The sequence below is a fragment of the Bacillus salacetis genome, assembly GCF_003581585.1.
Taxonomy (GTDB): Bacteria; Bacillota; Bacilli; order Bacillales; family Bacillaceae_B; genus Rossellomorea; species Rossellomorea salacetis.
Map to the genome: position 1 here is coordinate 1 of NZ_QXIR01000007.1, position 57484 is coordinate 57484.

Consider the following 57484-nt stretch of genomic DNA (forward strand, 5'->3'; position numbering starts at 1 on the left):
AATACCCCAAAAATATTGCATTTTTCTTTGCTTGATAGTACAATTGGTTCTTGTTAGACAACACTTGCCGGTGTAGCTCAACTGGTAGAGCAACTGACTTGTAATCAGTAGGTTGGGGGTTCAAGTCCTCTTGCCGGCACCACTTTTAATTCTATTTTGAGCCATTAGCTCAGTTGGTAGAGCATCTGACTTTTAATCAGAGGGTCGAAGGTTCGAATCCTTCATGGCTCACCATTTTCACTTGGTGAAAAATATGCGGGTGTGGCGGAATTGGCAGACGCACCAGACTTAGGATCTGGCGCCGCAAGGCGTGGGGGTTCAAGTCCCTTCACCCGCACCATATTGCGGAAGTAGTTCAGTGGTAGAACACCACCTTGCCAAGGTGGGGGTCGCGGGTTCGAATCCCGTCTTCCGCTCCATTACAGCTTTTTAGCCGGGGTGGCGGAACTGGCAGACGCACAGGACTTAAAATCCTGCGGTAGGTGACTACCGTACCGGTTCGATTCCGGTCCTCGGCACCAGAGATTACTATAATATGCGCCCGTAGCTCAATTGGATAGAGCGTTTGACTACGGATCAAAAGGTTAGGGGTTCGACTCCTCTCGGGCGCGCCATATATTTCGGGGAGTAGCTCAGCTTGGTAGAGCACTTGGTTTGGGACCAAGGGGTCGCAGGTTCAAATCCTGTCTTCCCGACCACTTTCAAAAATTTTCATGGGGCCTTAGCTCAGCTGGGAGAGCGCCTGCTTTGCACGCAGGAGGTCAGCGGTTCGATCCCGCTAGGCTCCACTTGATTTTTTTACGAAGCAAAGCGAAGTAAAATAAATATCCTTAAAGTCGTGCAGTGAAGCGACAATGGATGAATATTGACTTTGCAAAAAAAAATCAACAAATATAACATGGCGGTGTAGCTCAGCTGGCTAGAGCGTACGGTTCATACCCGTGAGGTCGGGGGTTCGATCCCCTCCGCCGCTACTTAAGGGACCTTTAGCTCAGTTGGTTAGAGCAGACGGCTCATAACCGTCCGGTCGTAGGTTCGAGTCCTACAAGGTCCACCACTATCTTTTTTCATACGGAGGAATACCCAAGTCCGGCTGAAGGGATCGGTCTTGAAAACCGACAGGGGTGTTAAAGCCCGCGGGGGTTCGAATCCCTCTTCCTCCGCCATATATTTTTTCATCGTCGCGGGATGGAGCAGTTCGGTAGCTCGTCGGGCTCATAACCCGAAGGTCGCAGGTTCAAATCCTGCTCCCGCAATACAAGGGGCTTTCGCTTTTTGCGAAAGCCTCACATGGTCCGGTAGTTCAGTTGGTTAGAATGCCTGCCTGTCACGCAGGAGGTCGCGGGTTCGAGTCCCGTCCGGACCGCCATTTTTCATGAGAATTATGTTCGATAATAAAAAAGTTTTGCTGAAGCATACAGAGATCGGCAGCTTAGCTGAATATTATGACTGTGATTCCAGAATAAGAGGGTTTCGATAAACGAGAAGGTCAAGGAAGTGACTGAGTGAATACCACAGCGTACTGAAGGTGCGTGAGGATATGAGCGATGGAACTGACGCAGAGATTCGAAGTTTAGCGGAAGCCGAAACTAATATGGCTCAGTAGCTCAGTTGGTAGAGCAATGGACTGAAAATCCATGTGTCGGCGGTTCGATTCCGTCCTGAGCCACCATTTTTAATTATAAATATCATGGCGATTGTGGCGAAGTGGTTAACGCATCGGATTGTGGTTCCGACATTCGTGGGTTCGATTCCCATCAGTCGCCCCATTTAGTTATCGCGGGTGTAGTTTAGTGGTAAAACCTCAGCCTTCCAAGCTGATGATGAGGGTTCGATTCCCTTCACCCGCTCCATCATGGGCCTATAGCTCAGCTGGTTAGAGCGCACGCCTGATAAGCGTGAGGTCGGTGGTTCGAGTCCACTTAGGCCCACTTTTGTTTTGTTCCACAGTAGCTCAGTGGTAGAGCTATCGGCTGTTAACCGATCGGTCGCAGGTTCGAGTCCTGCCTGTGGAGCCAATATGGAGAAGTACTCAAGTGGCTGAAGAGGCGCCCCTGCTAAGGGTGTAGGTCGGGTAACTGGCGCGAGGGTTCAAATCCCTCCTTCTCCGCCATCTATATACGGCCCGTTGGTCAAGCGGTTAAGACACCGCCCTTTCACGGCGGTAACACGGGTTCGAATCCCGTACGGGTCATCCTAAGAGACTATCTGATCAGATAGTCTCTTTTTTGTATGCATAGAAATATTTCTTATATTATTTGCAGCTTCCGATGATGTTAATTACTGGGAGAGGTGCTCTTTTTACTTAAGCGGGCTGTTTCATGATGGCTTTATAGAACCTCCATTGCACGCTGAAATGTAATAGGATTTTTAGAAACACTTTTCTTCCCAAAAATAAATAATGTACCTCATGCCCCTCTCCAAGACCAGATAAGGCTGCAGGCGCAAATGATTTTCAACAGAATTGAATGTATAGGAGATTTTTTTCAGTCCTCAGAATCGGAGAAATTTTATTCCCTGGGAGCAAGATCCTTAGCAGAATTTATCTCCAATTCGTTCGGTTTCCCTCCTTGATTCCTCATTATTTTTCTCTTTTTCATAAAAACTTTTCGACAAAACATGTCACATTCTCTTAAAACTCCTCCATACAGAGGTGTCAAAATTCGGGTTAAACGCTTTCATCTCGTTAAAGTGTCGGATATTTCCGAAATGCCACTAAAGGAAATCCTTTAGTTTGAAAGAAGTATTATATAAAATACATTTAAATTTAACTGCAGGTGAAAGAGATGAATGATGTGATTCCTACTGACTTTAATATTCATTTGTTCCATGAAGGGAATTTTTTCGAGGCTTTCCGCATGTTTGGTGCCCACCGTGTTGTGAAAGGTGAAGGATTCAGTACCTCTTTTTGTGTATGGGCTCCAAAAGCGCGTTCAGTAAGTGTAGTCGGAAGTTTTAATGATTGGCAAAGTAATGGATATGAATGCCGCAAGCTCAATCGGGAAGGTATTTGGTTTTTGGAAATCGGGGAAGACCTTCTTCACCACACATATAAATATGAAATAGTCACGGCTGCAGGGGAAATCATGCTGAAGAGCGATCCATTTTCATTTTTTAACGAACTGCGCCCCAATACGGCGAGTATTGTTTCTGAATTAGGGGAATTCGAATGGACTGATGAAGAATGGCTGGTGAAAAAAAGTGAAGTTCCTCCTTATGACAGCCCGATGTTCATTTATGAGGTCCATTTAGGGACTTGGCGCAAGAATGGTGGAGGGGATTTTCTAAGTTATCGGGAAATGGCCGCTGAAATCATCCCGCATGTGGTCTCGCATGGTTTTACTCATATTGAACTGCTTCCTGTTATTGAACACCCCTACGATCGCTCCTGGGGCTATCAGGGGACAGGCTACTTCGCTCCTACCAGCCGTTATGGCTCTCCAGCTGATTTAAAACATTTCATTAACGAATGCCATGCCCATGGGATCGGTGTGATCCTCGATTGGGTTCCAGGACATTTCTGCAAAGATTCCCATGGTCTTTATCGATTTGATGGATCTTTCATGTATGACTACGCGCATGAACATGACCGGGAAAATTATACGTGGGGAACAGCGAACTTTGATCTTGGGAAAGGGGAAGTTCAAAGTTTCCTCATATCAAGTGCCCGGTTCTGGATGGAAGAATATCATGTGGATGGTTTCCGGGTGGATGCAGTAGCAAACATTATTTATAGAGCGAATCAAGAAAATAATAGTGTTAACCATGAGGGAATCGCTTTTTTAAAGAAGTTGAACAAGTCGGTGTTTGAATTTGATCCGCATACCTTAATGATTGCAGAGGATTCGACTGATTGGCCTCAGGTTACATCCCCAGTCCACTATGGGGGCCTGGGATTCAATTATAAATGGAATATGGGATGGATGAATGATGTGCTGAAATATATGGAATCTCAGCCTTCTGAGCGTCATGAAAAGCATTCCTTGATTACCTTTTCCCTTTTGTATGCTTTCACGGAAAATTACATTCTGCCATTTTCGCATGATGAAGTGGTGCATGGTAAGAGGTCTTTACTGGATAAGATGCCGGGTGACTACTGGCAGAAGTTTGCCCAGCTCAAGCTGCTTCTTGGATTCATGACCGCGCACCCGGGAAAGAAGCTATTGTTTATGGGAACAGAAGTGGCCCAGTTTTCTGAATGGAAGGACCTCGGCCAGGTCGATTGGCATCTGATGGAATTTCAAAAACACCAAGAATTTAATTCATATATAAAGGAGCTCTTGCATTTATATAAGAGGTCGCCTTCATTATATGAACAGGATCATCGGTCGGAAGGATTTGAGTGGGTCGATGTCAATAATGCTTCCCAGCAAATTTTTTCGTTCATCAGGAAGGCAGAAGAACCGGAAGACCATATGCTTATAATCTGCAACTTCAGTCCGGCGGTTTATCACCATTATAAAGTCGGTGTGCTAGAGGCTGATGGATACAGAGAAATTTGGAACAGTGACCACCATCGGTTTGGAGGGTCCAACCAAATTAACCCGGAGATACTTACAGTAAAGAATGAGAGTTACCATGGGAAACCATGTTATGTGGAGATGACTATCCCACCATATGCAGCAGTATATTTAAGACCAATTCATCGAAGGAAGGGGCGCATTAAATATGGCAAAGTCAAATTGTGTCGCAATGTTGTTAGCAGGAGGGAAGGGCAGCAGGTTAAGTTCATTGACTAAAAGCCTTGCCAAGCCTGCAGTACCATTCGGGGGAAAGTACCGCATCATCGATTTCACCTTAAGCAACTGTACCAATTCCGGTATAGAAACTGTGGGGGTGCTGACACAGTACCAGCCGCTTCTCCTCAACTCGTATATCGGGATAGGAAGTGCGTGGGACCTTGACAGGAAGAGCGGAGGGGTTACCGTTCTGCCTCCATATGCAGAATCCTCGGAAGTCCGCTGGTATACTGGAACTGCCAGTGCCATTTTCCAAAACCTTAATTATATCGAACAGTTTGATCCTGAGTATGTACTCATTCTCTCTGGTGATCACATTTATAAAATGGATTATGAAAAGATGCTCGAATACCATGCCAGTAAAAAGGCTGATGTAACCATATCTGTGCTTGAAGTTCCTTGGGAGGAAGCCAGCCGCTTCGGCATCATGAATACATCGGAGGATATGAGAATAGTAGATTTTGATGAAAAGCCCTTACTGCCGAAAAATAACCTTGCTTCCATGGGCATTTATATTTTTAACTGGTCGCTGCTGAAGGAATATCTTGAGATGGATGACCGCAACCCGGAATCGAGCCACGACTTTGGTAAAGATGTGATTCCGCTGCTGCTTGAGGAAAAGAAAAAGCTGATGGCGTACCCGTTCAAAGGTTATTGGAAGGATGTAGGAACGGTCAAGAGTCTTTGGGAGGCGAATATGGACCTCCTGGATGATGAATGCGGGCTTAATCTATTTGATCACGAGTGGCGCATATATTCCGTGAATCCCAACCAGCCTCCTCAGTATATTTCTGAAGATGCTGTCGTGGAGGGTTCACTGATCAATGAAGGCTGTTATATTGAGGGAGTCGTCGATCATTCGGTGTTATTCCAGGGAACAAGAGTGGAATCGGGTGCTCACGTGAAGGATTCCGTCATTATGCCTGATGCTGTGATCGGGAAAGGCGCTTATTTGGAAAAGGTGATTGTACCTCCAAATATGAGAATCCCTGCCGGGGCATGCATCATTCCCGCAGAAGGGGCTGATGAAGTCATTCTTGTAACTGAAGCAATCCTTGAATCGATTATGGAAGAAGAGGAAGTTCAATAACCAACTACTACGTCAGGGGGAGACGACTTGAATAAATCAATGCTTGGAGTAATTGACGCAACCACTCATCATAACTCTTTAAAGGATTTGCTGATGAACCGTTCATTGGCTGCTGTGCCTGTTGCAGGCAGGTACAGATTGATCGACTTTATCCTATCCAACATGGTGAATTCGGGAATTCATAGTGTGGCGATCTTTCCAAAATATCAGTACCGTTCGCTAATGGATCATTTAGGCTCAGGCAAGAACTGGGACTTGAACAGAAAGCGGGACGGGTTATTCTTTTTCCCGGCTCCTGCAGTTGATTCTGCCAATCAGGGAATGGGCTCCTTCAATCATTTCGCCCATCACATGGATTACTTCCAGCGGAGCAAACAGAAATATGCCTTGATCAGCAACTGCAATACAATCTTTACAACTGATTTCACGCCACTGCTTAAACGCCATATGGAGACTGGCTGTGATATAACAAAAATGAACCATGAGCAGAAGCCGATGGACATCTATCTGCTGGAGACTTCGCTGCTTATTGAGTTGATTGAAACTCGAGGGGAAACCGGTTATACCTGTATGGAAGATGTGGTCAAAGACCAAAGCAGCCGCTTGAGTGTGTGCGATTATGAATATTTAGGATATGTTGAAAGAATCGAATGCATCCAAAGTTATTTCAATGCCAGTATGAAACTCCTGAAGCCGGACCGCTGGAAACAGTTGTTCCGTAAAGAGTATCCAGTCCTGACCAAGGTGAAAGATGAACCGCCTACAAGGTATCAAAATGGCGCAACGGTAAAGAACGCAATCATCGCCAATGGATGCTTTATTGAAGGAAATGTAAGCACCAGCACTGTTTTCAGGGGAGTTAGAATCGGTACCGGGAGCAAGATATCAAACAGTATCATCATGCAAAAGAGCCAGATTGGTGACAACTGTGTTTTAGAATATGTCATTCTGGACAAAGATGTGAAGATAGAGGACAATGTGAAGCTTGCTGGAACCCCGCAGAATCCAATTGTCATCAGAAAAGGTATGATTCAAGGAGCGTTGATGAACTCGTGAAGGTATTATTTGTTGTCTCAGAATGTGTCCCTTTCATTAAATCAGGCGGACTGGCAGATGTAGCAGGCTCACTGCCGAAAGAGTTAAAAAGCCTGGGTACGGATGTCAGGGTGATTCTGCCTAAATATCAAGCAATCATAGAGCAGTATAAAGATAGAATGGAAAAGGTTTGTGAGTTTACCGTACCTGTCGGCTGGCGTGAACAATACTGCGGGATAGAATCCTTGGACTTGGATGGGGTCACTTTCTATTTTGTGGATAATGAATATTACTTTAAACGAGACGGACTCTACGGTTACTGGGATGACGGAGAGAGATTTTCCTACTTCACGAAAGCGGTGCTGGAAAGCTTATCACATGTTGATTTCTATCCGGATATCCTCCATTGCCACGACTGGCACACAGGGATGATCCCTTTTCTGCTGCGCACACAGTACCAGTGGAGAAAAGGGTACAGTTTTATTAGGAGCATCTTCACAATTCATAACCTTCAATTTCAGGGAGTCTTTCCAAAAGAAGTAATGACGGAGCTCCTGGGGGTTGAGGAATCATATTTCCATCCAGAGCAGCTGGAGTTTTACGGAAACATCAATTTCATGAAGGCTGCCCTCATTGCAAGCGATTATATTACGACTGTCAGCCCAACTTACCGGGATGAGATCCTGACCGCTTATTATGGAGAGAAGCTTGAGGGTGTGCTGAAAGGACGCGCAGGCAGCCTGCAGGGCATCTTAAATGGGATTGACGACTCATACTATTCTCCTGAGGCAAGTGAGGGGATTGCACCTTATTCCAAGGAGGACACAGAGGGTAAAGAAGAAAATAAGAAGCGGCTTCAGCGGCAATTCGGGTTGAATCAGGCTGCCGGGGTGCCGATCATTTCGATTGTATCCAGACTGACCAAGCAGAAAGGCCTTGATCTGGTTAAAGGTGTATTTCATGATATCATGCAGGAGAACCTCCAATTTATCATACTCGGTACTGGAGATTCTGAGTTTGAACAATTTTTCAAAGAAATGGCAAGTGTATACCCTGACAAGCTGAGAGTCCATATCGGCTTCGATGAGAGCCTTGCCAAGCAGATTTATGCAGGGTCGGATTTGTTTTTGATGCCTTCGAAATTTGAGCCCTGTGGTTTAGGGCAGATGATTGCCCTGAGATATGGGACACTCCCTGTTGTCAGGGAAACGGGAGGACTGAACGATACGGTTCTCTCTTACAATGAGGACACAGGGGAGGGGCATGGCTTTTCATTCAGGAATTTCAACGCCCATGACATGCTTTACACATTAAACAGGGCATTGGCATTTTTTTACGATGACAGGGAAACATGGAACAGGATTGTCCGGGAAGCGATGGGGATTGATTGTGGATGGGCCCAGTCCGCGTTTAAATATAATCAACTGTACGCGAAAATTTCATCCAGGAGTGAGAGCCATGTTTTCTGATAAAAATGATTTTAAAGAAGTTTTCCTGAAGCGGCTTGAAATGATGTATGGAAAGACATTTCCTGAGTCAACAAGCCGTGATCAGTATTTCACACTGGGGAACATCATCAGGGAATACATCAGCATCAATTGGATCGGAACCAATGAACAATACCGGTTCAATAATCAGAAGCAGGTCTATTATTTATCGATCGAATTTTTGCTGGGCCGCCTGCTCCGCCAAAATCTTATGAATCTCGGAATCTATGAAATTGTAGAAGCAGGGCTGAACGATCTGGGCATCGACCTCGATGAAATTGAGGAAGAAGAAGCGGATGCAGGTCTGGGTAACGGGGGGCTTGGCAGGCTTGCAGCTTGTTTCCTGGACTCATTGGCATCACTCGATCTGCCCGGACATGGCTGCGGCATCCGATATAAACACGGGCTGTTCGAACAGAAGATTGTCAAAGGATTTCAAGTTGAACTTCCGGAACAATGGCTCCGTCACGGTCATGTCTGGGAAGTGAGGAAACCTGATTTAGCAGTAGAGGTGCTCTTCTGGGGAAGGGTGGAATCTTTTAAAGAAAATGGGCACTTGAAGTTCCGCCATGTCGATGCAGAGGGTGTAACAGCCGTTCCATACGACATGCCGGTAGTTGGATACCAGACATCCACCGTCAATACTTTGAGGTTATGGAGCGCCGAGCCTTCCTCCTACCAAGCGGGCAGGGATATGATGAAGCACAAAAGGGAAACAGAGGCAATCACGGAATTCCTCTACCCGGATGATACACATGACGAGGGTAAGACCCTGCGTCTAAAACAGCAGTATTTTCTTGTCAGTGCCAGTCTTCGCTCCATTCTGAGATCTTACCTATCAAGGAAACGTGACATCCATGAACTGCATGACCATATTTCGATTCACATCAATGATACCCATCCCGTGCTGGCCATCCCCGAGTTGATGAGGATCCTCCTGGATGAACATGGGCTGGATTGGGAAGAGGCCTGGGAAATTACATCCAGGACCTTTGCTTATACAAACCACACAACATTATCAGAAGCATTGGAGCGGTGGCCCGTCAGGATCTTTGAACCATTGCTGCCTCGTATTTTCATGATAGTAAATGAAATCAATGAGCGATTCTGCCAAAGCTTATGGGGGAAATATCCAGGTGATTGGAACCGGATCGAACAGATGGCCATCATTTCACATGGCGAAGTAAAGATGGCTCATCTTGCTATAGCGGGGAGCTTCAGTGTGAATGGGGTGGCGGCCATACATACCGAGATATTGAAACAGAGGGAAATGAACTTGTTCTACCAATTCTATCCTGAAAAATTCAATAATAAGACGAACGGAATCACTCATCGCAGGTGGCTTCTTAAAGCAAACCAGCCTCTTTCTAAAGTGGTGACCAATGCAATAGGAAGTGAGTGGATCCATCAGCCGGAGAAGCTGCAGGGACTTCATGCCTTTAGGGAAGATCGGATGTTCCTGGAAGAACTGCATAAGGTGAAAAATCATAAAAAGCAGCAGCTGGCCCAGAAAATCTTGGAACAGAATGGACTGCGGGTTGATCCCGAATCCATTTTCGATGTGCAGATCAAACGTCTCCATGCATACAAAAGACAGTTGCTCAATGTTCTGCATATTCTTCACTTGTATAACCGGTTCAGGGAAGATTCCAGCTTTGACATGCACCCAAGGACTTTTATTTTCGGTGCTAAGGCTTCACCCGGATATTTTTATGCCAAAAAAATCATTAAACTTATTGATTCGGTTGCTAAACTTGTTAATCATGATCCGGTTGTCAAAGGCCGCATCAAAGTGGTGTTCATGGAGAATTACCGGGTTTCATTAGCCGAAGATATTATCCCTGCGGCCGATATCAGTGAGCAGATTTCAACAGCCAGCAAAGAGGCTTCCGGGACGGGCAATATGAAATTCATGATGAATGGCGCTTTGACAGTGGGCACACTGGACGGCGCAAATGTTGAAATTCTTGAAAAGTCAGGGCCCGAAAACATTTTTATTTTTGGGTTAACCGCTGAAGAGGTAATGAAGTATTATGCCGAGGGTGGTTATTATTCCATGGAATATTACCACCATGATGAACATATCAAACAGGTAGTCAACCAGTTGATTGATGGTACACTGCCCGACTCTGCGGATCATTTTGAAGAGATTTTCGATTCGCTTCTGACAGAAAACGATCAGTATTTTGTTTTAAGGGATTTTGCCTCTTATGCAGCTATTCAAGAAAAAGCGGGAAAGGATTATGAAGATACCGCTGGATGGCTCCAAAAGAGCTTGATCAACATTGCGGGCTCCGGCCATTTTTCCAGTGACAGGACGATCAAGGAGTACGCTGCGGATATATGGGGCATCACAGGGAAGGAACTGATGAAGAAGTAAAAAGGAGACACCGATTGCTGGTGTCTCCTTTTTAGCAAAGGCTTTTCCGCATATATCGCTGCTTTCCGGAAAAATCCCTAAGTATTCCAAAAATAACAAGTTCCAGCACCTAGCCCCTCGGGGTCATAAGCCAATCCGTCAAGAAGGTGAAAGAGCCACCTTCCCGCCGGCTCGTCTTATGCCTGTCGGGGCTGATCAAGGTGCTTCCGCTTTTTATCAATCCAGCTCCAGCACCTAGCCCCTCGGGATCAAATAACCCGAGGAGAATAAAAGGAAAGAACGCCTTTTTTTCTCCTCGGAACATTTGCCTGTCGGGGCTGATCAAGGTGCTTCCACTTTTTATGTAGAGGATCGGTTCCACCCGATCCCCGGTGTGAGTAAAGATATATATCATCAACAGGCATGTTTCACCTGTGATTTATTTTTTCTTATCTGAAATGTAGCTGTCCCTTTTTTTATAGGGGATGTCCCCAATCGGCGATTCGAGACCTTCCCGGTCCAGCTTGTCTTCGTATTCCTCCATTTTTTCATTTGGTACGACTTTTCGTTCTTTGCCTTCTATATTTGTTGCCGAGAAGGAATCGATGTCTTCTGTGTTTCCGTCATTCGATCTGACTCCGTCTTGATAAAGGGAATCATAGTCGTCATAGGTCCCATTGAAATCTGAAGGAGTTTCGGATGTCCCGTATCTGGCAGCTTCCTGAAAGCTGTCCTGGTAGTCCTTTACCTCATCACGCCGGCCTTTGATGAAGCTGTCATTTTTGGGAGGAGTGAGTATCTCTTCCTCAACAGGCCTGTCTGTTCCCGGAGTCTTCTCAGGAGTGTCATCCACACAGTACAGGGTTGTTGGTATGACCTCAAGTCTTTCATACTCAATGTCCTTCCCGCACACTTTGCACTTTCCGTAAGTTCCCTTTTCCATTGCCGAAAGGGCCTGATTCACCTTTTCCATTTCTGATTCAGCATGATCATCAAGGGCAAAGCCTTTTTCACGTTCAAATAGCTCGGTTCCAAGGTCGGCAGGATGATTATCGACCGTATTAAGTTCCCCGTACCTCTCCTGTTCGTCTTGGCCATGCAGTGTTTTTTCATCATTGTCCAAGTGCCTTTGGAGCTGTTCTTTACGTTCCAGCAATTCATCTTTTAACTTGCCAAGTTGCTTATCCGTCAACATCTGTTTCACGTCCTTTGGTCCATATTATATTGCAGGCAATTTCAAATATGAAATGGTAAGTTGGTTTTCAGGTATGTTGTACTTTATCCATTATGGACATGGTGGAAACATGAATATTGAGGATGGAAAACATTGAGAGGGGATGCTCTTTAGTGAAGCCGCTTTACGATCAGAGAGGCAGAACGGTAATATGGGTGGTTCAAGGCCGCGGAAACTCTTATACTGATGGCGTCTCCCTCGGTTAGCGTGGATTGGATCGTCCTGCCTATTGTTGTGATTATCTTGGTTTCTGGATCATCCACATACAAATCAAAGCCCGAACCAGGCAGGAATTCATTTCCACGGAACAGTTCAAAGCTGGCACCTTGCATGGCTGCTTTCCTGGCAGTGAGCAGGACAGTCAACTCCGCAGTGATTTCATATATCCCATCTGCAGTAACAGACAGACCATTCTTTAACAAATCCGGCGTCATGTTCATTGCCGGTCCCGCTTCATAAAACTGAATGGACTCGAAACGGCCGATAAGGGAGTGTTCTTCATCGTTTCCATACAAAGAACCAAAGCCTGACGTTTTAATGGATTCCTGTTGATCGAAAACCTGAGGTGCTGGATTTTCTGAATAAACTGGATGGTTCATGGTCAATAACCCTTCGGTATTTCTTCCCCACAGCGAAATATCTATATCTTCCCCAGCCTCATCATTCATTTTGACTTCGATCAATAGTTTATCGAAGTCTGCATAATAATCAATTGTTTTTGCCTGTTTTGGCGGGATGTCGACTGTTTGCAGTATATACGTTTTCCGGTCCATTCCGGTCCCGTGGCTTCCCTGGATAAGTACGGAGGAAGAACTGCCGGCATTCCGGTTGACCAGCTGCAGAGTCAACTGCTGGCTGGGTCTTGCTCCGTTAACTGGAGAGTTATCGATCATGCCTGTTGTAAGTCGTTTCAATTTCAATACCTCCTTCTTGATTTAACCATACGATACAGCCACTTTTAATGTATGCGGTATCCTGATACTTGCCTGTTTATTCCGCCTAAGGAATAGCAGTGATTTTTGGGGTTTTCATTTAATTCCGGACATAAAAAGACCAACCGCAGCAGCGATTGGTCCTGGTGAAATTTAGATGTAACTGATAAACAGCCCGATGGAAAGCAGGAATCCGAAAATTGTGTTTGTCTGCGCAGTGGCTTTCATTGCAGGCATCATTTGAATCGGCATGGTTTTTCCAATAAAGCCTTTATATGCTTTGACGGCTTTAGGTATGCTGATCAAACTGATGAGGAGCCATGGTGTGAACGAACCGGCAATGACCAAGCCAATCACCCAGACGTAAGACAGGGCAAATGCAGCTCCCAGAAGGTTGATGGCACTTTTCCTGCCAATAAGTATTGCCAGTGTTTTTCTGCCGTTTTCTTTATCTCCATCAAGATCCCGAATATTGTTGGCCATAAGGATCATGCCAACAAGAATAAAGATAGGGATCGAAATAATGACACTCAATGAAGTCACCATTCCGGTCTGGATATAGAAGGAGATCAGAATGATCACAATCCCCATAAAGAAGCCTGCTACAATCTCACCAAATGGTGTATAGGCAATTGGTACAGGTCCACCAGTATAAAAATAGCCCACTGCCATGCAAACTAAGCCTATTACTGCGAGCCACCAGCTGCTGTTGGCACAGATATACAATCCGAGGAGGAATGCTATTCCGTATAAACCGAATGCCAAGCCTTTTACAGTGGAGGGCTTAACACCATTTCGGACGATGGCACCGCCGATCCCAATCGATTTCTCGTTATCAAGACCTCTTGCAAAATCGTAATATTCGTTGAACATATTGGTCGCAGCCTGAATCAGGATGCTTGCAACCAACATTGCTAAAAAGAGAAGCCAGTCAATATCCCCGTACTGAACGGCTAAAGCAGTTCCGAGCAGGACGGGAACAAAAGCGGCTGTAAGTGTATGAGGCCTGGTCAGCTGCCACCAAATACGCCAGCCTTTATCTGACTCCACAATATTGGAAGTATATGTCTCCATCTAGTTCCTCTCCTTAATTGTGGAAAATAGGTAAGATACAATTGCTTTACAGATTAAAGTTTAGGTAAAGGACACAAAAGTGTCAATAACTTTTTCAAAAAGCCGGAAGGTGTTATTTTCCATATATAAGCGTATAAACCGTTCCGTTTCTCAAATGAGTAAAAAGGAGTTATTATATAATAAGGAAATAAAGTGATGAACGTTGACACGACTATATGTCAGGTGTATCTTAAAATAGGTTTGTAATCTTAAGGAAAGGCTTTATGGGGGGATTGTTTTGAGTATTATTCAGGATATCAAAATCGGAGGCAGCTTTGAAAAGGCCTTGGCTAAAGCTGAAGCTGAAGGCATTCCGGTTTTATACAGTGCAGTTCAAAAGGTCAGCCGCGTAAACCCCCTTTCATTTTATACAAAGGGCTTTTCACTATATAATGGAGAGCGCTTTTTTTGGAAGGACAAGGAGAACAATACACAAATTGCCGGTTTAGGCAGCTCATATATGCTACGCAATGATTCAGAGGATAACCGTTATGATTCGATTGAGAACGAGTGGAAGCGCTTAATCGGAAATGCGGTTATAGAATCCGAGAGGGAAATCGCTGGTACGGGACCTCTATTATTTGGTGGGTTTTCTTTTGATCCAACGGTTCCGCGGTCGAAGGAATGGTCAGATTTTTCCCATGGTATTTTTCAGCTGCCTACCTTTATGTTGACAGTGACGGAGGAAGGAAGTTATTTAACGACAAATATCCTCTGCACCTCACAGGATGATGAGACTTTATTGGATATCATTGATAAGAAACAAAGGGAATTGCTTGGGCAGCCGGAAGAAAGAGATTCAGCATTAACTTTATTAAAAGCAGTGGAAATTGCTCCGGAAGAATGGAAGGCATCGCTTGAAGGTGTGGTTTCACAGTTGAAAGCCGGGGAAATGGACAAGGTCGTCCTTGCCAGGAAGATGCTTATGGCTTTCAAGGATAAGCCTTCTTCAGATGAGGTCATCCATAACCTCTTGAATGAACAGAGAGACAGCTTTATCTTTTCATTGGAAGTGGCAAACAGCTGTTTCCTTGGCGCATCACCTGAAAGGCTTGTAAAAAAAGAGGATGCCGAGATCCTGTCCACCTGTCTTGCCGGCTCCATTGCCCGCAGCACGGATCCTGAAGAAGACCGGAGATTGGGTGAAAGCCTGCTCGGGGATGAAAAGAACCGCCACGAACATCATCTGGTCGTGGAAATGATCAAGGATGTACTTGATCAACATTGCTCAGAGGTGCAAATTCCGGATGAGCCCGTGTTGATGAAAGTAAGGGACATTCAGCATCTATATACTCCCGTAAAAGGGAAAGCCGGGAATGGAACCTCCATTTTGAAATTCGTCTCACAGCTTCATCCTACCCCTGCACTTGGCGGGGTGCCGCGTGATAAAGCCATGGAGACAATCAAAGAGGCTGAGAATATGGACAGGGGCCTGTATGCAGCGCCAATGGGATGGATGGATGCCTATGGAAACGGGGAATTTGTCGTTTCCATCCGTTCAGGACTTATCCATAAAGATGAAGCATTCCTTTTCTCTGGATGCGGTGTGGTTGCCGATTCTACGGCTGAAAGTGAATATAGGGAAACACAAATCAAGTTCAAACCAATGTTTCGGGCTTTAGGAGGAAATACTGATGGACTTTGATCATCAGAAAGCATTAACTGAATATCTTTCTGCTTTTATAGCTGAACTTCATCATGCAGGTATCAACAAAGTGGTTATTAGTCCCGGGTCCCGTTCGACCCCGCTGGCCATGTTGTTTGCAAAGCATCCCAACATAGAAGTTTTCATCAATATTGATGAAAGGTCGGCAGCTTTCTTTGCATTGGGTCTGGCTAAAGCAGAGAAGCAGGCAGTGGCTGTTCTCTGTACTTCGGGTACGGCTGCCGCCAATTATTATCCGGCGGTCATTGAAGCAAAGTACTCCAGGGTGCCACTGATTGTCCTGACTGCGGACAGGCCGCATGAATTAAGGGAAGTGGGAGCCCCGCAGGCGATTAACCAGATTAATCTCTTTGGCGGCCATGTCAAATGGTTTGATGAGATGGCATTGCCGGAACATACTGATTCCATGATGGATTATGCCAGGAGAGCGGCTGCACGCGGCACGGCTGTTGCCCGGAAATCACCTGAGGGGCCAGTCCACTTTAATTTTCCGCTGCGGGAACCGCTGATACCGGATATGAGTTACACCTTTGAACAAGAAACAAGTAAGACTGTCATCACTAATGGATCAGGCGGCGTTTCCCATGCTGTGATTGAAAGGCTGGCATCAGTTCTTTCCGGGAAGACGAAAGGGCTTATTGTATGCGGTCCCCAAACCGATGCAGGTGCAGCGGGAGAAGTTGTCCGGCTGGCTGAGAAGCTGCATTTTCCTGTATTGGCAGACCCGCTTTCCTCTTTAAGAAGCGGGGCACACGGCAAGTCTCATATCATTGACGGCTATGACAGCTTCCTGCGGAATGCAAAGGTTAAATCGGCGATGAGTCCTGATATCGTCATTCGTGTAGGGGCAATGCCGGTATCTAAAGCATTGACGCTGTACCTGAAAGATCAGGACGCCGATCATTGGGTCATCGATTCAGGGGGAATGTGGCGGGATCCGTCAGGTATAGCTACCGAGATGATTTATGCGGATGAAGGCGAAGTGCTGAATTCGTTATCTGCTGCCCTGGAGGGACTTGGCCATGGAGAAGAATGGCTGGACAAATGGGTAGAGATCAATCGCAGAACACAGGAAATAACAGCTGAATTCTCCGCGGAAAGTGAAATTCTAGATGAAGGAACAGCTGTCAAAAGGTTAATAGAATCCCTTCCCGGGAATTCCGTCATATTTGCAAGCAACAGTATGCCGATCCGGGATCTGGATACGTTTTTTATGAACAATGATAAAAATATCACCGCCATGGCGAACAGAGGAGCCAATGGGATTGACGGTGTCGTCTCCACAGCCATGGGAATCAGTGCGTCTGGTTTGCCGACTTATTTGGTCATTGGAGATTTGGCCTTTTACCATGATATGAATGGGCTGCTGGCAGGGAAAATGTATGGTTTGAACCTGAAGATACTTTTGGTCAATAACAACGGCGGAGGTATTTTTTCTTATTTGCCGCAAGCAGATGAGAAAGAGCATTTCGAGCATCTATTTGGTACGCCGGCAAATTTGGACTTTGTTCATGCAGCTGGACTTTACGGAGCACACTATAAGCAAGCTGTGTCGATCGACGAATTTACGGATGCTTTGGCAGAATGGGAAACAACTCCGGGATTATCCATCATTGAAGCTGTCACAAACAGACAGGAAAATGTCCGTAACCATCGAGAAATGTGGAACATTGTTTCCCGGGAAATAGAAAAGCTGCTGTAGTTTGACAATAAATTCACACAGGGGATACAAAATGTTCTTATCAATCAATGGGCTGCAGTATCATATCGAAGTGAGAGGGGAGGGCCCTCCCTTGCTGCTTCTTCACGGATTTACGGGTGACGGCAGTACATGGGAGTGTGTACTGCCTTTTCTGAAAGAATTCCAAACGATAACAGTGGATCTGCTTGGACATGGTCTGACCGATTCACCTGATACACCTGAGCGCTACCATATAGAGCAAGCCGCAAACGACTTGAACCAGATTCTGTATCAATTGAATTACGAGGAGGTATACCTGCTCGGCTATTCAATGGGTGGAAGGCTGGCGCTTGGATTCACAGCTGCCTATCCTGCGCTTGTCAAAGCGCTGATCTTGGAAAGTTCTTCTCCAGGATTGAAAACGGAAGAAGAGCGCATTCAAAGAATCTCAGGTGATGAAAGGTTGGCTGAAAGGATTTTGTCCAGAGGGTTAAATGACTTCATTGGCTATTGGGAAAACATCCCCCTATTTTCGTCGCAGAAATCACTGCCTTATGATGTACAGGAAGAAATCAGGCAAAACAGGCTTTCGCAAAATCCGATCGGGCTTGCTAACAGCCTGAGAGGAATGGGGACAGGCAGTCAGCCTTCCTATTGGGATGAATTAAAAAGCCTTTCCATGGACATGCTCTTTATTGCAGGCGGGCTCGATACCAAGTTCTGCATGATTGCCAAGGAAATGGAAAAAGGTGTGAAAAATGCAGAAGCGGCAATAATTGATGGGGCGGGCCATGCATTACATGTGGAAGAACCTGAAAAGTTTGGTACAATAGTAAGTGAGTTTTTAAAGAATACATAAGGAGGTTTTCCCGTTATGTCATTTGAATGGGTAAGCGAAAGAAATTATGAAGACATTCTGTACGAAACATATAATGGAATCGCGAAAATCACGATCAACCGTCCTGAGGTTCGCAATGCATTCCGTCCAAAGACGGTAATGGAATTGATCGATGCATTCGCATATGCGAGAGATGATTCGAAGGTGGGCGTCATCATCCTTACAGGTGCCGGCGAGCACGCATTCTGTTCAGGAGGAGATCAAAGAGTCCGCGGCCATGGAGGGTACGTTGGCGAAGATGAAATCCCTCGCTTGAACGTCCTTGATCTTCAGCGTTTGATCCGTGTGATTCCTAAACCGGTCATCGCGATGGTGGCAGGTTATGCCATCGGAGGAGGCCATGTTCTGCATGTAGTATGTGATATCACTATCGCAGCAGACAATGCTGTATTCGGACAAACAGGACCTAAAGTCGGAAGCTTTGATGCAGGTTATGGTGCCGGATACCTTGCTCGTATCGTCGGCCATAAGAAAGCCAAAGAAATCTGGTACCTGTGCCGTCAATACGGTGCGCAGGAAGCTCTTGAAATGGGCTTGGTCAACACGGTGGTTCCTTATGAGAAACTGGAAGAAGAAACCGTTCAATGGGCTTCAGAAATGCTTGAGAAGAGCCCGACCGCCCTTCGCTTCCTGAAAGCTGCTTTCAATGCGGATACAGATGGACTTGCCGGTCTTCAGCAGCTTGCCGGGGATGCGACACTTCTATATTACACAACAGATGAAGCAAAAGAAGGCCGCGATGCGTTTAAGGAAAAACGCAAGCCGGACTTCGGTCAATTCCCTCGTTTCCCTTAATCGGGAAGATGCTTGGAGCGGATTGAATCCGGGCAGTACGGGTTGATTGATGAAACACAAGGGCTTGATGGATACCTCCATCAAGCTTTTTTTCGATGAGCGAAGTATATATTACGTCCGGGAACCATGAATAAAGCAGAATCCCACAGCGCAACATTTACTAAGGCTGTTTTCACATTTATCGCTGCTTTTGGAAAAATCCCATGTGCAGGATTTTTCCCCTGTATATAAAGCAGCAGCTCTTTTTTTCCTGCTAACCGGGGTTTTTACGACGATATAAAATTTATATTGAATATACGAAAGAGCTCTTTACTAAGATAAATTGAAGAAACAATAGAAACACAATGGATTGGAGACTTCGAAATGGAGAATCACGTATTCCTGCCCAACTTATTGAAACAGAGAGCCTATTTGACTCCTGAAAGAAGGGCTTTGGCGTTTGGAGAACATCAATATACGTTCAGGGAAGTCTATGCTGCCGCTATAAGGCGGGCGGGGACACTTAAACATACGTTCGATTTGGAGCAAGGCACTAAAGCAGGTGTTCTTATTAAAAACACTGCGTCTGGATACTTCCTGCTCCTTGCTCTTCAGCAGGCAGGTGTGACAGCAGTTATGTTGAATAACCGTCTGACCAATGAAGAACTCGAATTTCAAATAACAGACACCAGTATAGATGCTTTGATTTATGATGACGATTTCCATAACCGTGCAAATGAACTGAAGCCATTCATCAATAACGAAAGAGTTTTCCCGCTTTCAGAGATGGAGTCACAGCTGCAGCCGGAATTCGAGCCTCTTGAACAGGTTGATATGGAAAGTATCTGTACAATCATGTACACTTCTGGAACAACAGGAAATCCAAAGGGAGTACTGCAATCCTACAATAACCACTGGTGGAGTGCGGTGGGTTCGGCACTGAACCTCGGGCTGAGGGAAGATGATGTTTGGCTCTGTGCTGTACCGCTGTTTCATATAAGCGGTTATTCAATCATTATGAGAAGCATAATTTATGGCATGGAAATCAAGCTTTTTGAAAGGTTTGATGAAGCGGTTGTCGACCAGGAATTGAAGAAAGGCAGTATCACCATTATTTCCGTAGTCACTGCCATGCTTCAAAGGCTTCTCAAAAATATTGGAGAAGGAAGTTATCATCCTGATTTCCGCTGCATGCTTCTTGGAGGAGGCCCGGTACCCAAGAGTATGCTGGAGCAGTGTAAAGAAAAGCGAATCCCTGTTTATCAGACGTACGGGATGACCGAAACTTCTTCCCAGATCGTGACGCTTTCGCCTGAGGACAGCCTGGAAAAGCTGGGATCAGCCGGCAAGCCATTATTTCCTTGTGAATTGAAGATTGTTTCTAACGGAAAAGAAGCAGCCGCCGGCATAGAAGGTGAGATTGCCGTCAGGGGCCAAAATGTCACCAAAGGATACTACAAGAGGGAAGAGGCGAATAAGAAGAGCTTTGCAGATGGCTGGTTCATGACAGGAGACATCGGATATCGGGATGACCAGGGCTTTTTGTATGTACTCGACCGCCGTTCAGATTTGATAATTTCTGGAGGGGAAAATATCTATCCAGCAGAAATAGAGTCTGTGCTTGTATCACATTCTGCTGTATCCGAAGCAGGGGTGATTGGTGTGGAATCAGAAGAATGGGGGCAGGTACCCGCAGCCTTCCTTGTCTCTGAAAGAGAGCTGGACAGTTCAGAAGTGAAGGAGTTCTGCCGCAGCAGACTTGCTCGATACAAGATTCCGCATCATATTTATTTCGTTGACAGCCTTCCGAGAAATGCATCCAATAAATTATTGAGGAAGAATTTAAGGGAACTCATACAAAAGGGGCAGTTCAATGATAATCAATAAAGTCCTGCTTCATGTTATAAAAATGAAGCTCAAAAAGCCTTTTTCCACCCATCTTGGAACAGTGAAGGAAAGGGAAGGCATCATAGTGGAAGTCATAGATGACAGTGGACTAAGAGGCTATGGTGAAGGAGTTGCCTTCAGCACTCCATGGTATACGGAAGAGACGGTAGGCACCTCATTGCATATCATGAAAGAGGTGTTGATCCCACTGCTGCTGAAATCTTCCATCAGTCATCCAGAAGAATTAAGTACTCTTTTTTCATCCGTCAGACGCAACAATATGGCTAAAGCTTCATTGGAATGCGCGGTATGGGATCTATATGCAAAACAACTGAAGAAACCATTGTGGAAGGTACTTGGAGGAAACAGGGAAGTGATTGCTGCAGGTGCAGTTGCTGGGTCGCCTTTGATTGAGGAAACAATCAATCAGGTCCATGGATTTTCAGCAGAGGGCTACGAGCGGATAAAGGTGAAAATCTCTCCAGAGAATGACATTGAATTAATAAAAAGCATCCGTAAAGAGTTTCCACATCTCAGATTAATGGCGGACGCAAATTCAGCCTACACTTTAAAGGATGCAGATCATCTAAAAAAACTGGACGGTTTTGGTCTCGAGATGATTGAACAGCCTTTAGGGATTGATGACATCTATGAGCACAGCCTTCTCCAAAGAGAATTGAAAACCAATGTCTGCCTGGATGAGAGCATTGCTTCCCTTCATGATGCAAGGAGTGCCATTGCTTTGGGCAGCTGCCGATATATCAATATCAAGCTTGGCCGGGTTGGAGGTTATTCAACGGCTGTAGCCATACACGACCTTTGCCGGCAGGAAGGCGTACGTGTCTGGTGCGGCGGTATGATTGAGTTCGGAGTATCCAGGGCGCATAATATTGCGCTATCCACTTTGGAAGGCTTTGATTTTCCGGGAGATATCTCGTCTTCAACACGATACTGGGAAGAAGATATCATAGAACCCGCAGTGACCGTCGTAAAGGGGAAAATTAAAGTGCCGAATGGTCCGGGGATCGGTGTGGAGTTGAACCGCAGGCGTTTAAAGCAGGTAACCCTGCTCACAGAAGAGTATTCACTGTAAAAGAAGAGGAGGCTGAAATCAGCCTCCTCTTCGGGTTTATGAAACAGGTTCGAATGTCTTGCAGTCTGTTTCATGCTGGTCATCAGCTTGTTTTCCTGAATGGCTGACAACATAAATCTGGTCTGCAGAGCATTTGTTTCCGTTTTTCCAGAAGTGACAGTTGTTCACTTCGCAAAGTACGTCTTTTGCCATCTTCACAACCCCCATGTTAGAAATGCCGTACATTGTTAGTTTTGATATTACATCGGGGGTTTATAAGTGGTAACTATATCTAGGTTTTTTGTTTTAAGTAGCGCTTATCATTCATGAACAGGCTCCAGAAATAGACAAATCCCGGAAACAGAATGGCGAACCCGACGATATAGGTGATGAATACCGCCTTAAAGGAATTGGGATCCGTAAAGCCGGAGCTGATGGTGACCTCCGGATAAATGATATATGGCAGGTGAGCCTTTCCATAAACATAGCTTGCTATCAAGTACTGGAGCGTAATGGCTATCACAGCGATCCTGGGCATCCCTTTGATGCCTTTTTTGTCTGTAGGCAAAAATAAAGCTGCACCAGCTGCCAGAAAACCAAGCAAGGAAAAGACAAGGAGATGTCTGTCTTCCATCATTCGTTCATAGATCCATCCGGCTTCTTCCCGCAGTGTAAACATGATCATCAAGGCAGATATCAGGGACAGGGGGCCGGTGATCATTGCGTCTCTCCGATAGACACGATAGGCGTCCAGCTCCTCGGATGTTTTTGAGTAGTCCGCAAGCAGGAGAGAAGAGAGGAACAGCGTTGAACTGATCGCAAAGGCTATGAAGGAATACTCATTCGGGCTGGAGAAAAGTTCCCCCAAACGCAGGGTCTGCCCATCCTCAAAATCAACGAAGCGGCCGTGTGAAATAGGAAGCACGCTGATCAGCAGACCTGGAATCAATAAGCCGCAAATTCCGGATATATAAGTGAGGATCTTTCTATAATCTTCAGCTACATGTGAAAAAACAAGAAAGGCACTCCTAAGTGCAAGCAACAAAAGAATCATGCTTCCTGGGACTAAAAGGACAGTCCCAAGTGAATACGCAGCACCGGGGAAAAAACTGTATACGGCAACAACGATCGCCACGATAAAGGTATTGGTCACTTCCCATGTAGGAGAGAGATAACGGTTGGCGATATTTGTGGCCTTGGTTTTCTCCCGGTTGATATATACCATGGACCAGAATCCTGCTCCGAAGTCCATTGTGGCCATGACAGCATAGATAAAGACAAATCCCCACAGGACCGTAATGGCCAGTAGTTCATTTGACATTTTTTCACCCCCAGTGATGTAAGCAGCATATGAAATCGAGGTTACGAGAAGAATCCAGTGTTTGTATGTTCAACTTTGTTCAGGTCATCTTCAGCTGTATTGCGTTTGAAGTAATATAGAAGAACCGAAACAACAGCGATCCCTAACACTACATAAACCGAAGTGAAAGCCACAAACAATGTCGCGAGGTTCCCGGTGGTGGTAACGGAATCCTCAGTGCTGAGCATTCTATAGATTGTCCAGGGCTGCCTGCCTGTGCAGGCGAAGATCCAGCCGAATTCGATAGCGAGAATCGATAATGGACCGCCAGTAATGAACAACCACATCATCCATTTAGGGAAATGGTCCTTCTTCAGCAATTTGTTCCAAACAAAGGCGGTGAGGCCAAGTAAAATGAGCAGGCTTCCGATTCCGACCATCGCATTAAACAACGTGTGAACAAATAGAGGCGGCCAATATTCCTCAGGAAAATCATTCAAACCGATGACTTCGGTTTTGAAGCTGTCTCCTGCGAGGAAACTCAATGCCCAGGGAATTTCAATCCCCCACTTGACCTCCTGTGTTTCTCTGTCGGTGAACCCGCCTATAGCCAAAGGTGCATACCGCTGTGTTTCGAATAGACCTTCTGCAGCTGCAAGTTTCTCCGGCTGATACTCATGGAGCATCTGGGCGGATTCATGTCCATTGATTGCTGTAAAAAAGGCAAAAGTTGCGCCGACAAGCAGACCGAGCATCAAAGCCTTTCGATGAAACTTATATACTCTGCTGCCAAAATCCGCTTTCAACATATTGTAAGCCGCAACTGAGGCAATGACAAAGCCTCCTGTCACATATGCGGACAATGCAACATGCCCGGCAGTTACAAAGAAACTTGGATTGAAAAAGGCCTTCCAGGGATCAACATCAACAATCTCACCGTTGACCATCCTGAATCCTGCAGGCGTTCCTTCGAAGGCATGGACGTTGGTAATGAGCACAGCGGAAGCCAATCCACCGAGCACAACCAGCGTCAGGCTCAGAATACGCACCCACGGAGCGATGCGGTTGGCGGCATAAACATAGATAGACATGAATAATGCTTCCACGAAAAAAGCATAGATTTCAATCTGGAAAGGAAGTGCCATGACCCTTCCTACAACCTCCATGAACCCGGGCCACAGAAGCGAGAGCTGGACACCTGCAATCGTCCCGGATGGAATGCCGACGCCAAGCAAAACGGCAAAGGCTTTTGTCCACCTTTTTCCCATGAGTTCATACTCACGGTCCTTTGTCTTCTGATATAACAGTTCTGCAATCAGGATCATCATGGGGATGGCGACGCCGAGTGTGGCAAATATGATATGAAATCCCATCGTCGTTCCAAACATTGACCGTGCAATTACCAAATCATCCATAAGGTTACTCCTTTAGCTAGTGATTGACGGTTATATTCTTCTCACAATCCAAAAAATTATGCAGAGTTATCCAGATGTGGAAAAAGAAAAAAAGCGCCGACTTTACTGGTCGGCGCTCTTCCATATTATTCACTGCCAAGGGCTTTCTGCAGTGTCTCAATATTCTCGTTCATTAAGTCAAAGTAGTCTTTATCTCCATCGATGTCTTCCTGTGTACGGACACCGAGGTTATGCAGTGTCAGTTTCTTAGCACCGATCTCTTTTTGAACAACTTCGGTCAATCTGGATGATCCATTCTGTTCAAAGATGATATAGGATATGTTATGTTTTTTTGCATCATCAATGATTTTTTTTAGTTCCTGCTGAGATGGTTCGTCAGATGAAGAAATGCCGGAGATTGCAACTTCCTCGATTCCATAGCGTTGTTCCCAATAGCTGTAAGCAGCATGCGCGACAAAGATTTTCTTTGTTTCTGCGTTTGCTGCAGTCGTTTCAAAAGATTCATCCAATTCATCAAGCTGGGAAACAAGATTTTCATAGTTCTCTTTAAATACGGATTCCTTCTCAGGCATTTGTTCTGAGAGTGATTCGTAAATTGTGTGCGCCAGTTCCTTAGCATAAACCGGATCTAACCAAACATGTGGATTGATGTCATGGTCATGACCATGACCTTCTTCTCCCTGTTCACTTTCTTCAGTGTCCCCTTCGTGAGCATGCTCCTCATGATCTTCTTCCTCAGCATGTCCTTCATGTCCTTCATCACTTTCCAGGCTGCCCTCAAGCTCTGAGCCAGTTGCGATCATCTTGACATTCTCATTTTGCAGCACCTCTTCAGCTTTATCTACAAAGCCTTCAAGTCCGAGTCCAATGTAGAAAAATACGTCTGCATCAGAGAGGTCCATCATATCTTTTTGGGAAGGCTCAAATGTGTGTTCGTCCGTCCCCGGCGGATAGATTGATTCCGTTTCTACATATTCACCACCGATTTTTTCGGCGAAATCACTCAGCGGATAGACGGTAGTATAGACTGTTAAGGTGTCAGAATCATTGCTATTTCCTTGTTCCTTCTCTGTCCCGCATGCTGCGAGCAGCAATAGGAAAGCGATACTGCAAAATATTTTAAACCGTTTCATGTTTCTCCTCCTCATTGATTCAAGTCAGAATTATTCCGATTATTTAAAAAGTAATCATTACGATTTATTTTCCCTACATGATTTTACTATCACCTGGCATGAAAAGCAAGAAAAAAAGCCATCAAGATTTTTCTCTTGATGGCCATTTATCAGGGACATGATCTATCCCGCCCGGGTGGAAGGGGTGGCATTTAACAATTCTTTTAATAGTGAGCCAGCCGCCCCGGACGGCTCCAAACCGCTTGATTGATTCCATTCCATAATGGGAGCAGGTGGGATAGAATCTGCAGGTTGGAGGCTTAAGGGGTGAAATGACCAACTGATACAAGCGTATCAACGCCAGAAATATTTTTTGCATGACATGCCTCCCAGGTAATTGCTATAACTGAAATATACCATTTACCCTCAAAATTATAAAGCAGGCAATCCCGAGGGTTGAGGAGCACGCTGATATTCAGATCAGCTCTGGGAAATCGATTTTGAATGAATGAAATCAGAAAATACTTTTACTATCAGGCCGATAATGAACAGGGTTAAGAAAGAGTAAAAATAATTCCAATGGTTGAGCTTATAAAACTCAAAATAGACAAATATAGGGACGAAAATGAAACCTATGAGGGCTGAACCAATGAGTGAAGAAATGATGAAGCTTTTCCAGCTGGTGAAAAATTGATATATCAGTGTAATGATAACGGGGACTGTGAGGAAATCCACTGCATTCACTGCTTCAAAGAATGCTAAAAACTGAGTGCGGTAGCTCCAAAGACCAAAGTAATTTCCAATTTCATCAACTGAACTCACAAGGATGAAACTGCTCGTGAATACAAGGGAAACCAATAAGATACGCTGACGATCAATAAGTATGATGAACAGTATTAAAAATAAGAAGTTCAGGATGAACACAACCCACCAGTTCAAGCTGAAAAGGTTGTCATTAAGCCAATAATTCATTTCCAGTTCACTTGCAATGTTTTTGCTTTTTTCTACCTTCTCAAACAAGTATTTTCACCACCTATATAATCTATAAAGATTTTTTCCAAAAAACATAAAGATAATACATTTAGGTGTTCCCGGGTTAATCACCGGGTTATAGAAGGGAATGAAGTCTATAACAGGGGGAATCCAACTTAATACAAGAACAATAGAAGGTGTATGGTTGACATCCGGGTGTTTTTAGCAGAATAGCCGGGTTACAATCATCTTTCGGATCAAGAATAGGGGAAAGGGGACTCTGTCTATAAGTGCGGACAAGGTTGTTGTATGGTGCGGAATTATGATTAAGTACAAAAAAAAGAACATTTCCTGAAGGAATGCTCTTTTTTATGGTCAGGATTGGTTTGGTTCATCCTTATTTTCAGTATCTTCATTATCCAGATGGGGATTGTTCTCGATCGGATCTACTGTGTGTTTATAGTCGTAAGCCTTGCTTGTTGTCAGGACGCTTACAAGGATAATTATAAAGATCAGGATGATCGAGATGACAAGTACACCAACATAACCCATGATTCATTCCTCCCTTACTCTTTATTTTACCATGAAGATAAAACCGGGTTAATAGTGTTCCTATTATTGATGATCTCTGTTAAGTTTAATATAAGACTTCACGGTAAATACATACATTTTTATACAGAGATGAGGGTAGTGCCATGAACTTATCTGCAATGATGGGCAGGCAGACAGCAGAACTGCAGCATACGCTGAACTTGAGTTTGCTGCAAAGCCAGATGGCTTCTCAAATGGCTGGGGCGACCGCCATGATGGAAAATATGACGGATGCATCCGGCCAAAAAGAAGCACCTCATCCGTTCAAGGGCGGAACCATCGACTTGAAAGGGTAAGGAAAACCCCCAAAGACTTAAAATCTTTGGGGGTTCTTCCTTCAATGGATAGTTCTGTAATTATACTGAGTGTCATGCTCGCCGGATGTCAGTTTTTCTTTCAGTGTTTCCAATATGTATAAGCGGATAAAATATTGAAGTTCGTCATTGTCCATTTCCTCAATGATATTCAATAGTTCCTTTCGTGATGATTCTTCAAGGATTGTCAAAGCGATCATATCCAAATCTTCATCTGTACCCCTGATTTTTCCTCTGTAAATTTCATATAATTCCTCAACAAGTTTCATAATGCCCTCACCTCCTGACTCATTTTTAAATATTTATAAACTTAATATTTCTTTCTTCATATGATGATAAAAGGGACAACCTCTTAAGTAATATTTACCCTTTTTTCCAGCAGGTTAATCCCACTTTATCATTTGAAGGGAGGGAATGGGATGAACAAGTGGATCATTCCTTTTGTATCGATCATTACCTCAACTGTTTCCAACATGACGGGAAGCGGGTGGAGCAAGCTGCTCACTATTTTGGTGATTGCAGTAATCCTGGATTATATTACAGGCCTTATAGCCGGGGGGATCACAGGCATACTTTCGAGCAAGAAAGGAATGAAGGGAATCGGCAAAAAGGTTATTATCTTCAGCATCGTGGCTGCAGCCCACCTTATTGATACTATACTTGGAAATCAGCATATTATTCGGGATTCAACCATAATTTTTTATCTCTGCAATGAAATTTTATCAATCATCGAAAATGCAGGAAGGGCAGGGCTGCCTATCCCTCCATTTTTAAAGGACGCCGTCGATTCACTTCATCGTAACATGAAGGACAAGGACGATTCTGAATAGAAACCCCTGATTTGAGGAAAAAGATAAATACAATTGATAAGGGGTTGACCGCATGGCAGAAGAAAAAAATGATTATTATATTGAAATTGCAACAGGGGAAATATCCAGAAGTTCTACGGATTCTCCATGGAATTTCAAAATCTCGGCAACAGATGAAGAAATCACAAGGCTGAGGGAAGTATTCGATCAGCAGCATTCCACAGACTGGCGGAATTTTTACCGGGCCCATACCCCATATCTTCAGTATCATTTTGATAAGGATAATGATGCCTATGATGATAACCTTCTGCATGCCTATCAAATGATCTATACCTTAGGCGATGAAGAAGCGAAGAAGCACATAAAAAGTATGGGGATCCTGACTGATTTGACCTGACAGCATTCTAAAGAGTGCTGTTTTTTTTATGCAAATCCTTGAGAAATGATGGGGTGCGGGAAGAGTAGTATAATGGGGGAGAATCAGTTTTATATAGGAGCAGTTCATTTTCTTTGGACGCATGCTGTTCAGAAGGATGCCGCACAGCTGCTGGTTTGAATCAGCCTATAGCTGCTCATTCACTTCATCTGGAAGTTAATTGTTTTCAAAAATTGGCACAAGATTTAAATATGTATTAGAAATGGTGAAAAAATGGAGAAATTTACTGATTTTAACGGTTTGGAAGTACATCTGGAGCTGGGGAGCCCTTATTTTCCGCTCGACCCCACGCATGTATTTGTAGTCGCCCGCCACCAAGGGAAGTGGCTGCTGACAACCCATAGTGTCCGGGGACTTGAATTCCCGGGCGGCAAGGTTGAAGCAGGTGAAACTCTGGAAGAAGCAGCGAAACGTGAATTATTTGAAGAAACCGGAGGCGTCTCATCAAGCTTGTCCAGGATCGGCACATATATGGTGAAGCAGCAGACTCCGTTTGCCAAAGCCATCTTTTTTGCTGATGTCGAGACGGTCAAAAGTAAGAATGATTATCTTGAAACTGACGGTCCCTTGCTTTGGGACGGCAGCTTTGAAGAGGTTTCGGAAGATGGGAGCTTCAGCTTTGTGATGAAAGATGATGTCCTTCAAAAGACACTGGCATATTTAAAGGAACATGGATACTATCAGTGAGAAACGAGGCTGTTTTGCCAGCCTCGTTTGTTTAGGATCGTATTAACTTTTTCTCAAGAATTTCAACGACTTTATACATAAGCGTGGCAAAGACAGCGATGATCAACAGCGAGAGCAGTACAAGAGAGAAGTTGAAGACTTGGAAGCCATAGATGATCATATAGCCGAGTCCTTTGGCGGATACCAGGAACTCACCGACGATGACTCCGACCCATGATAATCCGACATTGACCTTCAAGGTTGAAATGATAGTTGGGAATGATGCAGGCAGGATGGCTTCGTTGAAGGTCTGCATCCGGGTTGCGCCGAATGTTTGCATGACTTTCAGATAGTTGGCATCTACCTCCTTGAAGGATGTGTAGACGACGATCGTGGTGATGATCACTGAGATGATCGCACCCATTGCAATGATGGAGGTAAGGCCAGGCCCTAGAGCTACAATAAGAATAGGGCCTAGTGCCACCTTTGGCATAGCATTTAAGATGACCAGATAGGGGTCCAGGACCTTGGACAAAAATGGTGACCACCAGAGCAAAGCAGCAAGCAATGTACCCAGCAGGGTCCCGAGGATGAAGCCGGCTACTGTTTCCCCCAAGGTGATGGTAATGTGCATGATCAGTGAACCATCACCGATTTTTTCAGTGAATAGGTTCCAAATTTTATAGGGAGAACTGAAGATTAGAGGGTCGATCCATTTTGCCCGGCTTGCTGCTTCCCATAGTGAGAAAAAGGAGATGAAAATGAGCAGTTGATAGAGGCGGACCATCTTTTTTTCTCTTTTCAGGGCTTGCAAGAAATGTTGATGCTGTTTATCCATGTTACTTTGTGGACTCAAGGGACTCCAACTCCTTCCATATGAGCTGAAAGCAGTCCGAATAGGATTCGTGGTTTCTGGAATGGAACGGCTTCAATTCTCTGAGGGTTTCAGGGACCTCGAACACCTTGTGGATCCTTCCAGGTTTGGCAGATAGAAGGACGATCCGGTCACTCATCGCAATTGCTTCCCCGATGTCATGGGTGACAAGAAGGGCCGTTTTGTTGAAGGCCTTCAACGTTTCGAAGACAAGGTCCTCAAGCTTCAGTTTGGTTTGATAATCGAGTGCAGAGAATGGCTCATCAAGCAGGAGCAGCTTTGGTTCGACAGCAAGCGTTCGGACCAGTGCTGCCCGCTGTCTCATTCCTCCGGATAATTGTCTTGGGAATTGTTTCGCAACACCGTCCAGCCCGATTTCATCCAATAAATTCAATGCCCAGTTCTTCTTCTCTTCTGTGAGCAAATCCATTGTTTTCAAGCCCAGGAGAATATTTTCCTCAATGGTCTTCCAGGGAAATAAATAGTCCTGCTGCAGCATATAGCCGATTTTGTGTCTGCCCTTTGCAAGGGAATCTCCATCAATCTTGACCGATCCCGAACTTGGTTCAAACAATCCCGCAATGATGGAAAGCAAAGTGGTTTTGCCGCAGCCGCTTGGCCCGAGAAAAGAAACGAACTCCCCCTTTTGAACAGATAGGGAGATGTCTTCCAATGCTGTAGTGGCTGAAGTGGGCGTGAAATAGGTATGGTGGATTTGATCGATCTTCAATAGTTCCATTTTTCTCCCTCCTTGCATTTTTGCTGATAGTAGAGAACAGGGCCAGCCCGCTTTGGACTAACCCCCCCGGTACTCTCACCATACATTATTCATCCATGACTTCTTTAGCTATAGTGGTGTTGACCAATTTTCCATAGTCGATACGGCCCGGAAGTTCACCGGCTTCGTCCATGATATCCTGCAGGTTATTCCATTCATCTTCATCCAGTATCGGATCGGCTGCAAAGGATCCCTGGCTCCTGTAACGGTCTACCACAGTTTCGATAATGTCGAGTTCGGTATCTTCAAAGTAGGATTGTATCACTTCAGCAGTTTCTGCTGGATCGTTTTCTTCCACCCATTTTTGAGCTTTATAAATGGCTCTCGTGAATTTTTCAATAGTGTCATCATTTTCTTCCATGTAACTTTCCTTGGACATGAAAGAGGTATAAGGGACATGGCCTGACTGCTCACCAAAAGATGCAATGATGTAGCCTTTGCCTTCTTTTTCAAAAATAGAAGCAGTTGGTTCGAAGAGTTGAACATAATCTCCTGTTCCGGACGCGAAGGCGTTCGAGAACAAAATGCACCTTTTTTGGTGAATCCCCTAAATAATTTCTTTGTTATTTTCATATAAATTAATGGGTGATAAAATTATGGAATCGAATTATTTAGGGAGAGCTTGTTCGGTAAAAGAAGATGGACTACAATTAAACATCATTGATGAGTCAGATAATAAGGTTAAGGTGGAGTTAATATTTTTGAAAGATGAAAAAAAGAATAAAGAGGCATTAAGTAGCCTAGTTGCTTTTTTTACTTCTCTTTATTACTAATTTACATCATGAGGGTGAGTAGACTTGAAAAGAGTTTGGTGTCTATATCGGGTTTCCACTAAATCACAAGTTAATTTGGAAGATGATATTCCATTGCAAAGGAATGCTTGTATTAATTTTATTCATAAACAGCATGGATGGACACTTTGTAATGAATTGTATGAGAAAGGAATATCAGGTTGGAAAACCAAAAACGACGACCGTGATGCTTTGCTTACTATTAGAGAAGGTGCAATAAACAACGAGTTTGACGTTCTTCTGGTCTTCATGCTAGACCGCTTAGGTAGGAGGGAGGACGAAACCCCTTTAGTAATCAGTTTCTTACACGACTGTGGAGTTGAAGTTTGGTCAGTTCAAGAAGGGAAAAGAAGTATTGAATCACATATCGATAAACTAATTACTTATATTGGATTTTGGCAGTCCTCTGGTGAGAGCTTAAAGACATCAATAAGAGTTAGAGAATCTAAGAAACAGCTAAGTGAACAGGGATATTATCAAGGAGGTATTCCACCGTTTGGATATAAATTAAGTGAGACTAATGAAAGGCATTGGAAAGATTCAAGTAGAAGAATAAAAAGGTTAAGTATATGTATAGATGAGGCGGATATTGTAAGAATTATTTTTGATTTATATGTAAACCAAAATCACGGAATAAAAAGGATAACCTCATACTTAAATAACAACCATTTTAAAACTCGGAGTGGTAAAGAATTTCATACAAGTTTGGTGTCGAGGATTCTAAAAAACCCAGTGTATATCGGTTATAAAAAATACAACAGCTTTGATAGTGAAAAAGAAGGGTTTCAACCGTACAATGAAAAATTATGTATAATACCAAATGAAATGTACGAAAAGGCACAAAAAATAAGGAAAAGCAGGAATAATAAAAATCAGTTACAAGATAAATCAAATATACTCACCAAGGGAAACCTTATGTTTTCAGGATTAGCTAGGTGCTACTATTGTAACTCAAAACTAACTGCTAATTATTTGTATAGAAATGTACTTAGGAAGGATGGGAGCACATACAAGAAAGTTATCTACCGATACACTTGTCCATTAAATAAAGGGAAAGATACTGTTCATGAACAGTATGTCTGGGGCGCAAAGAAATACGATAAAATTATAATGGATGAAGTGAAAAAATTGATTGAAAGTATAGAGATAAAGAAACTAATTAATACAACAGAAAAAAATATTAAAAGTACAGTTTTAGATTCATTAGAAAAAAATCTAAGGGATTTGATAAAAGAGTTAAGAAGGTTGAAAAATCAAAGATGGTTATTAAGTGAGGAGATAATAAAAGTTATTGAGAACAAGAGTCACTTTACATCAGAACAAATTGGAGAAGCAATAGAATTAAAAGAAAAGGAAATTATAAGTTCAGAACAAAAAATTAGTGATTTAAATTTGAGGGTGAAATTATTTAAAGAGACAGCTTCAAAAATTAATGGAAGAGAAATATTGGATTGGGAATGTTTATTTGAAGAAGCTGATAATGATAGAAAAAAAGCAATGTTAGCAAATTTAATAAACACGGTTCAACTAGGTAGAAATCGAGTAATCATTACTTTCAATTTCTTTTTTCAAGAATTTCTGGAAAATCTACAAAAAAATTGATTCGAACCGTGTTTATTTCCTTTTTTGATTAATCGTTTGTTTTGTATTCTGAGGAGTCTTCGGCAGCACTTGCTACCTCAACATCTGTTGTTATAGGTGTATTTTGTAAGGTAGTATAAATGTCAGATAAAATATTCTTATATTCCATTAATAACATATCTTGGTCGCTACTATGCATTACACTTTTAACTTCTTTTAAATCCTCACCGTTCTCTGGAGGAACATATACTCCAGAATTACTAATCTTCACTTCGCACATTTCAGGTCTTGCTTTAAAATCAATTACTAAATCAATGAACTCTTTGCTATTCTTCTTATCAAGCCTCATTGAAGCCATGGAAAAGTAAAAACCTTTTTCTAGAGTTTCTTTCACAAATTTATTAGCTCTAAGGTTATATCCATCAAGAAGAGCAGAATTAATTCCATCTAACTGATCCTCTGAGACCCTAGTCTCTTTTGAGTCTCTTTTTACTTTTAATTTGTTGATTTCAACTAATTCCCATGGTTCCTGTATATTCCTAAAAAACACTTCAAATAACTCAATTCTTTGAATAATAGGAAGTTTACTTAAACTGATTTCTTGGAAATTGAATTTAACTTCATCTTCATTCTTTGAAATGAAAGATAATACTTCCCGTACTTTTTTATAATCATGAGAGGACTGCATGTTGAAATCTAACGAGCAATTATCATTGTGTGAATTAATCGAAACCTCAATTTGTCTAGAAGTCCTATCTAGTAAATCTATAAGGCTGGGTTTATATTCGTCATAACTAATTAGAAATTTCAAATTACCTTCGCTGTTTTTTAAAACAGTGATTTTTGTCTTATCCTCTTGGTCGATAACTTTATTATTTAGTCCTATCAGCGCTTCTTCTAAGTTTAGTTTCAGATTGTTTGAGAATGTAATTCTCCCAGATTTTTTGTAATTTTGTTCCGCATCCATAAGATTTTTAAAATCTGAGTAATCATTTTGATTTAAATAATAGTCTCCGCCAATTTTAGCTATATCCTTCTTTTTTCTAGCGCATATTATAATTCCGCGCTCTTTAAAGAAATCCACTGAATCTTTAGCTGTAAGGTGCTCTTCAATAACCCTACGAACGCTACCTTTTCTCGGATATTTTCTTACCATTATGTTACTCCTTCACGTTGTATTTTTCAGGTACCTTTAAAATTCATCCATGTAGTCGACTTTGATTTCCAAATTAGAATTGTTTCTTTTAATAATTTCTTTTCTTTCTCTAATAAAAGCATCAATGTGCTCCCTTGATTGGGATTGGTCTCCATACATGTGAATTTGCAATTCATCGGCATCTTCAATTTGAAACTCACTAACTAGCTGATACATAAACTCTAATTCTTTTTTTGTTGGTTCAGCATAGAAAAATATATGATTGACATTCTGTATGAAACTTCCATTAGAATGACGAACTTCACGTGTGCTTTTACCAAATATGTAGCTAGAATATAATTGAACCAAATTCACATAGTTTTTTTGAATGCTCATGCTTTTAAATTTTCTATAATAATCACTTGGAAAGAAAAAATTGAATTCTTTACTTTCAGATTCTAATTTTTTCTTATATTCAATTAAAGATGTCCATTTTAATATTTCATGGTTCGTTGCGACATATATAGTTATAGGTTTGGTTTTGGAGGGGATTTCGATTTCAGATAAATATTCCTTTATTTTTTCATAATCATATTTTTCAACTTCGTTACACCAAACCATTAATAGTCCAGTATCAACACCATTTACTCCAAGTTCGTGGAGCTTTTCTGAAACATTGGCGCATTCAATTGTTGTGCGTAACTGATTAATAAAAGAACTAATTGTTGATTTACTTATTCCGCTCCATACTCTTTTTTTTGACTCAACAAGTACATTTAATTCTTGCTGAAGAAAAGGGTCAAAATAACTGAATAACGAATCCACACCGTGGTCATTTTTTCTTTCTTTAGCTTCATTTGACCCATGCGCTGTCTTAAAAGAACACTTAATATCGAAATTGGAGGTACCTTCTTGTGTCCAACCCAATTCACGTAGTATTTTTATAGTTTGTGTAGTCCACTTTTCTCCCTCAAATTGCTGTTGCTCTGACATTTTTATTCACCCTCAAATAAATTCTAAATTATCTACTAAATCTTTTACTTCTTCAATGAAGATTTGACTTATACTGCTATAGTGTAGCTTAATAAAGCTCTCTTTTAAGTTTATATCCATTTCTATGTGGTCTTCACCAGTGGATGAAAACAGCTCAACTTTAGTATTAATAAGTTGAGCACCTATACTTGAAATAAGTTCTAAGGCGTCGTTGCTATTCGTAGTTGCAAACGTTGCTAATGGTATATACTTGTTTGAAATTTTAATATCTTTAAAAGTGATTTCAGTGATGTTACTACTGTCTTGAGATAGTTGCCGGTAAAAGCCTTTAAAATCAAGTGATGAATCCATTAATTCGAAAGGTTTAGGTAACTTGAAGATATTATTTATTGATTTGATTAATTTTGGCACACCCCAAATTATCATTGTCTCTGTAATGCAATTTAATCTTATTTCACCTTTAATTATTTTCGGTGTTTCTTCAGATATTATTTTCTCTTTAGTTGAATCGAATGCTAATTCAAAACTATTAATTACTTTAAAATATCTTATAACATAGGAGTTCTCTAACTCTTCATAGCCAAAGAAACCTTCCTTATTATTAAAGTTCAATTCAAGTAAGGATTGAAAAAACTTTGGGAGGTTAAGGTAGTCATTAATATTTACTTTACTAAAATAAACATAAGGTTCTAAACTAACCATATTTATTCTACCTTTCTAAAATGAATCTCTATAATAAGTACATTGTAACAAAAAATAAGTAAAAAAAGGCAATAAATGCCTAATTTAGGGTTAGAAATTTAAGTGTGTAAGTGAGCTATCTCCTAAGGCATTAGGGATATTGGCAAAATCAATATTTTGGATCAAGTCAAGGTCCTGCTGCGGATTAATGCCTTGTTTCTTCAGGACGAATTCCCCAACCATCTGAGGCATACCGCCTTTTCGCTGGCCGAGGAAAGTGGAACCTTTCAACTGTTCCCAATCAAAATCCTCGATTTTTTCCCGGGCAACAAGGAAGGTGCCGTCTGTCTGGGTTAATTGCGCAAAGTTGATGACCGGATCACTTGAACCTTGAGAGTCTACGTAAATACTGGTTTCAGAACCGACCAATGCTATGTCGGCACCATCTGCAAGCAGCGTGGTCATCGTTTTGTCCCCGCCCCAAGTAGTGGTCAATTCAACATCCAGCCCCTCTTCTTCAAAAAAGCCCTTTTCAATTGCAACGTACTGAGGAGCATAGAAGATGGAACGTGTAACCTCGGCAACTCTGACCTTTTCCAACTTTTGTTCTTCATTGGTGCAGCCCCATACCCCTATTGCGAGAATGAGGATCATAAATAAAGAAAAACTAACCTTGGGCAGCCTTTTCAAATCGATTCCTCTCCTTCAGTCTGGTCATGCTCCGCCGCTTAGTGGCTGCAATGAGTTGATGCGCCCGGGATGACAGACATATATTGTTTGCTACCTATGGTATGTAAAAATGAAAATTGTGTGATGGCCTATATCAAAAAGCGGTTTTTAAGGAGAGAATAAAAAGGGTAAAGGACTATACAGGGAAGGCAGGTGTGATCTTTACCACAACGCGAGGGATTGTATTTACAGCCCTATAAGTTAGGCCTGTCAAATGCTTTTGGCTAAAGCTTTTTGGAAGTCCGCTAATGAGCCTCTGGCTAATAATTAAAATGAAATTCTTTAAAAAGATATCTAATTCACTTTATTAGGGTTCATAAGAAGATCTTTACTTAAGGCTGTTTTCACATAATATTGTTGTTTTCGGAAAAAGAACGGGGAGCTCTTTTCTTTGCTGCTCACCCGGGTTTTTACGGTGATTTACCAGGATATGATTGAAATTTATATTGAATAGCAGCAAAGTTTACGCAAAGAGCCTTGCTTAAAAGATTCTTTTATACAGCAGTAGAATTTTAAAAATGATACTTAATGGAAAGATCCTGAAAACACAAGAAAGGATGAGCATATGAAGAATGGGACGATCCTGGAGAAAGAACTTTATCCGTCACCAAATCCAAATGTTGAGCTATTTTCGATTACATACTACGCAGACGGTCTTCGCATAAAAGGCATGCTGGCCCAGCCCAAAGATGACTTTACCTGCCCAGGCTTCCTCTATTTAAGAGGGGGCATCAAAAACGTCGGCCAGGTGCGTCCTGCCCGTATCGCACAGTTTGCTTCGGAAGGATTCATCGTCTTCGCTCCTTTTTATCGGGGAAACCAAGGCGGGGAAGGGAATGAGGACTTTGCTGGCGATGACCGCCATGATGCCTTTGCAGCTTTCGACCTGCTGCAGGACCATCCCCGTGTATCAGGCAGGAAAGTCCATATCTTCGGTTTTTCAAGAGGGGGAGTGATGGCTCTTCTCACAGCAATCGAGAAAAAGGATGCTGCTTCCATTGTTACCTGGGGCGGGGTGTCTGACATGGTGTTGACCTATGCGGAAAGAAAAGACCTTCGCCGGATGATGAAAAGAGTGATTGGCGGGACGCCGAAGAAATATCCCATAAGATATAAATGGAGGACACCTTTGTATAGATTGGAGGAGATAGAGGCTCCGGTCCTTATCATTCATGGAGCAAAAGATCAGAATGTATCGATAGCCCATGCCCATAAACTTGAAAAGAGGTTGAAAGAGCTGGACAAAAAGGTGGATACCTATTATTTTGAGGAGTATACACATTACTTTCCTCCGGCAGTCAACAGGGATATCGTCTTCACGTTGTGCAGCTGGATGAAAAAACATAATTAAGGGAGTGTATTCAATGGGCATGGGTCTGGAGTTAAACACAATGATCGTGACAAAAGGCAGGGAAGAGCGTTTAGAGGAAAATACCTTTCAACTGGTGAAACAAGGGTACCGGCTATACCCGATGGAGATACCGTTAGAAGTGAAAAAGACCAGGGATGGAGATGCGAATGGGATTGCGGAAGTAACAAGACTGCAGTGGGAAGGCGGGGAGACCGTCATTACATATCAGCTGAAATCACTGAACAGTACGAATTAATAAGAGAGGCGGGCCCTGTTATGGGGCCCGCCTTTACATCTGCTGTCTGATTAAACGTTTGTTGGTCCGCCTTTGGATTTAATTTCTTCAGGCACGTTAGAGAATTTATTGAAATTATTTTTGAATTGTCCAGCAAGCTCTTTCGCTTTTTCGATGTACGCTTCTTCATCAGTCCATGTTTTGCGGGGCTGAAGTACTTCATCAGGTACACCGGGTACATGAACAGGAATTTGCAGTCCGAATATATCGTCCACAGCTGTTTCTACATTCGCCAGTTCACCTTCAAGAGCTGCCTGCACCATCGCACGAGTGTAGGAGAGCTTCATTCTGCTTCCGACTCCATATTCACCGCCGGTCCAGCCTGTGTTCACCAGGTATACTTGGGCGTTATGTTCATCGATTTTCTTTCCGAGCATCTCTGCATAAACTGTTGCAGGGAGCGGCAGGAAAGGAGAACCGAAACACGTTGAGAATGTCGCTTGAGGAGACGTAATGCCTCTCTCTGTACCAGCCAGTTTGGATGTATATCCGCTCAAGAAATGATACATCGCCTGCTCTTTTGTCAGCTTGCTGATTGGAGGGAGCACTCCAAATGCATCTGCAGTAAGGAAGATAATTGTATTAGGATGTCCTGCGACACTTGGGTCAACGATATTGTCAATTGCTTGAAGCGGGTATGCGGCACGTGTATTTTCAGTCAGTGTGCTGTCCTCATAATCAGGTATCCGCGTATTTTCGTCCATCATGACATTCTCTAGGACAGAGCCAAACCGTATGGCATCAAAGATCTGCGGTTCTTTTTCGCGTGTAAGATCGATGGTTTTGGCATAGCAGCCGCCCTCGATATTAAACACGCCATTAGGAGACCATCCGTGTTCATCATCACCGATCAAGCGGCGGTTCGGGTCAGCTGACAGAGTGGTTTTTCCTGTACCTGAAAGACCGAAGAACAACGCTACATCGCCTTCCTGTCCAACATTTGCAGAACAGTGCATGGAGAGGATATCATTCTCAGGCAGCATGAAGTTCATGACAGAGAAGATGGACTTCTTCATTTCACCCGCATACTCGGTACCCCCGATTAGAACGGTTCTTTTTTCGAATGAAACAATGATGAAAGTCTCAGAGTTTGTTCCATCAACAGCTGGATCAGCTTTGAAGGTAGGGGCGGAAATAACCGTGAACTCCGCTTGATGGTCTTTCAGTTCCTCGGCCGTCGGACGGATGAACAACTGATGAGCAAACAAATTATGCCATGCGTACTCGTTCACGACCCTGATCGGCATGCGGTATTTTGGATCTGCTCCGGCAAATCCTTTGAATTCAAAGATTTCTTCTTTTTCTTGTAAGTATTCGATCACTTTATTATAAAGTTTGTCAAAGCTTTCTGCGGAGATCGGCTGGTTAACCGGCCCCCATTCAATTTTATCTTTTGTCGAAGGCTCTTCAACTGTGAACTTATCCTGTGGAGAACGGCCAGTATATTTGCCTGTCTCTGCACGGACAGCACCTGAATTAGTCAGGATTCCTTCATTCCGATTCAAAACCTTCTCAACTAATTGAGGTACGGATAATTGTACTTTCGTATTTTTTCCATTTAATAATTCATTTAGTTTATTAGACAGGCTAACTGAAGTCATATGAACTAACCTTCCTTTGTACTGTATTTATCGCTCTCCCCTTAATCATCCCCTATTAAAGGAAGAGCTTTTATTTTTAGATACCCCTTTGTTTCTCAAAAATAGTATAACACAATAAATCCATTAGTCTATACTAATTGAATAATTTTTAAACGTTGTTTAAGAATTGTAATAATTGCCCATTTGAAATTGGTGCCTGTTAATACTGATTTTGTCTGTAAAACAATGAAATAAATATACATTTTTTAAGAAAGAGGAATAATTTGTATTAAGTTATGCTATTACGAGGATGTCAAAATGTTACCGTTTTCAAAACGATTCTTATATTATATAGGAAGTTTCGAGGAAATTTAAAGTGAATAAACTCACTTTCTTAAGGAATTTTTCAACTTTTTGAATGAACTCCATATACTATTGAGATTCAATGATCCTTGCATGATTAGCCAGAATATTTGGTGTAAAAAAATAGTGTTGACACGTTTTGACAAAGTACGTTAATATTGACCATTGAACGGATACTCTTATTCCGAGCTGGTGGAGGGACAGCCCCAATGAAACCCAGCAACCTGCTTGAAGGAAAGTGATTTTCCTGAAAGCAAAGGTGCTAATCTGATGCAAGGCACTGCCTTGATCAATAAGAGTGAAAGGCGCGGTTTGATCACAACCTTTCCTCTTTTATGATGGGAAGGTTTTTTTTATTGGAATGATCTCAGCTGAAAGTCTTTTGATAAGGTTGTTTTGTAGAAATCGCTGCTTTCGGAATCTGACAGGCAGCAGCTCATTTCTTTCATGCCAACTGGGATTTTTCCAGTGAAACATGAGTGAATTCTTTCGAATAAATAGTAAATTGCAACAAAGTTTAAGAAAGAGCCTTTGATAAAATGCTGATGTTTACTTCATACTACTAAGGGAATGAGTACCGTGATTGCAAAATGAGAACAGGCCTGGATTCTGTTCTGTTAAATTATTTTTTTCTAAAAGGGAGGAACACCGATGTCAAAAAAACGTCGTCTGTTTACATCTGAGTCCGTAACGGAAGGACATCCAGATAAAATTTGTGACCAAATTTCCGATTCAATCCTAGATGCAATTCTAACAAATGATCCGAATGCACGTGTAGCCTGTGAAACATCCGTTACAACGGGCCTTGTTCTGGTTGCTGGTGAAATTACAACAAGTACTTATGTAGATATCCCGAAAATCGTCCGCGAAACAATCAGAGGGATTGGCTATACCCGCGCGAAATATGGTTTCGATGCTGAAACGTGTGCGGTGTTGACTTCCATCGATGAGCAGTCTGCAGATATTGCGATGGGTGTTGACCAGGCACTTGAAGCCCGTGAAGGACAAATGAGCGATGAGGAGATCGAAGCTATCGGCGCCGGTGACCAAGGCCTGATGTTCGGTTTCGCTTGTAATGAAACGAAAGAGCTTATGCCTCTTCCAATCTCACTGGCTCACAAGATTTCCCGCAAACTTACTGAGGTACGTAAGGATGATGTCCTTCCATACCTTCGTCCAGATGGTAAAACCCAGGTAACGGTCGAGTATGATGAAAACGATAAGCCTGTCCGCATCGACACAATCGTCATCTCCACTCAGCACCATCCAGAGGTTTCCCTGGAGCGCATCCAACGTAACTTGAAAGAATATGTCATCGATCCAGTTGTACCAAAAGAGCTGATCGATGAAGAAACAAAATATTTCATCAATCCAACAGGACGTTTCGTTATCGGCGGCCCTCAAGGGGATGCTGGACTTACCGGCCGTAAAATCATCGTGGATACTTATGGCGGATATGCACGTCACGGCGGAGGGGCTTTCTCCGGTAAGGATGCAACAAAAGTTGACCGTTCTGCTGCATATGCTGCACGTTATGTTGCGAAGAACATCGTGGCAGCCGGCCTTGCTGACAAGTGTGAAGTTCAGCTTGCCTACGCAATCGGTGTAGCGCGACCTGTCTCTATCTCTATCGATACATTCGGAACTGGCACAGTTTCTGAGGATGCTTTGATTGAAGCGGTAAGCAACAATTTCGACCTTCGTCCTGCAGGAATCATCAAGATGCTGGACCTTCGCCGTCCAATATACAAACAGACAGCTGCTTACGGCCACTTTGGCAGAAGCGACCTGGATCTTCCTTGGGAGCGCACTGACAAAGCTGAGATCCTTAAACAGCAGACGCAGGCATAATACCATATCCATTTAAGCCCGGAGTTTACTGCTTCGGGTTTTTTGGTACAGAAATATATTGATAGTATGGGGTTTGGCCTCGGATGGGGTGTTTCAGTGCATACTCAGCCACGAGAGTGTGGTGGATTGGCAAGGTGGGTGGGAGTTCCGTTGCTTACTCACATACAAAAGAGTGGTGGATTTGCAGGTGAGTCGGTGTTTCAGTACTTACTCGCATTTACAAAAGAGGATTGGATTGATAGGTGAAAGGGAGTTCCGTTGCTTCCTTATATACAAAAGAAGAGAGTTATTTTGTTCACTAAAACTAAAAGGAGGTGAATCTTGATCTCCCTCCATTTAGCCTTATAAAGCTCTCACATGTCATCCGGTAGACGTTTGACAATCTCGCCTAATCAACCCTATGCCCTGTTAAACTGATTTTTAAGATTGTGCCACCATAAATGTCTTCCTTTCCAAACACGTGGAAAGGAGAACTTCCAGTCTATTCCCGCTTTCCCTTCACAGAAAGAATAACTGGAAGGGATAATGGGTAAAAAACAGTAGAATCTATTAGGAGAGAGGTTTTAATGATTTGTAGTACTGCCCTTTCTCGGCGTACTCCCTGGAGATCCGTTTCATCTCGCTGATATCATGGTCATTGAGTTCCCTGATCACTTTGGCCGGTCTGCCGAATGCCATGCTGTTTGGAGGGATCACTTTTCCGGGCGGGACAAGGCTCCCTGCGCCAATGAAGGCACCTTCACCAATTTCGGCATTATCCAGGATGGTTGATCCCATTCCTATCAGAGCCTTCTTCCTGATTTTACAGGAATGCAGGATGACACTGTGGCCAACGGTTACTTCGTCTTCAAGGATCAAGGGGTTGTCCGGGCTTTGATGCAGGACCGAGTTGTCCTGGATATTGACTTTGTTTCCGATGATGGTCGGGGCGACGTCCCCGCGGATGGATGTGTTGAACCAGACAGAGGATTCTTCGCCAATTTCGACATCACCGGTGATCGTTACATAATCTGCAATATAAGCGCTGCCGGCGATCTTTGGTTTTTTACCATAATATTCATAAATCATTTTGCTTCTCCTTTCAAAAGCCAGTTATAATTAATCTTAATAAATTTTATCATACTATTGAAAGACGCATTAAGGAGGAATAGCCATGTGGAAATGGGAAACTGAACAGGAAGCGAAGGCGGTCATTGTCATCATTCATGGTGCGATGGAGCATCATGGCCGATACGGGTGGCTCATTGAAATGTGGCGGACATCGGGGTATCACGTCATCATGGGGGACCTTCCGGGGCAGGGGATGACTTCAAGGGCACAAAGAGGTCATATTGACTCGTTTGATGAATATATCATTGAAGTGAAAGACTGGGTCCAGGCTGCATACCAATTTGATTTGCCTGTCTTTGTCATTGGGCACAGCATGGGCGGGCTGGTAGCAGCCAGATTGATGCAGGAATCACATATCAATATTGCCGGCTTGGTATTATCTTCTCCATGCTTAGGGCTGGTGAATTCGATTCCAAAACCGCTGGATCTTTTTTCGCATATATTAAATAAGGTGGCGCCTCATGTGAAATTTTCCTCCGGCCTGACGATTCACCAGGCTACACGGAATGAAGAAGTGAGGGAAATCGACAGCAATGATTCCTTATATGTGACCAAGGTATCGGTCCGCTGGTACAGGGAGCTTGATCATGCAATCAAGCAGGCTTTTGCCAATATCCATAAAATGCCCGATGTTCCTTTGTTGGTCATGCAGGGCGGAGATGATAAGATTGTAGACAAGACTCTTGTGAAAAAATGGTTCAATGAACTGTCACTTTCCGAAATGCATTATAAAGAATGGCCGAAGTTATATCATGAAATCTTTAATGAACCTGAACGCGATGAAGTATTCGAATATGCGAAAAATTTTGTTGAAACAAGGTTGAAAGCAATCGGGTATGTCGTTCAGGATTAATTCCTGGAGAAACTATCGAGAGGTGAAGTATATGTCCATTCCCACTCATCCATTTTCATTGATGAGCCAGGTTTATCGAAAGGTCTTCCCGATTGTCCACAGCGAGCTGGCCCATTGGACCCAGAAAGCTGAAGCGATCCCCAATGAAGAACTGAGGACCCAGGCTCTGGCAAGCATCAAACATAAAACCTTCCATTGCGAAGGAGGCTCGATTCTGGCTCTGCTGGCCATGGGAGAGAAAAACAAGGCGATTAAATTCATTGTGGCCTATCAGACTATAAGCGACTACCTTGACAACCTCTGCGACCGCAGCACATCACTGGATCCTGCGGATTTTTCAGCACTTCATGAATCCATGAAAGATGCCCTGACTGTCGGCGCCCCGCTGAGAGAGTATTACCGCAACAGAGAGGATCAGAATGATGGAGGATATCTCGCAGGGCTTGTAAAGACATGTCAGTCCGTTTTATCAGAAGTGCCGGGCTATGCGTCCATCAAGCCATATCTGCTTGAATTATGCGATTATTATTGTGATCTGCAAATACATAAGCATGTTACACATGAAGAACGTACGGACAGGCTGAAGAGCTGGTTTTATCAATATAAAGAGTCTCTCCCGGAAATGGACTGGTATGAGTTTTCGGCCTGTTCCGGTTCCACTCTGGGGATTTTCTGCCTTGTATCGTATGGATTGAGGGAAGATTTTGAGAGTGTCCAGGCAGATTCCATCCGCAACGGATATTTTCCGTATATTCAAGGTTTGCATATCCTGCTTGACTACTTTATCGATCAAGAAGAAGATATTGAAGGCGGAGACCTGAACTTCTGCTTCTATTATGAGAATGAAGAGGCACTGAAACAGAGGCTGCTTCACTTCCTGCAGAAGGCTGACGAAAATACGAGCCAGCTCCCCCATGCAGATTTTCACAGGCTGATCAACAAAGGACTCATCGGAGTGTACCTATCAGACGAGAAAGCCTGGAAGCAGCAAAAGGTACATACTTTCTCCAAAGAGTTCCTCAATGCTTCCGGATGGGTAACGAAGTTTTTCTATTTTAATGGGAAACTTTATCGAAAGCTGCAAGGCTGGAAGAAGAGTTCCTGAAGACTGTAGAAGACCAGAAATTCTGGTCTTCTTTTTTTGCTTTTGGGGACCTTTGAATCTGATAAAAGGGGAATGAATCCATGGATGTATTTTAATTAGTATTTTTATAGAATAAAAGTTTTATATTTTTCTAGTCTTTTTTACTATTTTTCGTGTGTCGAAACATCCAGAGACCTAGTATTTTTAAAAAATACCTAGTAAAATAGATTCCTTTTATTCTGAATAGATGTATTTTTCAGAATAATAAGGTATATTTACATTTGTTAATTCAATATCACAATTCATTTACATAAGGGAGGATATACGTTTGAAATCTCGTAAGATGTTATCTTTGGCAATGACAGCAGCCATGAGTATCAGTGCATTTGCGGTTCCTGCGTCAGCAAGTGGTGTGGTACCGGAGAATGTGCTGGCAAAGCCAACTAAGGAAGTTCACCATCACTCCAGCGGTCCAATTGATTTAGGGATTGCAAATGATGAGCGCTTGATTGAGATGTTGAAAGAGGAAGGAAAACTTGCAAAAAATGCAACACCAGCAGAAGCTGAGAAGGCATTAAAAAAATTCCTTGCTAAGAAAGCCGATGCAGCAGCTAAGCAAACAGGCGGGGAACTGGAAGATGAGGCGGCAGAAAGCAAAGCAAAGCTGCAAAAAGAAATGAAAAAGAACAGTTTCACAAATGGAAAAGGAAACAAGCTGGGCAAAGCAAAGAAGAATACCCCAGATGGAGTTGAAGAAGAAGAATACAATGGCGAAAAGCGTACTGATAAAGTTTTGGTGCTTCTGGTTGATTATCCGGACAAGCCTCATAACACGATCACCCCGGATGAAACAGATATGTATTATGATGGTGAGGATGCATATTCAAGTGAACATTACCAGGACATGCTGTTCGGTGACGGCGGCTGGACTGGCCCTGATGGAAAAACGTACGTATCAATGAAACAATATTATGAACAACAGTCCGGGGGCAGCTATTCTGTCGAAGGTGAAGTAGCAGGCTGGTATACAGCAAGCAAACCTGCTGCAGCGTATGGTGCTAATGATCCCCAGCCGGATGGAAGCGACGTGAACGCACGTGGACTTGTTAAGGAAGCATTGGAAGCGGCGGCTGCTGATCCAAGTGTAGACCTTGGTGAATATGACCAGTGGGATCGTTATGATCTTGATGGTGATGGAAATTATTTAGAGCCGGATGGTTTAGTTGATCATTTGATGGTCATTCATTCCGGGGTTGGTGAAGAAGCTGGCGGAGGATCTCTTGGAGGAGACGCCATCTGGTCTCACCGCTGGAATCTTGGCAGTATCTTCCCTATCGCAGGATCACCTTCTCCTGAAGTGGATTATTGGGGTGCCGACTCGATGTATGCCTATGATTACACAATCGAGCCTGAAGATGGTGCGGTTGGGGTTATGGCCCATGAATTCGGTCATGACTTAGGTCTTCCTGATGAGTATGACACACAGTACACAGGTACAGGAGAAGCTGTGGCTTACTGGTCGATCATGGCCAGTGGAAGCTGGGCTGGTGATATCGGAGGAGCTCAACCGACGGGATTCAGCCCTTATGCTAAAGAAATGCTGCAGAATTCAGCAGTCGTAGATAATGAAGGAACCAAAGGTAACTGGTTATCAGGTACAGAACTGAATCTTAATGAAATTGACGGAAATGGCTTGGAAGTCCTTCTCGACGAAGCAGCAACTAAAGGTACGAATAATGATGTTGTTAAAGTGAATCTTCCACAGAAAGAAACAGTCATCACTACACCTGCAAGCGGTGATTTAGCTTATTTCTCTGGCAGCGGAGATGACTTGCACAATGTTCTTTCCGCCAAAGTGGACCTGACAAATGCCGCCACTGCGAAATTTAATTTCAAAACCTGGTACGATATTGAAGAAGACTGGGACTATGCATATGTAACAGTAAACGGAGAACCGGTTGAAGGTGCCATCACAAGGAACACGAATCCAAATGACGCTAACCTTGGAAATGGTATCACTGGTTCGTCGGATGGCTGGATTGATGCTTCCTTTGATATTTCAGCGTATGCAGGACAGGAAGTTGAAATCGCAATCGAATATGTCACTGATAGTGCGGTATCTAATCCTGGTCTATTTGCAGATGATCTATCAGTTGTTGTAGATGGGGAAGAAATTTTATTTGATGATGTTGAGGGTGATGCAAAGTTCACTTTGAACGGCTTTGAACAAAACGATGGAATCAATCGTTCAGAACATTACTACTTGCTTGAATGGCGCAGCCACAACGGTGTGGATGAAGGTCTTGCAAACATCCGCCGTGGCGACAGCCTCATGACATATGATGACGGCCTGGTTGTTTGGTATGTTGATAATCTCTATGGTGATAACTGGACTGGGGTACACCCTGGTGAAGGATTCCTTGGAGTTGTTGATGCCGACCAGCATACTAATTTCTGGAGCGATGGTTCGGTTGGATTTACTCGCTACCAAATTCATGACGCAGCCTTCAGCCTTGATAAATCTGAAAAGATGTTCCTTGATTACAAAGAGCTGCTTGGCTTGACGATGAAGGACAACCATACAAAACGCAATCCGCTGTTTGATGACAGTGCAGATTACAGCAATAAAGATATGGTTGATGCAGGAAGAAATGTACCTAATTATGGCTTGAACTTCCGTGTTGTTGGACAAAGTAAAGACGGGACAGTAGGTAAAGTGCTGCTTTATAAAAAATAAGAAGATAACTGTTAAAGGGTGAGGGCCAAAAGGCTCTCGCCCTTTAAGCATGTTATTGGACATTTTCATCCTTCAAATTGATAATAATAGGCACAAGTAAAAGATTGGAAGGAGTTGTTGATGGGGTGGTTTTAAAACTGAGTGTATTAGATCAATCCCCGGTAGCAGAAGGGATGAGTCCTGAAGCAGCTCTTCAAAATACAGTGAAGCTCGCACAGTACGTGGAAAGGCTGGGATATTCACGCTTCTGGGTCTCCGAGCATCATGACTCGAACACGCTTGCCGGTTCTTCACCGGAGGTCCTGATTGCCCACCTGGCGGCCAAAACAGAGAGAATACGGTTGGGATCCGGCGGCGTGATGCTCCCTCACTACAGCGCTTATAAAGTTGCAGAAAACTTCCGGGTATTGGAAGGCCTGAACCCGGGACGTATTGACTTGGGTATCGGGAGGGCTCCCGGGGGAATGCCCAGAGCATCCCTTGCTTTGAATAATGGGAGCTACCGGGATGTGAACCAGTATCCTGAACAAATTGATGACCTGCTTGGTTATCTCAAGGATGACTTACCTGACACCAACCCGTATGAAGGTCTTCAAGCATCACCTCTAATCGGGACCCAACCGGAAGTATGGATGCTGGGCTCCAGCCCATCCAGCGCTATGCTGGCGGCACAGAAGGGACTGCCCTATACATTTGCACAGTTCATTAACGGCGAGGGCGGTCCTCAGTACACCAGTGATTATCGAAAGAATTTCGTTCCTTCCAAGTTCCTGGATAAACCAAGAAACATGGCTGCAGTTTTTGTCATTTGTGCAGAAACTGATGAAGAAGCAGAGAGGGCGGCATCCAGTATGGACCTGTCTATGATCATGATGGAGCAGGGAATGCGTTCAAATGGGACACCAAGTCCTGAAAAGGCAGCAGCTTATGATTACAGTCCTTATGAACGAGCAAGAATCCGGGAAAATCGGAAACGCATGGTAGTCGGGAATCCGCAAAAAGTGAAAGAAAGGCTTCTGAAGCTGAGTGAACAGTATGAAACGGACGAAATCATGCTGGTGACCATTACCTTTGACTTTGAAGAAAAGCTGAAGTCCTTTAAGCTGGTGGCGGATGAGTTATTATGATGAATACAGGTGCAATAGGAGAAAAAAGGGATGACCCGCAAATGGGCATCCCTCATCTTTTTTCCAAAGCTATAATGAATGGTGGATTGTTTAGGCCGTTCATGAATTGATATCGAAGGACATGGACATAATTTTGATCAAGCCTTTCTACATATCTCAGGATATAGTCCCGCTCAACTGCACCTTCACGGTGTCCATGGTAAATAACCAGAACGATGATTCCTTCCGGGGCCAGCATATCCAAAAGGGTCTCGATTGCTTTAATCGTCGTTTTCGGCCGGGTCACAACTGTTTTGTCACCGCCGGGAAGGTATCCCAGGTTAAAAACCGCCCCGGTCACTTTTCCGTAATGAACCGGCGGGACTACACTGCCGACTGTTTCGTGTCCCTGTTTAAAAAGTGTCACCCGGTCCTGCAGTCCATGTGTTTGAAGCCTTTCCCTGGTATTGAATATTGCTTCTTCCTGGATGTCAAAACCATATACCCGTCCATTCTCGCCCACAAGCTGTGCAAGGTATAGAGTATCATGGCCGTTGCCGAGAGTGGCATCAATGGTGATATCCCCTGGTTTAACAGCACTGGATAGCAGATTGCGTGCAAATGGGAGGACCTTTTCAAGCTTCATACTTCCACCCCCGCTTTATAAAATTTTGCCTGCCAGCTGTCTCTGCGCTGCAGCTCAGCATCAATGGCATTCAGGACATTCCATTTGTTCACACTCCACATCGGCCCGATCATCAATTCGATCGGTCCGTCCCCGGTGATTCGGTGCACAATCATTTCGGGAGGAAGAATTTCAAGCTGGTCGCAGACAAGGCTTACATAGTCATCAAACGACAGGAAATCAAGCTGTCCTTTTTCATATTGTTTTACCATTGGGGTGCCTTTCAGTAAATGAAGAAGATGGATTTTGATTCCTTGGACATCAAGCTTGGCAACCTCTTTGGCTGTTTCCATCATCATATTGTAATCTTCCTGCGGCAGGCCGTTTATAATATGGGAACAGACTCGGATCCCATGTTTTCGCAGCTTATTTACACCTTCTACATAACATTGATAATCATGTGCGCGGTTGATCAGGCCGGCTGTTTTTTCATGGACAGTCTGCAGGCCAAGCTCGACCCAAAGGTAAGTCCGTTGATTCAGCTCAGCAAGGTATTCAACAACATCATCCGGCAAGCAGTCAGGGCGGGTGGCAATCGAGATGCCGACGACACCTTCCTGCTCCAGGACCACCTCATATTTTTCCCTTAGTTCTTCTACAGGGGCATGGGTGTTGGTGAATGCCTGAAAATAGGCCATGTATTTGCCATCTTTCCATTTCCGGTGCATCCTGTCTTTAATATCGTTAAATTGCTTTTCAAGCGGATCGACCCTGCTGCCGGCAAAATCACCGGAACCTGCCGCTGAGCAAAATGTGCAGCCGCCATAAGCAGCCGTACCGTCCCTGTTGGGGCAGTCGAATCCTCCATCAAGAGCCACTTTGAAAACTTTATGTCCGAAAAAATTCCGCAGATGATAATTCCATGTATGATACCGCTTTACATCCGCAGCATATGGAAATGGGTTTGTCTTTTTCGTGACAAACACCTCCTTAAGTCTCTCTCTGTAGTGATGATAGAAGCCATTTTACCATGAAAGGGCAGTATATCCAATTACAGCAGAGTTACAGTTCATTCAGGAAAAAATTTCTACTGATGATTCCGTTTTTATAACAAACAATAAACACAGAAGCATAGCTTCATTTTTGAAGTGTTGGAGGGATAAGTTATGGCAACAAGACAATCTGTGGATGAGTGCCTGCAGAAATGTGAAGATGCACTTCGTTATGCACAGGAACAATATAAATCAGGAACCAAACAGGAACATTACCATGACCATGAATATACAGATGCCATGCAGAAGGTGGAAGAAGCCGTCAATGATATAAGGCATTTGGCGAACAGTGCCAATTCACAGCAGCGTGAACAGCTGCACAGAATGCGTCTGCAGCTGCAGCAATTCCAAAATGAGATGGTCCTGTTAGACCACGACCCTGGTTCAGTGGGAGGAAGATTGCAGTGAAGAAGCGCTCTAAGCAAAATAACCCTGAACAGAAAACGAGGAACGCAGACAGAAACCTGGATACTGAGTTTGGCCAAGGGTACAATCCGGTGAAGGAAGCCAAAAAGAGATATGAACAGCAGGCGCAGCCTGTGAAGTCTAAGAACCGGGAACTGGAGAATAAATAATATGGAAGGAGGGGCCATGTTTAGGGGCGCCTCCTCTTCTATTAAGGGAACTCCATTGATGAAAAATCATCTAACATTTGTAAGTGGAATACCGAATGAAAACGGGGGAAGCCAGAGGTGGTACAGGAAGAGAGGTTTACTATTGAAACTTAAGGCAATGGCAAAAAAGAAGGTCAGATAAAATAACGATGGTACCAATTTTGCAGGAAGAGAAGAAATTTTATTTAAAACTGATAATAAAAAGGATCCTGTTCAGTAATAGGGGGACTGAATATCCCAGTCCCCTCTTTAATTTAAGGCTTTTTTCTTAAGTTTTTGCTGCTATTCAATATAAATGTGAATTTTCGTGAAAACCCCCGTGAGCAGGAAAGAAAAGAGCTGCTCGTTTTTTTGAATTCAGGTAAAAAATCCGGCACCTTAAATTTTTCCGAAAGCAACAATATATGCGAAAAGAGCCTGATTTAAAAACTAACTACTTTATACTCAATTCATTTATTTTGTATGAAATTCTCCCTTAGGTTAGTAAAGGGACAATATCCATTAATGCATTAATGGCTGCGAAATTCCACATTATACTTCCCATACCCATCTGCTGTTTCAGAAACAAATTCAATCGTGTTGTCTGCAGGAAGTGCCTTCCTGGCTTCCATGGAAGTTTCGAATGTGACATTTACTTCCGAGTTGACAGGAGCAAATGTCCAGTTGCCATCTGCAGTCGGGTCAATGGACCCCAGTTCGCGGATGTAATCAATGACCGCCTGGCGGTTTTCATCCGGATAGATTTCAGTCTGTGTACTGTTTTTTACTCCAGGGAATGTCCCGCTGGCACGATAGTTATTTGTGACTACCAGGAATTCCTGTTCAAGGTCGATTGGCTCACCATTGTATTCAAGATTCTTGATGCGGTTGGCGGTTTCATTTACGATGCGGCCGTCTTTATCATATTTAGCGGGTTCTGTCACATCAATTTCATAAGTGACTCCATCAATAACATCATAGTTATAGGTAGGGAAGCTGTCGTTGATAAGTGATTGTTCTTCGCTTGCACTGCCGTCGATCTGTTTGAATTGTCCCGCTGACATTTCGAGCCACTCTTTAACATCTGCTCCCGTAATCTTTACAGTTGCTACTGTATTAGGATAAAGGTATAAGTCAGCCACATTTTTGATGGCAATTTCGCCTTCAGGGATGTACGTGTAGTAATTGGCTCCGTTTCTTCCGCCTGCTTTAAAAGGGGCTCCTGCAGAAAGGATTGGGAGGATTGCATCTTCTGTCCCTGACAATTGATTTTCAATGTACCACTTCTGCGCATTGGTTACGATCTGTACGGAAGGATCATCCTGCACAAGGGAAAAATAGCTGTGGATGTCTGCCGTTGTAGTGCCGACCGGCTGGTTTACGTAATTGACCGTTCCTTCATGCGCTTCTTTAACGGCATCCAGGATTTCCTGGTCAGCATCAACTAATGGCTGTTTGGCCGCTTTATCATAAATGGCTCTCAAATTGGTTTCCGAGTTCTTTACTATCCATTTGCCCTTCACTTTTTCAATAGTGAGGTCCATGACTCCCAACTGGTTTCCCCAGCTTCCAGGCATAACCACTGGTACACCGTTGATTGTGCCATTCTCCAAATCAACTCCAGGAAGGCTTCCAAAATCCCCAGGGAAATTCAAATGGTTGTGTCCGGAGATGATTGCATCCACGCCTTCTACTGTTGTCAGGTCATAGGCAGCATTTTCTTCCATTTCCACGCGCTGTTCGTCACCGATACCCGAATGTGAAAGTACAACTATCAGGTCAGCGCCTTCCTTTTTCATCTTAGGGATGTTTTTCTCTACTGAATCCACGATATCTTTCGTGATGACTTTGCCATCCAGGTTAGCCTTGTCCCATTGAACGATTTGAGGAGTGACAGCACCGATGACGCCGACTTTGATCACTTTGGTCTTACCGGAGGTGTCCACAACTTTTTTCTTAAGGATCTGATAAGATTTCACATAGTTTTTATCGTTGGATGGATCATTGTCCCCATCATCCTTATAGATATTTGAATTGACATATGGGAAGGGGGCATCATCCAGTACTTCATCCAGGTAATCCAGCCCATAATTGAATTCATGGTTTCCCAGTGTGGCAGCATCATAGTCGAGGAGCTCCATAGCCTGGAATACAGGATGTGTTTCACCGTCTTCCAGTACATCCACTTTCGCTTTGTAATCCCCTAGAGGATTTCCTTGGATCAGGTCCCCATTATCGAAAAGTAAGGTATTTTCATTCTCAGCCCTTGCCTGCTTGATCAGTGCAGCTGTTTTTGCAAGGCCGAATTCATCAGTTGCAGCATCTTTATAATAATCATAGTTGTAAAGATGTGTATGAATATCAGTTGTCCCCAGGATTCGCAGTTCCACTTCATGTTTCCTCGTATGTGCAGGCTTTCCAGCATGGCCGGGCTTCTGGGCCATGACACTCTCCCATGAAACCGGTGATGCGAGTACAGATAATGCCATGACAGTTGCAGCAGCTGTTCTTCCAGCATTCTTGCGGAAGTTCTTATTCAAGTTGTCCATCCCCTTAGTATTTGATTAATTCCATCTATTATTATAGGTGTTTGTATAATTATGGGAATGGTCAAATGGTTGCGAGTTTTCTTAATGTTTCATGTAATCATTGTAAATCTGTAGTTCTTTGGAATCGCTTTACTATTAAACTGATCCCTAATAAGGTTCGTTTGTCCTTCTTAGTGGTAATAGGAAAATATCAAGATTATTAGAAGGAGGATAAGGATGGAATCATTGAAAGAACTATTGAAAGAGTTACTCCTGATCAACAGTTCGACACAAGCAGGGGGCAACAAGGCGGTTGAATTCTGCGGTCAATGGCTGGAGGAAAATGGACTGACTGTAAATATACTAGAGAATAATGGCTATAAAATGCTCGTATCGGAGATCGGAAGCGGGGAGAAAAAGGTGATCTTCAATGGACACGTTGATGTGGTCAGCGGCCATGAAGACCAGTTCATTCCCCGTGAGAAAAATGGAAAGATTTACGCGCGCGGTGCGGCAGATATGAAAGCGGGTGTTGCCTGCATGATGGAAGCGATGGTAGCTTTGAAGGATAAGAACCTTAATACAAAAATCCAGCTGCAAATCGTTTCTGATGAGGAAATCGGCGGTTTTAATTGCACAGGCTATCTGGTTGAGGAAGGATATACAGGTGATTTCGTCATTTGTTCAGAACCGACACAGCTTGGTGTTGCCCTGCAGGCAAAAGGTGTCTTAAGGCTGAATGTGGAAGTGGATGGAGTGCCAGCCCATGGAAGCAGGCCTTGGGAAGGCAAAAATGCGATTGAAAAAGCATTTGAAGCGCATACCAAAATCAAAGCACTTCCATTCCTGCAGGAAAGCTCGGAATATTACCCGACACCATCCTTGAATCTTGCAATGATTGAAGGCGGGGATGTGTTCAATAAAGTGCCGGAAAAATGTACGCTGAAGTACGATATAAGATATCTGCCGGAACAGACCAAAGACCAAATCACCAAGCAAATTGAAAAGGCAGTAGACGGTTCTGTATTTGTTTCTATGTTCAGTAAACCGGTCAGAACAGAGATGGATGATGCCTATGTGAAAAAAATCAAGGCAGCTGTCGAGAGACATACCGGGGAAGATGCTGTGTTTTTCGGGCAGCACGGATCGGCTGATACTCAATTCTTTGCCCAGCTTGACATCCCGGCCATCGAATTTGGTCCAATAGGTGAGAACTGGCATGGAAATGATGAAAATGTCGATATCAATTCACTCTATTTGTATCATAGCATGCTGGTCGATTTTGCGAAGAGTATTGAATAAGGAAAAGCAAGGCAGCTGCGGCTGCCTTTTTTTGCGGGCTCTTTTCGTAAAGGTTGCTGCTATCCAATAATATCCGTGGAAATCGCCGTAGAAATCCCGGGAGCAGAAAAGAAAAGAGCTGCTCTCCCTTTTTCGAGTGAAAGACCTTGGAATACAGGGGGGAATCCGGCACTTGGGATTTTTCAGAAAAAACACTATATGCGAAAACAGCCTTTTTGTAAGAGCAATAAGGGAGTTTTACAGACGTGTAAGAATCAAGTTCATATTTAATCAATATGGAAATATTCTTTGAAAAAATAATGTGCAAACCTTACTATTTTTGGAATTCTCTCTCTATTTCAAATGATATTGCGCGAAGAGTTGAAAACCCCTATAATCATTTTGGGAATCGAAATATCCATAGGGAAAGGAAGCGCTCGTTATGCCAAAATCATTGTGGCTGTTAATCGCGGGTATGATGGTGAATGTCACGGCATCATCGTTTTTATGGCCGTTGAACACCATTTATATTAATTCACATCTTGGCAAATCTTTATCAGTCGCAGGATTGGTCTTGATGCTGAATGCCGGGGCAAGTGTCATTGGAAATCTATTTGGAGGAAGCCTCTTTGATAAAATAGGAGGTTATCGGTCAATTTTGACGGGCATCCTCATCACCCTGCTGGCACTCGTTGGAATGAACTTTTATCATGGCTGGCCACATTATGTCATCTTCTTGGCGATTGTCGGTTTTGGTTCTGGAATTGTTTTTCCTTCTGTATATGCCATGGCTGGGTCTGTCTGGCCGGAAGGCGGAAGGAAATCCTTCAATGCGATTTACGTTGCCCAGAATGTCGGTGTAGCTGTAGGTGCTGCACTTGGCGGGCTTGTCGCTTCTTATTCCTTTCAATATATTTTTCTGGCAAACTTGATCATGTACGTAATTTTCTTCTTGATCGCATTCTTTGGCTACAAGAATATCTCCGTCAACACGGGGAAACAGACATCACTGATCCAAGAAGGAACCTTTATTAAAAATAAATCGAAGTTCACTGCTTTGATCCTGATTTGCAGCGCATATATCCTATGCTGGATAGGCTACGTACAATGGCAGTCTACAATTGCGAGTTATACACAGGAAATCAACATCAGTCTGAAACAATACAGCCTCCTGTGGACGATCAATGGAGCGCTGATTGTCATAGCGCAGCCGCTGCTGTCAAGAATCATCCGCCGCTTTGAGAATAACCTGAAGCTGCAGATCCAGATTGGGATTGTCATCTTCATGATTTCATTTGGTGTGGCCGCTGTCGCTGATGCCTTCCAAATGTTTGCGATAGCAATGATCATCTTGACTATAGGAGAAATGCTGATCTGGCCGGCTGTTCCTACTATTGCCAACAGTCTGGCGCCTAAGGGGAGAGAAGGATTTTACCAGGGAATCGTTAATAGTACGGCAACCGGAGGCAGGATGATCGGACCGCTGCTAGGCGGTATCATGGTGGATGTTTTCGGCATCTCTGTGTTATTCACATCGCTGATTGGCTTATTCGCGTTGGCGATGATATTTACAGCTGTCTATGACAGATCGTTAAGGAAAAAGGAATCTGTATCAGTATCAATGATCTCTTAAGATGAGAGGCCGTCTTCTTGATGAAGATGGCTTCTTTTCTATTTCGTTACATTGTATGGAAAAAGTAAAGAATCAAACCTTCTCCGGTCTGTGTTCTTTTTCCTAATCCCCTGCCTTTTCTTATTGGCCGCAACGCAAGTCTGTGAAATATTGTTACTATTCTCCTGTTAAACATCCTGTCTTTCTAAATTTGATGGTCCTTTTTCTTTATTTTTCCATTCCTTACATTTATACTGTCATTTCTTAAATTGTTCTTAATAATAGATTCCTATAATGAGATTGTACTGACAATTAGGAG

50 protein-coding genes, 20 tRNA genes, 2 pseudogenes and 1 riboswitch are annotated in these 57484 nt (G+C 43.4%); of the genes and pseudogenes, 49 read left to right on the forward strand and 23 right to left on the reverse strand.

Annotated elements, in window-relative coordinates; genetic code table 11:
* Window positions 1–66 precede the first annotated feature (66 nt).
* The 25 genes from D3H55_RS06845 to D3H55_RS06965 all read left to right on the forward strand — a co-directional run bounded on the left by D3H55_RS06845 (window position 67) and on the right by D3H55_RS06965 (window position 10731).
* Window positions 67–142 (forward strand) — tRNA-Thr (locus tag D3H55_RS06845).
* 16 nt (window positions 143–158) lie between these two features.
* Window positions 159–234: transfer RNA gene (locus tag D3H55_RS06850), tRNA-Lys, on the forward strand.
* Window positions 235–255: 21 nt separating this feature from the next.
* Window positions 256–340, forward strand: a tRNA-Leu gene (locus D3H55_RS06855).
* 4 nt (window positions 341–344) lie between these two features.
* A tRNA-Gly gene (locus D3H55_RS06860) sits at window positions 345–419 on the forward strand.
* A gap of 13 nt (window positions 420–432) precedes the next feature.
* Window positions 433–521 (forward strand) — tRNA-Leu (locus D3H55_RS06865).
* Window positions 522–537: 16 nt separating this feature from the next.
* Window positions 538–614: transfer RNA gene (locus D3H55_RS06870), tRNA-Arg, on the forward strand.
* 7 nt (window positions 615–621) lie between these two features.
* Window positions 622–698 (forward strand) — tRNA-Pro (locus D3H55_RS06875).
* 17 nt (window positions 699–715) lie between these two features.
* Window positions 716–788 (forward strand) — tRNA-Ala (locus D3H55_RS06880).
* Window positions 789–900: 112 nt separating this feature from the next.
* A tRNA-Met gene (locus D3H55_RS06885) sits at window positions 901–974 on the forward strand.
* 6 nt (window positions 975–980) lie between these two features.
* Window positions 981–1057: transfer RNA gene (locus D3H55_RS06890), tRNA-Ile, on the forward strand.
* Window positions 1058–1073: 16 nt separating this feature from the next.
* Window positions 1074–1166: transfer RNA gene (locus tag D3H55_RS06895), tRNA-Ser, on the forward strand.
* Window positions 1167–1182: 16 nt separating this feature from the next.
* Window positions 1183–1256: transfer RNA gene (locus D3H55_RS06900), tRNA-Met, on the forward strand.
* 36 nt (window positions 1257–1292) lie between these two features.
* Window positions 1293–1369, forward strand: a tRNA-Asp gene (locus D3H55_RS06905).
* Between the two features lie 227 nt (window positions 1370–1596).
* Window positions 1597–1672, forward strand: a tRNA-Phe gene (locus tag D3H55_RS06910).
* Between the two features lie 21 nt (window positions 1673–1693).
* Window positions 1694–1769 (forward strand) — tRNA-His (locus D3H55_RS06915).
* A 10-nt stretch (window positions 1770–1779) separates the two neighbouring features.
* Window positions 1780–1853, forward strand: a tRNA-Gly gene (locus D3H55_RS06920).
* Between the two features lie 4 nt (window positions 1854–1857).
* A tRNA-Ile gene (locus D3H55_RS06925) sits at window positions 1858–1931 on the forward strand.
* 12 nt (window positions 1932–1943) lie between these two features.
* A tRNA-Asn gene (locus tag D3H55_RS06930) sits at window positions 1944–2018 on the forward strand.
* 4 nt (window positions 2019–2022) lie between these two features.
* Window positions 2023–2113, forward strand: a tRNA-Ser gene (locus D3H55_RS06935).
* Between the two features lie 9 nt (window positions 2114–2122).
* Window positions 2123–2194 (forward strand) — tRNA-Glu (locus D3H55_RS06940).
* A 592-nt stretch (window positions 2195–2786) separates the two neighbouring features.
* The gene (gene glgB, locus D3H55_RS06945; protein WP_119546177.1) at window positions 2787–4739 is read left to right on the forward strand and encodes a 1,4-alpha-glucan branching enzyme; all 1953 of its coding nucleotides are present in this window, start codon (window positions 2787–2789) and stop codon (window positions 4737–4739) included.
* Window positions 4669–5829, forward strand: a complete 1161-nt coding sequence (locus tag D3H55_RS06950) for a glucose-1-phosphate adenylyltransferase (protein ID WP_119546178.1) — start codon at window positions 4669–4671, stop codon at window positions 5827–5829. The genes glgB and D3H55_RS06950 overlap by 71 nt, the downstream gene beginning before the upstream one ends.
* A gap of 27 nt (window positions 5830–5856) precedes the next feature.
* Complete coding sequence (locus D3H55_RS06955) at window positions 5857–6885, forward strand: GlgC family sugar phosphate nucleotidyltransferase (RefSeq protein ID WP_119546179.1); 1029 nt, start codon at window positions 5857–5859, stop codon at window positions 6883–6885.
* Window positions 6882–8333 carry a glycogen synthase GlgA gene (gene glgA, locus D3H55_RS06960; RefSeq protein ID WP_119546180.1) on the forward strand — a complete coding sequence of 484 codons (1452 nt, stop codon included), beginning with the start codon at window positions 6882–6884 and terminating at the stop codon, window positions 8331–8333. The genes D3H55_RS06955 and glgA overlap by 4 nt, the downstream gene beginning before the upstream one ends.
* The gene (locus D3H55_RS06965; RefSeq protein WP_119546181.1) at window positions 8323–10731 is read left to right on the forward strand and encodes a glycogen/starch/alpha-glucan phosphorylase; all 2409 of its coding nucleotides are present in this window, start codon (window positions 8323–8325) and stop codon (window positions 10729–10731) included. The genes glgA and D3H55_RS06965 overlap by 11 nt, the downstream gene beginning before the upstream one ends.
* A gap of 418 nt (window positions 10732–11149) precedes the next feature.
* Here the strand turns inward: D3H55_RS06965 and D3H55_RS06975 are convergent, their stop codons facing one another.
* The 3 genes from D3H55_RS06975 to D3H55_RS06985 all read right to left on the reverse strand — a co-directional run bounded on the left by D3H55_RS06975 (window position 11150) and on the right by D3H55_RS06985 (window position 13950).
* Window positions 11150–11905 (reverse strand): TraR/DksA C4-type zinc finger protein, encoded by a 756-nt coding sequence (locus tag D3H55_RS06975; RefSeq protein WP_119546183.1) that lies wholly within the window; start codon window positions 11903–11905, stop codon window positions 11150–11152.
* A 149-nt stretch (window positions 11906–12054) separates the two neighbouring features.
* Entirely contained in the window at window positions 12055–12858 is an 804-nt protein-coding gene (locus tag D3H55_RS06980) for a hypothetical protein (RefSeq protein ID WP_119546184.1), read from the reverse strand.
* A gap of 171 nt (window positions 12859–13029) precedes the next feature.
* Window positions 13030–13950 (reverse strand): 1,4-dihydroxy-2-naphthoate polyprenyltransferase, encoded by a 921-nt coding sequence (locus D3H55_RS06985; RefSeq protein WP_119546185.1) that lies wholly within the window; start codon window positions 13948–13950, stop codon window positions 13030–13032.
* A gap of 277 nt (window positions 13951–14227) precedes the next feature.
* Here D3H55_RS06985 and D3H55_RS06990 point away from each other — a divergent pair, with 277 nt between their 5' ends.
* The 6 genes from D3H55_RS06990 (at window position 14228) to menC (ending at window position 21988) form a co-directional block, all read left to right on the forward strand.
* The gene (locus D3H55_RS06990) at window positions 14228–15634 is read left to right on the forward strand and encodes an isochorismate synthase (protein WP_119546186.1); all 1407 of its coding nucleotides are present in this window, start codon (window positions 14228–14230) and stop codon (window positions 15632–15634) included.
* Window positions 15624–17357 (forward strand): 2-succinyl-5-enolpyruvyl-6-hydroxy-3-cyclohexene-1-carboxylic-acid synthase, encoded by a 1734-nt coding sequence (menD, locus tag D3H55_RS06995; protein ID WP_119546187.1) that lies wholly within the window; start codon window positions 15624–15626, stop codon window positions 17355–17357. The genes D3H55_RS06990 and menD overlap by 11 nt, the downstream gene beginning before the upstream one ends.
* A 31-nt stretch (window positions 17358–17388) precedes the next feature.
* Entirely contained in the window at window positions 17389–18195 is an 807-nt protein-coding gene (gene menH / locus D3H55_RS07000; protein WP_119546188.1) for a 2-succinyl-6-hydroxy-2,4-cyclohexadiene-1-carboxylate synthase, read from the forward strand.
* A gap of 15 nt (window positions 18196–18210) precedes the next feature.
* Window positions 18211–19029, forward strand: a complete 819-nt coding sequence (gene menB / locus D3H55_RS07005) for a 1,4-dihydroxy-2-naphthoyl-CoA synthase (protein WP_119546189.1) — start codon at window positions 18211–18213, stop codon at window positions 19027–19029.
* Between the two features lie 363 nt (window positions 19030–19392).
* Complete coding sequence (locus D3H55_RS07010) at window positions 19393–20895, forward strand: o-succinylbenzoate--CoA ligase (RefSeq protein WP_119546190.1); 1503 nt, start codon at window positions 19393–19395, stop codon at window positions 20893–20895.
* On the forward strand, window positions 20882–21988 hold the full coding sequence (gene menC, locus D3H55_RS07015) for an o-succinylbenzoate synthase (protein ID WP_119546191.1): 1107 nt from the start codon (window positions 20882–20884) through the stop codon (window positions 21986–21988). The genes D3H55_RS07010 and menC overlap by 14 nt, the downstream gene beginning before the upstream one ends.
* Before the next feature lie 36 nt (window positions 21989–22024).
* On the opposite strand, the gene D3H55_RS07020 is transcribed toward menC, so the two are convergent.
* The 7 genes from D3H55_RS07020 to ytzI form a co-directional block, all read right to left on the reverse strand.
* Window positions 22025–22180 (reverse strand): DUF1540 domain-containing protein, encoded by a 156-nt coding sequence (locus D3H55_RS07020; protein ID WP_119546192.1) that lies wholly within the window; start codon window positions 22178–22180, stop codon window positions 22025–22027.
* Between the two features lie 79 nt (window positions 22181–22259).
* Window positions 22260–23288 carry a cytochrome d ubiquinol oxidase subunit II gene (locus D3H55_RS07025; RefSeq protein WP_119546193.1) on the reverse strand — a complete coding sequence of 343 codons (1029 nt, stop codon included), beginning with the start codon at window positions 23286–23288 and terminating at the stop codon, window positions 22260–22262.
* A gap of 41 nt (window positions 23289–23329) precedes the next feature.
* Entirely contained in the window at window positions 23330–24682 is a 1353-nt protein-coding gene (locus D3H55_RS07030) for a cytochrome ubiquinol oxidase subunit I (protein WP_119546194.1), read from the reverse strand.
* Window positions 24683–24807: 125 nt separating this feature from the next.
* Window positions 24808–25815: a metal ABC transporter solute-binding protein, Zn/Mn family gene (locus D3H55_RS07035; protein WP_119546195.1), complete on the reverse strand. Its 1008-nt coding sequence runs from the start codon at window positions 25813–25815 to the stop codon at window positions 24808–24810.
* Between the two features lie 121 nt (window positions 25816–25936).
* Window positions 25937–26173: a membrane protein insertion efficiency factor YidD gene (gene yidD / locus D3H55_RS07040; protein WP_119546196.1), complete on the reverse strand. Its 237-nt coding sequence runs from the start codon at window positions 26171–26173 to the stop codon at window positions 25937–25939.
* 101 nt (window positions 26174–26274) lie between these two features.
* Window positions 26275–26814, reverse strand: coding sequence for a CBO0543 family protein (locus D3H55_RS07045; RefSeq protein ID WP_119546197.1), 540 nt, complete (start codon window positions 26812–26814; stop codon window positions 26275–26277).
* A 327-nt stretch (window positions 26815–27141) separates the two neighbouring features.
* Window positions 27142–27318 carry a YtzI protein gene (gene ytzI, locus D3H55_RS07050; protein WP_119546198.1) on the reverse strand — a complete coding sequence of 59 codons (177 nt, stop codon included), beginning with the start codon at window positions 27316–27318 and terminating at the stop codon, window positions 27142–27144.
* 143 nt (window positions 27319–27461) lie between these two features.
* Between ytzI and D3H55_RS07055 the strand changes: the two genes are divergently transcribed.
* Complete coding sequence (locus tag D3H55_RS07055) at window positions 27462–27653, forward strand: hypothetical protein (RefSeq protein WP_119546199.1); 192 nt, start codon at window positions 27462–27464, stop codon at window positions 27651–27653.
* A gap of 41 nt (window positions 27654–27694) precedes the next feature.
* On the opposite strand, the gene D3H55_RS07060 is transcribed toward D3H55_RS07055, so the two are convergent.
* Window positions 27695–27940, reverse strand: a complete 246-nt coding sequence (locus D3H55_RS07060) for a DUF6154 family protein (RefSeq protein ID WP_119546200.1) — start codon at window positions 27938–27940, stop codon at window positions 27695–27697.
* A gap of 150 nt (window positions 27941–28090) precedes the next feature.
* Here D3H55_RS07060 and D3H55_RS07065 point away from each other — a divergent pair, with 150 nt between their 5' ends.
* The 3 genes from D3H55_RS07065 (at window position 28091) to ytkD (ending at window position 29603) form a co-directional block, all read left to right on the forward strand.
* Entirely contained in the window at window positions 28091–28501 is a 411-nt protein-coding gene (locus D3H55_RS07065; protein ID WP_119546201.1) for a phage holin family protein, read from the forward strand.
* Between the two features lie 52 nt (window positions 28502–28553).
* Window positions 28554–28877, forward strand: a complete 324-nt coding sequence (locus D3H55_RS07070) for a hydrolase (protein WP_119546202.1) — start codon at window positions 28554–28556, stop codon at window positions 28875–28877.
* Window positions 28878–29129: 252 nt separating this feature from the next.
* Window positions 29130–29603, forward strand: coding sequence for an RNA deprotection pyrophosphohydrolase (gene ytkD, locus D3H55_RS07075; RefSeq protein WP_119546203.1), 474 nt, complete (start codon window positions 29130–29132; stop codon window positions 29601–29603).
* A 31-nt stretch (window positions 29604–29634) separates the two neighbouring features.
* Here the strand turns inward: ytkD and D3H55_RS07080 are convergent, their stop codons facing one another.
* The 3 genes and pseudogenes from D3H55_RS07080 to D3H55_RS07090 all read right to left on the reverse strand — a co-directional run.
* Window positions 29635–30420 (reverse strand): ABC transporter permease, encoded by a 786-nt coding sequence (locus D3H55_RS07080; protein ID WP_205685421.1) that lies wholly within the window; start codon window positions 30418–30420, stop codon window positions 29635–29637.
* A 1-nt stretch (window position 30421) separates the two neighbouring features.
* Window positions 30422–31195 carry an ABC transporter ATP-binding protein gene (locus tag D3H55_RS07085; protein WP_119546205.1) on the reverse strand — a complete coding sequence of 258 codons (774 nt, stop codon included), beginning with the start codon at window positions 31193–31195 and terminating at the stop codon, window positions 30422–30424.
* Between the two features lie 85 nt (window positions 31196–31280).
* Window positions 31281–31748, reverse strand: a pseudogene (locus D3H55_RS07090) (ABC transporter substrate-binding protein); the annotation flags it as partial.
* A gap of 82 nt (window positions 31749–31830) precedes the next feature.
* Between D3H55_RS07090 and D3H55_RS24075 the strand changes: the two are divergent.
* Window positions 31831–32007, forward strand: a complete 177-nt coding sequence (locus tag D3H55_RS24075) for a hypothetical protein (RefSeq protein WP_168412986.1) — start codon at window positions 31831–31833, stop codon at window positions 32005–32007.
* Window positions 32008–32031: 24 nt separating this feature from the next.
* On the forward strand, window positions 32032–33627 hold the full coding sequence (locus D3H55_RS07095) for a recombinase family protein (RefSeq protein ID WP_119546206.1): 1596 nt from the start codon (window positions 32032–32034) through the stop codon (window positions 33625–33627).
* A gap of 28 nt (window positions 33628–33655) precedes the next feature.
* Here D3H55_RS07095 and D3H55_RS07100 read toward each other — a convergent pair whose 3' ends face one another.
* The 4 genes and pseudogenes from D3H55_RS07100 to D3H55_RS07115 all read right to left on the reverse strand — a co-directional run.
* Entirely contained in the window at window positions 33656–34762 is a 1107-nt protein-coding gene (locus D3H55_RS07100; RefSeq protein WP_119546207.1) for a hypothetical protein, read from the reverse strand.
* Between the two features lie 36 nt (window positions 34763–34798).
* On the reverse strand, window positions 34799–35734 hold the full coding sequence (locus tag D3H55_RS07105) for a PD-(D/E)XK nuclease domain-containing protein (protein ID WP_119546208.1): 936 nt from the start codon (window positions 35732–35734) through the stop codon (window positions 34799–34801).
* A gap of 12 nt (window positions 35735–35746) precedes the next feature.
* The gene (locus D3H55_RS07110) at window positions 35747–36436 is read right to left on the reverse strand and encodes a hypothetical protein (RefSeq protein ID WP_119546209.1); all 690 of its coding nucleotides are present in this window, start codon (window positions 36434–36436) and stop codon (window positions 35747–35749) included.
* A 111-nt stretch (window positions 36437–36547) separates the two neighbouring features.
* Window positions 36548–37069 (reverse strand): annotated as a pseudogene (locus tag D3H55_RS07115) (ABC transporter substrate-binding protein); the annotation flags it as partial.
* A gap of 640 nt (window positions 37070–37709) precedes the next feature.
* Between D3H55_RS07115 and D3H55_RS07120 the strand changes: the two are divergent.
* Together D3H55_RS07120 and D3H55_RS07125 are read left to right on the forward strand one after the other, a co-directional pair.
* Entirely contained in the window at window positions 37710–38495 is a 786-nt protein-coding gene (locus tag D3H55_RS07120; RefSeq protein WP_119546210.1) for an alpha/beta hydrolase family protein, read from the forward strand.
* Between the two features lie 13 nt (window positions 38496–38508).
* Entirely contained in the window at window positions 38509–38751 is a 243-nt protein-coding gene (locus tag D3H55_RS07125; RefSeq protein ID WP_119546211.1) for a DUF2584 domain-containing protein, read from the forward strand.
* Between the two features lie 50 nt (window positions 38752–38801).
* On the opposite strand, the gene pckA is transcribed toward D3H55_RS07125, so the two are convergent.
* Window positions 38802–40391, reverse strand: a complete 1590-nt coding sequence (gene pckA, locus D3H55_RS07130; protein ID WP_119546212.1) for a phosphoenolpyruvate carboxykinase (ATP) — start codon at window positions 40389–40391, stop codon at window positions 38802–38804.
* A gap of 518 nt (window positions 40392–40909) precedes the next feature.
* Window positions 40910–41032: riboswitch (SAM riboswitch) on the forward strand.
* Window positions 41033–41384: 352 nt separating this feature from the next.
* Here pckA and metK point away from each other — a divergent pair.
* Complete coding sequence (metK, locus tag D3H55_RS07135) at window positions 41385–42584, forward strand: methionine adenosyltransferase (protein ID WP_119546213.1); 1200 nt, start codon at window positions 41385–41387, stop codon at window positions 42582–42584.
* A 549-nt stretch (window positions 42585–43133) separates the two neighbouring features.
* On the opposite strand, the gene D3H55_RS07140 is transcribed toward metK, so the two are convergent.
* On the reverse strand, window positions 43134–43652 hold the full coding sequence (locus D3H55_RS07140) for a gamma carbonic anhydrase (RefSeq protein WP_119546214.1): 519 nt from the start codon (window positions 43650–43652) through the stop codon (window positions 43134–43136).
* A gap of 85 nt (window positions 43653–43737) precedes the next feature.
* On the opposite strand from D3H55_RS07140, the gene D3H55_RS07145 reads away from it, so the two are divergent.
* From D3H55_RS07145 to D3H55_RS07160, 4 genes are all read left to right on the forward strand, one after another.
* Window positions 43738–44547, forward strand: coding sequence for an alpha/beta hydrolase (locus tag D3H55_RS07145; protein WP_119546215.1), 810 nt, complete (start codon window positions 43738–43740; stop codon window positions 44545–44547).
* A gap of 31 nt (window positions 44548–44578) precedes the next feature.
* Window positions 44579–45652, forward strand: coding sequence for a tetraprenyl-beta-curcumene synthase (tbcS, locus tag D3H55_RS07150; protein WP_119546216.1), 1074 nt, complete (start codon window positions 44579–44581; stop codon window positions 45650–45652).
* Window positions 45653–45974: 322 nt separating this feature from the next.
* The gene (locus D3H55_RS07155; RefSeq protein ID WP_496109694.1) at window positions 45975–48368 is read left to right on the forward strand and encodes an immune inhibitor A domain-containing protein; all 2394 of its coding nucleotides are present in this window, start codon (window positions 45975–45977) and stop codon (window positions 48366–48368) included.
* Window positions 48369–48493: 125 nt separating this feature from the next.
* Window positions 48494–49495, forward strand: a complete 1002-nt coding sequence (locus tag D3H55_RS07160; RefSeq protein WP_119546217.1) for an LLM class flavin-dependent oxidoreductase — start codon at window positions 48494–48496, stop codon at window positions 49493–49495.
* Window positions 49496–49547: 52 nt separating this feature from the next.
* Here D3H55_RS07160 and mnmM read toward each other — a convergent pair whose 3' ends face one another.
* Together mnmM and mnmL are read right to left on the reverse strand one after the other, a co-directional pair.
* Entirely contained in the window at window positions 49548–50120 is a 573-nt protein-coding gene (gene mnmM / locus D3H55_RS07165; protein WP_119546218.1) for a tRNA 5-(aminomethyl)-2-thiouridylate-methyltransferase MnmM, read from the reverse strand.
* On the reverse strand, window positions 50117–51085 hold the full coding sequence (mnmL, locus tag D3H55_RS07170; RefSeq protein WP_119546219.1) for a tRNA modification radical SAM protein MnmL/YtqA: 969 nt from the start codon (window positions 51083–51085) through the stop codon (window positions 50117–50119). Before mnmL ends, mnmM begins: the two co-directional genes overlap by 4 nt.
* A 180-nt stretch (window positions 51086–51265) precedes the next feature.
* On the opposite strand from mnmL, the gene D3H55_RS07175 reads away from it, so the two are divergent.
* The 3 genes from D3H55_RS07175 to D3H55_RS07185 are packed head-to-tail and all read left to right on the forward strand — an operon-like array spanning window position 51266 to window position 51907.
* Entirely contained in the window at window positions 51266–51559 is a 294-nt protein-coding gene (locus tag D3H55_RS07175) for a YtzC family protein (protein WP_119546220.1), read from the forward strand.
* Window positions 51556–51726 (forward strand): glycogen biosynthesis protein GlgD, encoded by a 171-nt coding sequence (locus D3H55_RS07180; RefSeq protein ID WP_119546221.1) that lies wholly within the window; start codon window positions 51556–51558, stop codon window positions 51724–51726. Before D3H55_RS07175 ends, D3H55_RS07180 begins: the two co-directional genes overlap by 4 nt.
* A gap of 1 nt (window position 51727) precedes the next feature.
* The gene (locus tag D3H55_RS07185; protein ID WP_119546222.1) at window positions 51728–51907 is read left to right on the forward strand and encodes a hypothetical protein; all 180 of its coding nucleotides are present in this window, start codon (window positions 51728–51730) and stop codon (window positions 51905–51907) included.
* Window positions 51908–52274: 367 nt separating this feature from the next.
* On the opposite strand, the gene D3H55_RS07190 is transcribed toward D3H55_RS07185, so the two are convergent.
* Complete coding sequence (locus tag D3H55_RS07190) at window positions 52275–54233, reverse strand: bifunctional 2',3'-cyclic-nucleotide 2'-phosphodiesterase/3'-nucleotidase (protein ID WP_119546300.1); 1959 nt, start codon at window positions 54231–54233, stop codon at window positions 52275–52277.
* 276 nt (window positions 54234–54509) lie between these two features.
* Between D3H55_RS07190 and D3H55_RS07195 the strand changes: the two genes are divergently transcribed.
* A complete protein-coding gene (locus tag D3H55_RS07195) occupies window positions 54510–55574 on the forward strand; it encodes a M20 family metallopeptidase (RefSeq protein WP_119546223.1) in 1065 nt (354 codons plus the stop codon).
* Between the two features lie 421 nt (window positions 55575–55995).
* Window positions 55996–57186, forward strand: a complete 1191-nt coding sequence (locus tag D3H55_RS07200) for an MDR family MFS transporter (RefSeq protein WP_119546224.1) — start codon at window positions 55996–55998, stop codon at window positions 57184–57186.
* The last annotated feature ends 298 nt before the right edge of the window (window positions 57187–57484 follow it).

What these genes read in the sequence shown, in the direction of transcription:
- glgB (WP_119546177.1), top strand. Translation starts at nt 2,787, where the DNA reads ATGAATGATGTGATTCCTACTGACTTTAATATTCATTTGTTCCATGAA.
- D3H55_RS06950 (WP_119546178.1), top strand. Translation starts at nt 4,669, where the DNA reads ATGGCAAAGTCAAATTGTGTCGCAATGTTGTTAGCAGGAGGGAAGGGC.
- D3H55_RS06965 (WP_119546181.1), top strand. Translation starts at nt 8,323, where the DNA reads ATGTTTTCTGATAAAAATGATTTTAAAGAAGTTTTCCTGAAGCGGCTT.
- D3H55_RS06975 (WP_119546183.1), bottom strand. Translation starts at nt 11,905, where the DNA reads ATGTTGACGGATAAGCAACTTGGCAAGTTAAAAGATGAATTGCTGGAA.
- D3H55_RS06985 (WP_119546185.1), bottom strand. Translation starts at nt 13,950, where the DNA reads ATGGAGACATATACTTCCAATATTGTGGAGTCAGATAAAGGCTGGCGT.
- menD (WP_119546187.1), top strand. Translation starts at nt 15,624, where the DNA reads ATGGACTTTGATCATCAGAAAGCATTAACTGAATATCTTTCTGCTTTT.
- menH (WP_119546188.1), top strand. Translation starts at nt 17,389, where the DNA reads ATGTTCTTATCAATCAATGGGCTGCAGTATCATATCGAAGTGAGAGGG.
- menB (WP_119546189.1), top strand. Translation starts at nt 18,211, where the DNA reads ATGTCATTTGAATGGGTAAGCGAAAGAAATTATGAAGACATTCTGTAC.
- D3H55_RS07010 (WP_119546190.1), top strand. Translation starts at nt 19,393, where the DNA reads ATGGAGAATCACGTATTCCTGCCCAACTTATTGAAACAGAGAGCCTAT.
- menC (WP_119546191.1), top strand. Translation starts at nt 20,882, where the DNA reads ATGATAATCAATAAAGTCCTGCTTCATGTTATAAAAATGAAGCTCAAA.
- D3H55_RS07020 (WP_119546192.1), bottom strand. Translation starts at nt 22,180, where the DNA reads ATGGCAAAAGACGTACTTTGCGAAGTGAACAACTGTCACTTCTGGAAA.
- D3H55_RS07025 (WP_119546193.1), bottom strand. Translation starts at nt 23,288, where the DNA reads ATGTCAAATGAACTACTGGCCATTACGGTCCTGTGGGGATTTGTCTTT.
- D3H55_RS07030 (WP_119546194.1), bottom strand. Translation starts at nt 24,682, where the DNA reads ATGGATGATTTGGTAATTGCACGGTCAATGTTTGGAACGACGATGGGA.
- D3H55_RS07035 (WP_119546195.1), bottom strand. Translation starts at nt 25,815, where the DNA reads ATGAAACGGTTTAAAATATTTTGCAGTATCGCTTTCCTATTGCTGCTC.
- yidD (WP_119546196.1), bottom strand. Translation starts at nt 26,173, where the DNA reads ATGCAAAAAATATTTCTGGCGTTGATACGCTTGTATCAGTTGGTCATT.
- ytzI (WP_119546198.1), bottom strand. Translation starts at nt 27,318, where the DNA reads ATGGGTTATGTTGGTGTACTTGTCATCTCGATCATCCTGATCTTTATA.
- D3H55_RS07055 (WP_119546199.1), top strand. Translation starts at nt 27,462, where the DNA reads ATGAACTTATCTGCAATGATGGGCAGGCAGACAGCAGAACTGCAGCAT.
- D3H55_RS07060 (WP_119546200.1), bottom strand. Translation starts at nt 27,940, where the DNA reads ATGAAACTTGTTGAGGAATTATATGAAATTTACAGAGGAAAAATCAGG.
- D3H55_RS07065 (WP_119546201.1), top strand. Translation starts at nt 28,091, where the DNA reads ATGAACAAGTGGATCATTCCTTTTGTATCGATCATTACCTCAACTGTT.
- D3H55_RS07070 (WP_119546202.1), top strand. Translation starts at nt 28,554, where the DNA reads ATGGCAGAAGAAAAAAATGATTATTATATTGAAATTGCAACAGGGGAA.
- ytkD (WP_119546203.1), top strand. Translation starts at nt 29,130, where the DNA reads ATGGAGAAATTTACTGATTTTAACGGTTTGGAAGTACATCTGGAGCTG.
- D3H55_RS07080 (WP_205685421.1), bottom strand. Translation starts at nt 30,420, where the DNA reads ATGGATAAACAGCATCAACATTTCTTGCAAGCCCTGAAAAGAGAAAAA.
- D3H55_RS07085 (WP_119546205.1), bottom strand. Translation starts at nt 31,195, where the DNA reads ATGGAACTATTGAAGATCGATCAAATCCACCATACCTATTTCACGCCC.
- D3H55_RS24075 (WP_168412986.1), top strand. Translation starts at nt 31,831, where the DNA reads ATGGAATCGAATTATTTAGGGAGAGCTTGTTCGGTAAAAGAAGATGGA.
- D3H55_RS07100 (WP_119546207.1), bottom strand. Translation starts at nt 34,762, where the DNA reads ATGGTAAGAAAATATCCGAGAAAAGGTAGCGTTCGTAGGGTTATTGAA.
- D3H55_RS07105 (WP_119546208.1), bottom strand. Translation starts at nt 35,734, where the DNA reads ATGTCAGAGCAACAGCAATTTGAGGGAGAAAAGTGGACTACACAAACT.
- D3H55_RS07110 (WP_119546209.1), bottom strand. Translation starts at nt 36,436, where the DNA reads ATGGTTAGTTTAGAACCTTATGTTTATTTTAGTAAAGTAAATATTAAT.
- D3H55_RS07120 (WP_119546210.1), top strand. Translation starts at nt 37,710, where the DNA reads ATGAAGAATGGGACGATCCTGGAGAAAGAACTTTATCCGTCACCAAAT.
- D3H55_RS07125 (WP_119546211.1), top strand. Translation starts at nt 38,509, where the DNA reads ATGGGCATGGGTCTGGAGTTAAACACAATGATCGTGACAAAAGGCAGG.
- pckA (WP_119546212.1), bottom strand. Translation starts at nt 40,391, where the DNA reads ATGACTTCAGTTAGCCTGTCTAATAAACTAAATGAATTATTAAATGGA.
- metK (WP_119546213.1), top strand. Translation starts at nt 41,385, where the DNA reads ATGTCAAAAAAACGTCGTCTGTTTACATCTGAGTCCGTAACGGAAGGA.
- D3H55_RS07140 (WP_119546214.1), bottom strand. Translation starts at nt 43,652, where the DNA reads ATGATTTATGAATATTATGGTAAAAAACCAAAGATCGCCGGCAGCGCT.
- D3H55_RS07145 (WP_119546215.1), top strand. Translation starts at nt 43,738, where the DNA reads ATGTGGAAATGGGAAACTGAACAGGAAGCGAAGGCGGTCATTGTCATC.
- tbcS (WP_119546216.1), top strand. Translation starts at nt 44,579, where the DNA reads ATGTCCATTCCCACTCATCCATTTTCATTGATGAGCCAGGTTTATCGA.
- D3H55_RS07155 (WP_496109694.1), top strand. Translation starts at nt 45,975, where the DNA reads ATGTTATCTTTGGCAATGACAGCAGCCATGAGTATCAGTGCATTTGCG.
- mnmM (WP_119546218.1), bottom strand. Translation starts at nt 50,120, where the DNA reads ATGAAGCTTGAAAAGGTCCTCCCATTTGCACGCAATCTGCTATCCAGT.
- D3H55_RS07175 (WP_119546220.1), top strand. Translation starts at nt 51,266, where the DNA reads ATGGCAACAAGACAATCTGTGGATGAGTGCCTGCAGAAATGTGAAGAT.
- D3H55_RS07185 (WP_119546222.1), top strand. Translation starts at nt 51,728, where the DNA reads ATGGAAGGAGGGGCCATGTTTAGGGGCGCCTCCTCTTCTATTAAGGGA.
- D3H55_RS07190 (WP_119546300.1), bottom strand. Translation starts at nt 54,233, where the DNA reads ATGGCATTATCTGTACTCGCATCACCGGTTTCATGGGAGAGTGTCATG.
- D3H55_RS07195 (WP_119546223.1), top strand. Translation starts at nt 54,510, where the DNA reads ATGGAATCATTGAAAGAACTATTGAAAGAGTTACTCCTGATCAACAGT.
- D3H55_RS07200 (WP_119546224.1), top strand. Translation starts at nt 55,996, where the DNA reads ATGCCAAAATCATTGTGGCTGTTAATCGCGGGTATGATGGTGAATGTC.